This window comes from Halomonas sp. 11-S5 (assembly GCF_029889825.1).
Lineage (GTDB): Bacteria > Pseudomonadota > Gammaproteobacteria > Pseudomonadales > Halomonadaceae > Halomonas.
In genome coordinates this window covers 1-55,897 of record NZ_JARANW010000009.1, presented here as the reverse complement: position 1 = coordinate 55,897, position 55,897 = coordinate 1, and the positions used below count along the sequence as shown (strand labels likewise).

Annotated in this window: 52 protein-coding genes and 1 pseudogene (1 of these 53 cut by a window edge); 35 read left to right on the top strand and 18 right to left on the bottom strand. The window is 67.4% G+C overall.

The genetic code is table 11. The features are described from left to right. Positions 1-560, bottom strand: the 5' portion of a protein-coding gene (locus OP497_RS08820; RefSeq protein ID WP_280547831.1) for a transglycosylase SLT domain-containing protein. It extends 1,381 nt beyond the left edge of the window; 560 of the gene's 1,941 nt are visible here — the first part of the coding sequence; the start codon lies at positions 558-560; the stop codon falls past the left edge of the window. 159 nt (positions 561-719) lie between these two features. On the opposite strand from OP497_RS08820, the gene OP497_RS08815 reads away from it, so the two are divergent. The 8 genes from OP497_RS08815 to OP497_RS08780 all read left to right on the top strand — a co-directional run bounded on the left by OP497_RS08815 (position 720) and on the right by OP497_RS08780 (position 9,062). Continuing rightward, positions 720-1,088, top strand: coding sequence for a DUF1232 domain-containing protein (locus OP497_RS08815; protein ID WP_280547830.1), 369 nt, complete (start codon positions 720-722; stop codon positions 1,086-1,088). Between the two features lie 49 nt (positions 1,089-1,137). Further along, positions 1,138-1,635, top strand: a complete 498-nt coding sequence (locus OP497_RS08810; RefSeq protein WP_280547829.1) for a PaaI family thioesterase — start codon at positions 1,138-1,140, stop codon at positions 1,633-1,635. Then, complete coding sequence (locus tag OP497_RS08805; protein WP_280547828.1) at positions 1,628-2,101, top strand: PaaI family thioesterase; 474 nt, start codon at positions 1,628-1,630, stop codon at positions 2,099-2,101. Before OP497_RS08810 ends, OP497_RS08805 begins: the two co-directional genes overlap by 8 nt. Before the next feature lie 87 nt (positions 2,102-2,188). Further along, entirely contained in the window at positions 2,189-4,093 is a 1,905-nt protein-coding gene (htpG, locus tag OP497_RS08800; protein WP_280547827.1) for a molecular chaperone HtpG, read from the top strand. A 282-nt stretch (positions 4,094-4,375) separates the two neighbouring features. Then, on the top strand, positions 4,376-5,947 hold the full coding sequence (locus tag OP497_RS08795) for a Re/Si-specific NAD(P)(+) transhydrogenase subunit alpha (protein ID WP_280547826.1): 1,572 nt from the start codon (positions 4,376-4,378) through the stop codon (positions 5,945-5,947). Positions 5,948-5,963: 16 nt separating this feature from the next. Next, positions 5,964-7,406, top strand: a complete 1,443-nt coding sequence (locus tag OP497_RS08790) for an NAD(P)(+) transhydrogenase (Re/Si-specific) subunit beta (RefSeq protein ID WP_280547825.1) — start codon at positions 5,964-5,966, stop codon at positions 7,404-7,406. Positions 7,407-7,519: 113 nt separating this feature from the next. Then, positions 7,520-8,587, top strand: a complete 1,068-nt coding sequence (locus OP497_RS08785; protein WP_280547824.1) for an NAD(P)H-dependent glycerol-3-phosphate dehydrogenase — start codon at positions 7,520-7,522, stop codon at positions 8,585-8,587. After that, the gene (locus OP497_RS08780) at positions 8,580-9,062 is read left to right on the top strand and encodes a histidine phosphatase family protein (protein WP_280547823.1); all 483 of its coding nucleotides are present in this window, start codon (positions 8,580-8,582) and stop codon (positions 9,060-9,062) included. The genes OP497_RS08785 and OP497_RS08780 overlap by 8 nt, the downstream gene beginning before the upstream one ends. On the opposite strand, the gene OP497_RS08775 is transcribed toward OP497_RS08780, so the two are convergent. After that, entirely contained in the window at positions 9,059-10,006 is a 948-nt protein-coding gene (locus tag OP497_RS08775) for an AEC family transporter (RefSeq protein WP_280547822.1), read from the bottom strand. The two genes, OP497_RS08780 and OP497_RS08775, sit on opposite strands and share 4 nt — an antisense overlap. A gap of 245 nt (positions 10,007-10,251) precedes the next feature. Between OP497_RS08775 and OP497_RS08770 the strand changes: the two genes are divergently transcribed. Genes OP497_RS08770 through OP497_RS08760 form a run of 3 tightly spaced genes read left to right on the top strand, consistent with a single transcriptional unit; the run spans position 10,252 to position 13,036 of the window. Further along, the gene (locus OP497_RS08770; protein WP_280547821.1) at positions 10,252-11,067 is read left to right on the top strand and encodes an alpha/beta hydrolase; all 816 of its coding nucleotides are present in this window, start codon (positions 10,252-10,254) and stop codon (positions 11,065-11,067) included. Further along, positions 11,064-11,954 carry an alpha/beta hydrolase gene (locus OP497_RS08765; RefSeq protein WP_280547820.1) on the top strand — a complete coding sequence of 297 codons (891 nt, stop codon included), beginning with the start codon at positions 11,064-11,066 and terminating at the stop codon, positions 11,952-11,954. The genes OP497_RS08770 and OP497_RS08765 overlap by 4 nt, the downstream gene beginning before the upstream one ends. Continuing rightward, positions 11,951-13,036, top strand: a complete 1,086-nt coding sequence (locus tag OP497_RS08760) for a patatin-like phospholipase family protein (RefSeq protein ID WP_280547819.1) — start codon at positions 11,951-11,953, stop codon at positions 13,034-13,036. Before OP497_RS08765 ends, OP497_RS08760 begins: the two co-directional genes overlap by 4 nt. 6 nt (positions 13,037-13,042) lie before the next feature. On the opposite strand, the gene OP497_RS08755 is transcribed toward OP497_RS08760, so the two are convergent. After that, positions 13,043-13,621, bottom strand: coding sequence for a Smr/MutS family protein (locus tag OP497_RS08755; RefSeq protein ID WP_280547818.1), 579 nt, complete (start codon positions 13,619-13,621; stop codon positions 13,043-13,045). 117 nt (positions 13,622-13,738) lie between these two features. Between OP497_RS08755 and prmB the strand changes: the two genes are divergently transcribed. The 5 genes from prmB (at position 13,739) to phaC (ending at position 18,911) form a co-directional block, all read left to right on the top strand. Then, positions 13,739-14,695 (top strand): 50S ribosomal protein L3 N(5)-glutamine methyltransferase, encoded by a 957-nt coding sequence (gene prmB / locus OP497_RS08750; protein ID WP_280547817.1) that lies wholly within the window; start codon positions 13,739-13,741, stop codon positions 14,693-14,695. A 30-nt stretch (positions 14,696-14,725) separates the two neighbouring features. Then, entirely contained in the window at positions 14,726-15,811 is a 1,086-nt protein-coding gene (gene aroC, locus OP497_RS08745; protein ID WP_280547816.1) for a chorismate synthase, read from the top strand. 57 nt (positions 15,812-15,868) lie between these two features. Beyond that, positions 15,869-16,321, top strand: a complete 453-nt coding sequence (locus OP497_RS08740; RefSeq protein ID WP_280547815.1) for a hypothetical protein — start codon at positions 15,869-15,871, stop codon at positions 16,319-16,321. A gap of 130 nt (positions 16,322-16,451) precedes the next feature. Then, positions 16,452-16,895, top strand: a complete 444-nt coding sequence (locus tag OP497_RS08735) for a phasin family protein (protein ID WP_280547814.1) — start codon at positions 16,452-16,454, stop codon at positions 16,893-16,895. A 174-nt stretch (positions 16,896-17,069) separates the two neighbouring features. Beyond that, a complete protein-coding gene (phaC, locus tag OP497_RS08730) occupies positions 17,070-18,911 on the top strand; it encodes a class I poly(R)-hydroxyalkanoic acid synthase (RefSeq protein ID WP_280547813.1) in 1,842 nt (613 codons plus the stop codon). 188 nt (positions 18,912-19,099) lie between these two features. Here phaC and lnt read toward each other — a convergent pair whose 3' ends face one another. From lnt to miaB, 5 genes are all read right to left on the bottom strand, one after another. Next, on the bottom strand, positions 19,100-20,566 hold the full coding sequence (gene lnt, locus OP497_RS08725) for an apolipoprotein N-acyltransferase (RefSeq protein ID WP_280547812.1): 1,467 nt from the start codon (positions 20,564-20,566) through the stop codon (positions 19,100-19,102). A 28-nt stretch (positions 20,567-20,594) separates the two neighbouring features. Continuing rightward, positions 20,595-21,464: a transporter associated domain-containing protein gene (locus OP497_RS08720; RefSeq protein ID WP_280547811.1), complete on the bottom strand. Its 870-nt coding sequence runs from the start codon at positions 21,462-21,464 to the stop codon at positions 20,595-20,597. Beyond that, a complete protein-coding gene (gene ybeY, locus OP497_RS08715; RefSeq protein WP_280547810.1) occupies positions 21,461-21,964 on the bottom strand; it encodes an rRNA maturation RNase YbeY in 504 nt (167 codons plus the stop codon). Before ybeY ends, OP497_RS08720 begins: the two co-directional genes overlap by 4 nt. Then, positions 21,961-23,058 carry a PhoH family protein gene (locus OP497_RS08710; RefSeq protein WP_280547809.1) on the bottom strand — a complete coding sequence of 366 codons (1,098 nt, stop codon included), beginning with the start codon at positions 23,056-23,058 and terminating at the stop codon, positions 21,961-21,963. Before OP497_RS08710 ends, ybeY begins: the two co-directional genes overlap by 4 nt. A 73-nt stretch (positions 23,059-23,131) precedes the next feature. Beyond that, complete coding sequence (gene miaB, locus OP497_RS08705) at positions 23,132-24,475, bottom strand: tRNA (N6-isopentenyl adenosine(37)-C2)-methylthiotransferase MiaB (protein ID WP_280547808.1); 1,344 nt, start codon at positions 24,473-24,475, stop codon at positions 23,132-23,134. Between the two features lie 203 nt (positions 24,476-24,678). Between miaB and OP497_RS08700 the strand changes: the two genes are divergently transcribed. Both OP497_RS08700 and OP497_RS08695 read left to right on the top strand, forming a co-directional pair. Beyond that, on the top strand, positions 24,679-25,308 hold the full coding sequence (locus tag OP497_RS08700; protein WP_280547807.1) for a TIGR04211 family SH3 domain-containing protein: 630 nt from the start codon (positions 24,679-24,681) through the stop codon (positions 25,306-25,308). Between the two features lie 22 nt (positions 25,309-25,330). Then, positions 25,331-25,957, top strand: a complete 627-nt coding sequence (locus OP497_RS08695; protein WP_280547806.1) for a thiopurine S-methyltransferase — start codon at positions 25,331-25,333, stop codon at positions 25,955-25,957. 6 nt (positions 25,958-25,963) lie between these two features. Here OP497_RS08695 and OP497_RS08690 read toward each other — a convergent pair whose 3' ends face one another. Next, positions 25,964-26,554, bottom strand: coding sequence for a YajG family lipoprotein (locus tag OP497_RS08690; protein ID WP_280547805.1), 591 nt, complete (start codon positions 26,552-26,554; stop codon positions 25,964-25,966). A gap of 122 nt (positions 26,555-26,676) precedes the next feature. Here OP497_RS08690 and OP497_RS08685 point away from each other — a divergent pair, with 122 nt between their 5' ends. The 3 genes from OP497_RS08685 to OP497_RS08675 all read left to right on the top strand — a co-directional run bounded on the left by OP497_RS08685 (position 26,677) and on the right by OP497_RS08675 (position 28,187). Further along, positions 26,677-27,102, top strand: a complete 426-nt coding sequence (locus OP497_RS08685) for a GNAT family N-acetyltransferase (RefSeq protein ID WP_280547804.1) — start codon at positions 26,677-26,679, stop codon at positions 27,100-27,102. A gap of 81 nt (positions 27,103-27,183) precedes the next feature. Next, the gene (gene rpe / locus OP497_RS08680; RefSeq protein WP_280547803.1) at positions 27,184-27,882 is read left to right on the top strand and encodes a ribulose-phosphate 3-epimerase; all 699 of its coding nucleotides are present in this window, start codon (positions 27,184-27,186) and stop codon (positions 27,880-27,882) included. 8 nt (positions 27,883-27,890) lie between these two features. Beyond that, a complete protein-coding gene (locus tag OP497_RS08675; protein ID WP_280547802.1) occupies positions 27,891-28,187 on the top strand; it encodes a GIY-YIG nuclease family protein in 297 nt (98 codons plus the stop codon). Between the two features lie 26 nt (positions 28,188-28,213). Here the strand turns inward: OP497_RS08675 and OP497_RS08670 are convergent, their stop codons facing one another. Beyond that, entirely contained in the window at positions 28,214-29,512 is a 1,299-nt protein-coding gene (locus OP497_RS08670; RefSeq protein ID WP_280547801.1) for an NAD(P)/FAD-dependent oxidoreductase, read from the bottom strand. Between the two features lie 106 nt (positions 29,513-29,618). On the opposite strand from OP497_RS08670, the gene gph reads away from it, so the two are divergent. The 5 genes from gph (at position 29,619) to trpC (ending at position 34,758) form a co-directional block, all read left to right on the top strand. After that, positions 29,619-30,494 carry a phosphoglycolate phosphatase gene (gph, locus tag OP497_RS08665; RefSeq protein ID WP_280547800.1) on the top strand — a complete coding sequence of 292 codons (876 nt, stop codon included), beginning with the start codon at positions 29,619-29,621 and terminating at the stop codon, positions 30,492-30,494. Between the two features lie 253 nt (positions 30,495-30,747). Next, entirely contained in the window at positions 30,748-32,235 is a 1,488-nt protein-coding gene (trpE, locus tag OP497_RS08660) for an anthranilate synthase component I (protein ID WP_280547876.1), read from the top strand. A gap of 52 nt (positions 32,236-32,287) precedes the next feature. Beyond that, positions 32,288-32,875 carry an aminodeoxychorismate/anthranilate synthase component II gene (locus OP497_RS08655; RefSeq protein WP_280547799.1) on the top strand — a complete coding sequence of 196 codons (588 nt, stop codon included), beginning with the start codon at positions 32,288-32,290 and terminating at the stop codon, positions 32,873-32,875. Positions 32,876-32,923: 48 nt separating this feature from the next. Next, positions 32,924-33,943 carry an anthranilate phosphoribosyltransferase gene (gene trpD / locus OP497_RS08650; protein WP_280547798.1) on the top strand — a complete coding sequence of 340 codons (1,020 nt, stop codon included), beginning with the start codon at positions 32,924-32,926 and terminating at the stop codon, positions 33,941-33,943. An 8-nt stretch (positions 33,944-33,951) separates the two neighbouring features. Then, positions 33,952-34,758, top strand: coding sequence for an indole-3-glycerol phosphate synthase TrpC (trpC, locus tag OP497_RS08645; protein ID WP_280547797.1), 807 nt, complete (start codon positions 33,952-33,954; stop codon positions 34,756-34,758). A gap of 103 nt (positions 34,759-34,861) precedes the next feature. Here trpC and OP497_RS08640 read toward each other — a convergent pair whose 3' ends face one another. From OP497_RS08640 to OP497_RS08625, 4 genes and pseudogenes are all read right to left on the bottom strand, one after another. Then, positions 34,862-35,341 carry a hypothetical protein gene (locus OP497_RS08640; RefSeq protein WP_280547796.1) on the bottom strand — a complete coding sequence of 160 codons (480 nt, stop codon included), beginning with the start codon at positions 35,339-35,341 and terminating at the stop codon, positions 34,862-34,864. 181 nt (positions 35,342-35,522) lie between these two features. Next, positions 35,523-35,705, bottom strand: a pseudogene (locus OP497_RS08635) (hypothetical protein); the annotation flags it as partial. Between the two features lie 140 nt (positions 35,706-35,845). Continuing rightward, positions 35,846-36,016, bottom strand: a complete 171-nt coding sequence (locus tag OP497_RS08630) for a hypothetical protein (protein WP_280547795.1) — start codon at positions 36,014-36,016, stop codon at positions 35,846-35,848. Between the two features lie 27 nt (positions 36,017-36,043). Continuing rightward, positions 36,044-39,319: an FAD-binding and (Fe-S)-binding domain-containing protein gene (locus tag OP497_RS08625; protein ID WP_280547794.1), complete on the bottom strand. Its 3,276-nt coding sequence runs from the start codon at positions 39,317-39,319 to the stop codon at positions 36,044-36,046. A gap of 222 nt (positions 39,320-39,541) precedes the next feature. Between OP497_RS08625 and serS the strand changes: the two genes are divergently transcribed. Beyond that, complete coding sequence (gene serS / locus OP497_RS08620) at positions 39,542-40,819, top strand: serine--tRNA ligase (protein WP_280547875.1); 1,278 nt, start codon at positions 39,542-39,544, stop codon at positions 40,817-40,819. A 187-nt stretch (positions 40,820-41,006) separates the two neighbouring features. On the opposite strand, the gene OP497_RS08615 is transcribed toward serS, so the two are convergent. Beyond that, on the bottom strand, positions 41,007-41,789 hold the full coding sequence (locus OP497_RS08615; RefSeq protein ID WP_280547793.1) for an SIMPL domain-containing protein: 783 nt from the start codon (positions 41,787-41,789) through the stop codon (positions 41,007-41,009). A 127-nt stretch (positions 41,790-41,916) separates the two neighbouring features. Here OP497_RS08615 and OP497_RS08610 point away from each other — a divergent pair, with 127 nt between their 5' ends. Then, positions 41,917-43,017 (top strand): AI-2E family transporter, encoded by a 1,101-nt coding sequence (locus OP497_RS08610; protein ID WP_280547792.1) that lies wholly within the window; start codon positions 41,917-41,919, stop codon positions 43,015-43,017. Between the two features lie 61 nt (positions 43,018-43,078). Here OP497_RS08610 and trxA read toward each other — a convergent pair whose 3' ends face one another. Further along, a complete protein-coding gene (trxA, locus tag OP497_RS08605; protein WP_280547791.1) occupies positions 43,079-43,402 on the bottom strand; it encodes a thioredoxin in 324 nt (107 codons plus the stop codon). A 233-nt stretch (positions 43,403-43,635) separates the two neighbouring features. Here trxA and cysB point away from each other — a divergent pair, with 233 nt between their 5' ends. Further along, positions 43,636-44,607 (top strand): HTH-type transcriptional regulator CysB, encoded by a 972-nt coding sequence (gene cysB, locus OP497_RS08600; RefSeq protein WP_280547790.1) that lies wholly within the window; start codon positions 43,636-43,638, stop codon positions 44,605-44,607. A gap of 66 nt (positions 44,608-44,673) precedes the next feature. Here cysB and OP497_RS08595 read toward each other — a convergent pair whose 3' ends face one another. Continuing rightward, positions 44,674-45,294 (bottom strand): phosphoadenosine phosphosulfate reductase family protein, encoded by a 621-nt coding sequence (locus tag OP497_RS08595; protein ID WP_280547789.1) that lies wholly within the window; start codon positions 45,292-45,294, stop codon positions 44,674-44,676. A gap of 111 nt (positions 45,295-45,405) precedes the next feature. Further along, positions 45,406-46,779, bottom strand: a complete 1,374-nt coding sequence (gene pabB, locus OP497_RS08590; protein ID WP_280547788.1) for an aminodeoxychorismate synthase component I — start codon at positions 46,777-46,779, stop codon at positions 45,406-45,408. A gap of 216 nt (positions 46,780-46,995) precedes the next feature. Between pabB and OP497_RS08585 the strand changes: the two genes are divergently transcribed. From OP497_RS08585 to prpD, 6 genes are all read left to right on the top strand, one after another. Beyond that, on the top strand, positions 46,996-47,712 hold the full coding sequence (locus tag OP497_RS08585) for a GntR family transcriptional regulator (protein ID WP_280547787.1): 717 nt from the start codon (positions 46,996-46,998) through the stop codon (positions 47,710-47,712). Positions 47,713-47,741: 29 nt separating this feature from the next. Further along, on the top strand, positions 47,742-48,647 hold the full coding sequence (gene prpB / locus OP497_RS08580; protein WP_280547786.1) for a methylisocitrate lyase: 906 nt from the start codon (positions 47,742-47,744) through the stop codon (positions 48,645-48,647). A 50-nt stretch (positions 48,648-48,697) separates the two neighbouring features. Beyond that, the gene (gene prpC, locus OP497_RS08575; protein ID WP_280547785.1) at positions 48,698-49,825 is read left to right on the top strand and encodes a 2-methylcitrate synthase; all 1,128 of its coding nucleotides are present in this window, start codon (positions 48,698-48,700) and stop codon (positions 49,823-49,825) included. Positions 49,826-49,828: 3 nt separating this feature from the next. Further along, complete coding sequence (gene acnD, locus OP497_RS08570; protein WP_280547784.1) at positions 49,829-52,465, top strand: Fe/S-dependent 2-methylisocitrate dehydratase AcnD; 2,637 nt, start codon at positions 49,829-49,831, stop codon at positions 52,463-52,465. Continuing rightward, positions 52,462-53,655, top strand: a complete 1,194-nt coding sequence (gene prpF, locus OP497_RS08565) for a 2-methylaconitate cis-trans isomerase PrpF (RefSeq protein ID WP_280547783.1) — start codon at positions 52,462-52,464, stop codon at positions 53,653-53,655. The genes acnD and prpF overlap by 4 nt, the downstream gene beginning before the upstream one ends. Before the next feature lie 109 nt (positions 53,656-53,764). Continuing rightward, positions 53,765-55,246, top strand: a complete 1,482-nt coding sequence (prpD, locus tag OP497_RS08560; protein WP_280547782.1) for a 2-methylcitrate dehydratase — start codon at positions 53,765-53,767, stop codon at positions 55,244-55,246. Positions 55,247-55,897 lie beyond the last annotated feature (651 nt).

Below are 55,897 nucleotides of genomic sequence, written 5' to 3'. Positions count from 1 at the left end.
GTCTCACCGGCCTGCCAGGCGAGCATCATGCGCTCCCAGATATGCGCCTGGCCGATCTCGCCCCGGGCGCGCAGGGTGTCGAAGAGGGTGTCGCAGGCATCCGGCTGGGAGCGGCCGACGAGCCAGAGCTCGCGGCCGCCCCGGGCGGCGTCCGCCGGCGCGCGATCGAGCAGGGCGGTGTAGTAGTAGCACTGGCGGGCGGTGCCCTCGGGCACGCCGTCAGCGACCGCCAGCAGGCTGGCCGGGCGCCCGGCGTGGCCGTACTTGGCGATCGCCTGGCCGCGCATCCAGTCGCTGAGCGGGGAGTCCTCGTGGCGCTCGATGAAGGCCAGTACCCGGTCGGGATCCACCTCCGGCAGGCGCTGGCGCAGCCGGTGGTAGTCGACGTAGCCGGCGAGGACATGATCCTCGATGGCGTCCCGGTCGATCTTTTCCCACTGGGCGTTGCGGGCGGCCTCCAGGGCCTCCCGCATGGCGCGGTCATCGGCCTGGCCGGCCAGGGGCAGGCTACACAGGATGGCGGCGATCAGGGCCTTGCAGCGGCCGAATGACGGGGACATATCGTGACCTCTTGCGGTTCGCGGTCGTCAATCTGCCATGGTGGCCGATGGCAGGGCACTTGAGTAGTGTCGCCGTTGCCCGACAGGCAGCGGCTGTCCGTGAGGGAGTGGATATCCTATCGTGTAGCGGTATTCCCGCCTGTCGGCAAGGAGATCGAGATGGCCAGATTCCGTGGCGGCTTGCTGGTGGCGCGGCTGCGGCGTCGCGCCCACGTGCTGGGCCATATCGGCCGCGCCCTGCGACTGTTCCTGCCCATGACCCGCGATGTGCTGCTGCGACGCTACCGCCCGGTGCCGTGGGGGGCCTTCCTGTGGATGCTGGCGGCCCTGGCGTACCTGGTCTCGCCGCTTGACCTGATCCCCGATATGTTCGTGCTGCTGGGGTTGGTGGACGATGCGGTGATCGTCGGCTGGCTGTTGACCCGGGTCGACCGGCGTCTGGCGGGCTATCGTGCCTGGCGGGAGCGCGGGGCGGGGAGTGACCCGCCTTCCGGCGACGATCGAGGCGACGTGGAGCCGCCATCTTGATACGATCGTTTGAAATCTTCGTTTCCCTGTTGCCACCTGCGAGGCCCGGATGACCCACGGCCAGACCCCGAGCGACGCCGACTGGCGTCGCGCCCTGACGCGCTTCGTCACGGCGATCACGCACACCCGTGAATTGGGCCTCGAGGTGCTCGAGGTCACCCCCGAGGTGACCACCATGCGCCTGCCCTGGTGCGACGACCTGCTCGGCGATACCGCCCGGGGGCTGGTGCACGGTGGGGTGCTGACCATGCTGCTGGACACCGCCTGCGGTTCGGCAGTGTTGCCGGCCCTACCGGCGCCGGAGATCTGTCCGACCCTGGACCTGCGGGTCGACCACTTCCGGCCGGGGGTGGCGGGGCGGGCCATCCTCGCCGAAGCGCGCGTGATTCGGGTCACCGAGTCGGTGGTCTTCACTGAGGGCATCCTGTGGCAGGAAGCGGGGCGGCCGCTGGCCCGAGGCATTGGCAACTTCGTGCGGCTGGGGCCGCGCAATACGCCCGACGGCTTCGCCGAGGCGCTGTTCGCGGAGGAGGACGACCATGCGTGAGGGCTTCGACAATGTCGAGTGGCTGGCGAGGACCCGCGCCGAGGGTGATGTCGAGGCCTGGTTGGCCCTGGTGCCCTACGCTCGGCGCATCGGGGTCTCGGCGGTCTCCGACGACCCGCAGGGCGAGGGCCTGCTGTTCCGCCTCGACCCCCGCGAGGGCAATGTCGGCAACGTCCTGCTGCCGGCGCTGCATGGTGGGGTGGTGGCCGCCTTCATGGAGACCGCGGCGACCCTGGACCTGATGCTCGCCACCCGTGCGCCGCGCCTGCCGCGCATCGTCGACATCTCCATCGACTATCTGCGCACGGCGCGGGTGGTGCCGACCCTGGCCCGCTGCAGCCTGCTGCGCGAGGGGCGGCGCATGGGCAACGTGCGGGTCTGCGCCTGGCAGGAGAGCGAGGCGGTGCCGGTAGCCACCGCGCGGTTGCACTTCGTGCTCGGCGATCCCGCCGAGGCAGGCGCTTGAAAAACGGCTACCGGGCCCCATATCGACGACAGTTCCGTACCGGTGGCCTCGCCACCATCGTCATGTCGAAAGAGGGGTCCCAGCCACATGACTACCGCGACTCATGAGGAAACCCTCGGCTTCCAGACCGAGGTCAAGCAGCTACTGCACCTGATGATCAACTCCCTGTACTCGAACCGGGAGATCTTCCTGCGCGAGCTGATTTCCAACGGCGCCGATGCCTGCGACAAGCTGCGCTACGCGGCCCTGGACAACGACGCGCTATACGAAGGCGACAGCGAGCTACGCATCGAGATCGACCACGACGCCGAGGCGGGCACCGTGACCGTGCGCGACAACGGCGTCGGCATGAACCGCGACGAGGTGATCGAGAACCTCGGCACCATCGCGCGTTCCGGCACCGCCGAGTTCCTCAAGCAGCTCTCCGGCGAGCAGCAGAAGGATGCCCGGCTGATCGGCCAGTTTGGTGTCGGCTTCTATTCCGGCTTCATCGTCGCCGACGACATCACCGTGCGCACCCGCAAGGCCGGCAGCGCCGAGGCCGAAGGCGTCGAATGGCATTCCCGGGGTGAGGGCGAGTTCACCGTTGCCGATATCGAGCGCGAGGTCCACGGCACCGAGGTCGTGCTGCACCTCAAGGAGGATGCCCGCGAGTTCGCCGACGACTTCCGCTTGAAGAGCCTGGTGCGCAAGTATTCCGACCATATCGAGGTGCCGGTGCGCATGCCCAGGGTCGAGGCCGCCAAGGACGAGGACGGCAACGACATCGAGGGCAGCGAGACCACCACCTGGGAGACCGTCAACGAGGCCACCGCGCTCTGGGTGCGGCCCAAGAGCGAGATCTCCGACGACGAGTACAAGGGCTTCTACAAGCACGTGGCCCATGACTTCAGCGATCCGTTGACCTGGAGCCACAACAAGGTCGAGGGCAAGCTCGAGTATACCAGCCTGCTCTACGTGCCCGGCCGTGCGCCCTTCGATCTCTATGAGCGCGATGGCGCCCGGGGCGTGAAGCTCTATGTGCAGCGCGTCTTCATCATGGACGACGCCGAGCAGTTCCTGCCGCTTTACCTGCGCTTCATCAAGGGCGTGCTGGATACCCGCGACCTGTCGCTCAACGTCTCCCGCGAGCTGCTGCAGCAGGATCCCAAGGTCGAGAAGATCAAGTCCGCCCTGACCAAGCGGGCGCTGGACATGCTGGGGAAGCTGTCCAAGGACAAGGCGGCCTACCAGACCTTCTGGAACACCTTCGGCAGCGTGCTAAAGGAGGGCCCGGCGGAGGATTTCGCCAACCGCGAGAAGATCGCCGGCCTGCTGCGCTTCTCCACCACTCAAACCGACAGCACCACTCAGGACCAGTCGCTGGCCGACTACGTCTCGCGCATGAAGGACGGGCAGGAGAAGATCTACTACATCGTCGCCGACGGCTTCAATGCGGCCAAGTCGAGCCCACACCTGGAGATCTTCCGCAAGAAGGGCATCGAGGTGCTGCTGCTGCATGACCGCATCGACGAGTGGCTGATGAGCCATCTCGACGAGTTCGAGGGCAAGCACCTCGTCGACGTGGCCAAGGGTGAGCTCGATCTGGGCGACGTCGAGGACGAGGAGGAGAAGAAGGCCCAGGAGGAGACCGCCAAGGCCAAGCAGGACCTGGTCAAGCGCGTCAAGGAGGCGCTGGGTGACGAGGTCCAGGAGGTCAAGGTGACCCACCGCCTGACCGACTCGCCGGCCTGCGTGGTGCTGCCCGAGCACGAGATGGGCTTCCAGATGCGCCGCATCATGGAGGCCGCCGGCCAGCCGATGCCCGAGGTCAAGCCGATCCTCGAGCTCAACCCCGAGCATGCGCTGGTAGCGCGCCTCGAGAGTGTCGAGGGTGAGGGCTTCGAGGACCTGGCGCGTATCCTGCTCGACCAGGCGATCATCGCCGAAGGCGGTCATCTCGACGATCCCGCCACCTACGTCAAGCGGCTCAACGCCCTGCTGAGCGTCTGATCCCGCGCGCCCCCTCGGCTCGGCGACGCCACCTTAGGGTGGCGTCGTCGTGTCGGGTGCAGTACTCGCCGATCGTCAACGGGCACGATTCAGCAAGGGGCCGGCGTGCTTCAGGAGCATTCCTTTCGGGGATTCAGGGTCTTGTTTCGTGCTGCGCTGCAGCAAAAAACTAGGGGTTAGGTCTTGTGCCAAGGGCCCGCAAAAGGTAACACTGGAGGGATTGATAATAACCACGCTCTGACAAGCAATCGTATCAAACGTTGGCCACATGGGGGATTCATTGTGAAGATAGGCGCACCGAAGGAGACTGCCCGGGGGGAAGCGCGCGTCGCGCTCACCCCCGAGAGCGCGAAGCAGATCCAGAAATTGGGACATGAGTGTCTCGTCGAGGCCGGGGCCGGGGTGGCCGCCGGCTTCACCGATGACGCCTACCGCGAGGCCGGGGTCAGCGTCGTCGACGGCACCGAGGCGCTGTGGACCGAGGCTGAGGTAGTCATCAAGGTCCGCGAGCCCTCCGAGGAAGAGGCCCGCCGGCTGCGCGAGGGCCAGACCCTGATCGCCTTCTTCTGGCCGGCCCAGAACGAGGACATGCTCGAGCTGTGCAAGGCCCAGGGGGCCACCGTGATCGCCATGGACATGGTGCCGCGTATCTCCCGGGCACAGAAGATGGACGCGCTCTCGTCGATGGCCAACATCGCCGGTTATCGGGCGGTGATCGAGGCGGGCAACAACTTCGGGCGCTTCTTCACCGGCCAGGTGACCGCCGCGGGCAAGGTGCCACCGGCCAAGGTGCTGGTGATCGGCGCTGGCGTGGCGGGCCTCTCTGCCATCGGCACCGCCACCAGCCTGGGGGCCGTGGTGCGCGCCTTCGACGTGCGCCCCGAGGTGGCCGAGCAGATCGAGTCGATGGGCGCCGAGTTCCTGTTTCTCGACTTCGACGAGAGCCAGGACGGCGCGGAGAGCGGCGGCTACGCCTCGCCCTCCAGCCCCGAGTTCCGCGAGAAGCAGCTCGAGTGCTTCCGCGAGCAGGCCCCGGACGTCGACATCGTCATCACCACCGCGCTGATCCCCGGCAAGCCGGCGCCCAAGCTGTGGCTGGAGGACATGGTCGAGGCCATGAAGCCCGGCTCGGTGATCATCGACCTGGCGGCCGAGAAGGGCGGCAACTGCGACCTGACCAAGCCCGACGAGAAGGTGGTGAGCGACAATGGCGTGACGGTCGTCGGCTATACCGACTTCCCCTCGCGCATGGCCACCCAGGCCTCGTTGCTCTATTCCACCAACATCCGCCATATGCTCACCGATCTTACCCCCGAGAAAGACGGGGAGATCGTGCATGACATGGAGGATGACGTGATCCGCGGCTCTACGGTGACCCACCAGGGCGAGGTCACCTTCCCGCCGCCGCCGCCGAAGGTCAAGGCCATCGGCGCATCCAAGCCCAAGCCCAAGGAGAAGGAGCCGACCCCGGAGGAGAGGAAAGCCGCGGAACATGCTGCCTTCAAGGCGCAGACCAAGCGCCAGGTGACCCTGCTCGCCGTGGGCGGCGCGCTGATGCTGCTGCTCGGCCAGGTGGCCCCGACGTCCTTCATGCAGCACTTCATTGTCTTTGTGCTGGCCTGCTTCGTGGGCTTCCAGGTGATCTGGGGCGTCAGCCATTCGCTGCATACGCCGCTGATGGCGGTGACCAACGCGATCTCCGGCATCATCATCCTCGGGGCGGTCCTGCAGATCGGCTCCGGCAGCGTCGTCGTCGGCGTGCTCGCGGCGATCTCGGTGCTGATCGCGTCCATCAATATCGTGGGTGGCTTCCTGGTGACACGCCGGATGCTGGCCATGTTCCAGAAATCCTGAGCGGCGGAGAGACGACATGTTGGGTCAAGGATTCGTATCTGCCGCGGCGATCGCGGCAAGTGTATTGTTCATCCTCTCGCTGGGGGGGCTGAGCAACCAGGAGAAGGCCAAGCGGGCCGTCTGGTACGGCATCGTCGGCATGGCCGTGGCGGTGTTCTTCACCGCCTTCGGGCCGGGCATCGGCGGCTACTGGTGGATGATCCCGATGATGGCCATCGGCGCGGGCGTCGGCGTCTACGTGGCCGGCAAGGTCGAGATGACCGAGATGCCGCAGCTGGTGGCGGCGCTGCACAGCTTCGTGGGCCTGGCCGCGGTCTTCGTGGCCTGGAGCGCGGACCTGGAGAGGCGCCGGGTGATGGCGGCGCGGGCCTTGGATGCCTCGATGGAGGAGTTCTCGGCCTTCGCCGCCCTGGTGGCCGAGAAGACCCCCGCCGAGCTCACGTTCCTGCAGGTCGAGGTGGTGCTGGGGATCTTCATCGGCGCGGTGACCTTCACCGGCTCGGTGATCGCCTTCGGCAAGCTGGCCGGCAAGATCGACGGCAAGCCCAAGCAGCTGCCCGGCGGGCACCTGCTCAACGCCGGGGCGGCGGCCCTGTCGCTGCTGCTGGCCATCCTCTATCTCAACGGGGCCGGCTTCTGGACCCTGCTGGTGCTGGCGGCGCTGGCCTTCTTCATCGGCTACCACCTGATCATGGGCATCGGCGGCGCCGACATGCCGGTGGTAGTGTCGATGCTCAACAGCTACTCCGGCTGGGCCGCGGCCGCCATCGGCTTCACGCTCTCCAATGACCTGTTGATCGTCACCGGTGCCCTGGTGGGCTCAAGCGGCGCAATCCTGTCGTACATCATGTGCAAGGCGATGAACCGCAACTTCATCAACGTCATCCTCGGCGGCTTCGGCGGCAGCCAGGGGCCGGCGGCGGAGATCGAGGGCGAGCAGGTGGCCATCGACGCAGGCAGCGTGGCCAGTGCCCTCAACGATGCCGACAGCGTGATCATCGTACCGGGCTACGGCATGGCGGTGGCCCAGGCCCAGAACGCGGTCAGCGAGCTGACGCGCAAGCTGCGCGCCGCCGGCAAGAACGTGCGCTTCGGCATCCATCCGGTGGCGGGTCGCCTGCCGGGGCACATGAACGTGCTGCTCGCCGAGGCCAAGGTGCCCTATGACATCGTGCTGGAGATGGACGAGATCAACGACGACTTCCCCACCACCGACGTGGTGATCGTCATCGGCTCCAATGACATCGTCAACCCGGCCGCCCAGGAGGACCCTAACAGCCCCATCGCCGGTATGCCGGTGCTCAAGGTCTGGGAGTCCAAGCAGGTGTTCGTCTGCAAGCGGGGCCAGGGGACCGGCTACTCTGGCATCGAGAACCCGCTGTTCTTCAAGGAGAACACGCGGATGTTCTACGGCGATGCCAGGTCGAGCATTGACTCGCTGCTGCATCTGATCGACTGAGCCGGGTGCGTCCGGGCCGGATTGCCGGCCCGGGTTCCGACATCTCGACACGCCCCTTCGCGGGGCGTTTTTTCGTTACACTCCTCTCATCCACTCAGCTTCCCGGGGCGACCATGTCAGACCAATCCATGCGCGTGGCGGTGCTCGGCGGCGGCAGCTTCGGCACCGCCCTGGCCAGCATCGCCGCCGACAACGGGGCCGAGGTGCACCAGTGGTTGCGCGACCCCGACCTGGCGGCACAGATCACTCGCGAGCACCGTAACGGCCGTTACCTGCCCGACTTCACCATCAATGCCGCGGTGGTGGCCTCCACCGAGATGGCCGAGGTCCTCGAAAGCGCCGAGCTGGTGCTGGTGGCCATTCCCTCCAAGGCCTTCCGCGAGGTGGTGCGCCAGGCGCGGCCCTTCCTGCACGAGGCGCAGATCCTGGTCAGCACCACCAAGGGCATCCAGGAGGAGGGCTTCAAGCTGATGAGCCAGATCCTCGAGGAGGAGACCGGCTTTGCGCATATCGGCGTGATCTCGGGGCCCAACCTGGCCTCGGAGATCGCCGCCAAACAGCTCACTGCCACGGTGATCGCCAGCGACGACCCGCAGACCCGTACCCGCGTGCAGACCGCCCTGGGCTGCGACTATTTCCGGGTCTATGCCAGCAACGACCGCTTCGGGGTGGAACTGGGCGGGGCGCTCAAGAACATCTATGCGATCGCCGCCGGCATGGCGGCGGCGCTGGGCATGGGCGAGAACACTCGCAGCATGCTGATGACCCGGGCGCTGGCCGAGATGAGCCGCTTCGCGGTGGACCAGGGGGCCAACCCCATGACCTTCCTGGGACTCGCCGGGGTGGGCGATCTGATCGTCACCTGTTCCTCGGCGCTGTCGCGCAACTATCGGGTGGGCCAGGCCCTGGGCGAGGGCAGGACCCTGGACGAGGCGGTCGAGGCCCTGGGCCAGGTCGCCGAGGGGGTCAATACCGTGCGCCTGGTGCGCGACAAGGCCCACGAGGACGGCGTCTACATGCCGCTGGCCGAGGGTCTCTACCAGGTACTGTTCAAGGGCGTGCCGGCCCGGGACATGGCGCGACTGCTGATGCTCGGTGAGCAGAGCAGCGACGTGGAGTTCGTGCTGCCGCGCAAGGACGTACAGCAGGATCGTCGCGACGGGGGCGAGCGCCATGGCTGAGCGGCTGTTGATCATGCGCCACGGACAGGCCGGCCAGGGCCGGCCGGATGCGGCGCGCGAGCTCACTGGGCAGGGCGACCGGGAGGCGGCCTGCATGGCGCGCTGGCTCGCCGCCCGCGAGGACCTGGATCTCACGCGCCTGCGCCTGCTGGCCAGCCCCTATGTGCGGGCCCGACAGACGGCGGCGCGGATCGCCGAGCCCCAGGGGCTCGCGGTCGAGTCCCTGCCGATCATCACCCCCGACGATCCCCCCGAGGCGGTGGTCGAGTGGCTGCTCGGCGAGCCCGATGACCGGCCACTGATGCTGGTCAGCCACATGCCGCTGGTCGCCGCCCTCACCGGCCTGCTGGTGGAAGGGCGAGGCGATCGCGGCCCCGGCTTCCCCACGGCCGCCGTGGCCGAGCTCGATGCCGAGGTATGGGCAGCAGGCTGCGCCCGACTTCTCGGTTTCACGGGGCCAGCCGACCTTGGTTAGATCAGGCCGGCGGCCCTGAGCCCGAAGGCCCCCAGGGTGATGGTCAGGCTGGCCATCAGCGTGGTCAGGGCGATGATGTTGGCGGTGAGGATCTCGTCGCCGCCCATGGCCTTGGCCATGACGAAGGCCGCGGCGGCGGTGGGGCTGGCGAAGAACAGGAACATCACCCCGAGCTCGCGTCCCTCGAAGCCGACGCCCCAGGCGGCGCCGGTGGCCAGGGCCGGCAGGGTGACCATCTTCATCAGGCTGGCGCTGATCGCCAGCCGTCCCGAGTCGCGGATCTCGCCAAGCGACAGGGTGGCGCCGATGCAGATCAGCGCCAGGGGCAGGGTCAGCGAGGCGAAGTAGTCGCCGGAGGTCATCAGCCAGCCGGGCAGGGGGAGGCCCAAGGCAGCCACGGGGACGGCGGCGACCACCGCGAGGATCAGCGGGTTGGTGGCGATATGCCCGAGGATGCTGCGCCAGTCGGTGTGCCGGCCCTCCTGGTAGCTGGCCAGGGCGATCACCGAGAAGGCGTTGTAGGTGAGGATCACCACCCCCAGAAGCAGGCCACCGGCGGACAGCCCGTAGTCCCCGTACATGCCGGCGGCGAGCGCCAGGCCGACGATGCCGCAGTTGCCGCGAAAGGCGCCCTGGACATAGACGCCGCGCTCCTCACGGGGCACGCGCAGGACCGCCCAGCCCCAACTGAACAGGAAGCTGCCCAGGGTCGCCAGGGCGAAGGTGCCCAGCAGCGCCGGGTTCAGGGTGGCCGCCAGGTTGGCGCGGATGATGCTGAGAAAGATCAGCGTCGGCAGGGTGGCCTTGAAGACCAGCATCGAGGCGGTGGCGACGAAGGCCTGGTCAATCCAGCCGGCGCGCTTCAGGCCGAGGCCGATGAACACCATGGCGAAGACCGGCAGGGTGATCTCCAGGGTCCGCAGGAAGAGGGTCGAGAGCTCCATGGGGGCCTGGCCTAGCGCGCCAGCCAGAGGCCGACGATCACGGCGGTGATCACGGTGATGAAAAATACCCGATTGCGGGCGCGGGTATCTCGGGCGGGCTTGCGGGGATCTTCCACGGGGGCTCCTGTCGATTGGCCTGTCGCCGCCGGGCGACTTGGCGGATCATGGTAATCCCGTTAGCCTGCTATCGCCAGAAGGGTGCCGGCCGGGCACCCGCGAGCAGGACCCGCGAGCAGGAAGAGTTCATGAGCAGATCCGACCACGCCTCACGCATTCCCCTCGTCTTCGCCCACGCCAACGGCTTCCCGGGCCAGAGCTACCGCAGCTTCCTGGCGCCGCTGGTTGAGCGGTTCGACGTGCATCCGCTGGATCGCCTGGGCCATCATCCCGATTTCCCCGTCGGCCACAACTGGCTGGCCCTGCGCGACGAGTTGCTCGAGCACCTGGCCCGCTTCCCGGGCCCGGTGGTCGGTGTGGGCCACTCCATGGGTGGCGTGCTGATGGCCATGGCCGCCGAGCGCGCGCCAGAGAGGTTCCGCTGCGTGGTGATGCTCGACCCGCCGCTGATGCTCGGCCTGGACGCCCTGGTCATGAAGGCCGCCAAGCGGCTGGGTCTGGCCGATCGCGTCACGCCGGCCGGCCGCACCCTGGGGCGTCGCGACAGCTGGCCCAGCCGGGAGGCGATGGTCCAGTACCTGCGCCGCCGCGGGCTGTTTCGCGGCTTCACCGATCGAGCCCTTCACGACTACGTGGACGGCGGCACCCGGGAACTCGACGATGGCCGCGTGGTGCTGATCTACGATCCCGACATCGAGGTGCAGATCTTCCGCCACCTGCCCGATCACCTGGATGACCTGCCCGCACGGGTTCAGGTCCCTCTCGGCGTGCTCGCGGGCCGCGAGTCCCGGGTGCTCACCGCCCACCGCCGGCGCCGGCTGCGCCGCCGAGGGGTGCGCGTCGCCGAGGTCTCGGGGGGGCACATGTTTCCCATGGAGGTCCCCGAGGAGACTCGCACGGCCCTGGTGGACATGCTCGACGACCTGCTGGAGCCGCCGGCATGAGCGAACTGCGTTCCCTGAGGCTGGCCGGGGGCCGCCTGGCGGCGCTGGCCTGGGGCGATGACCAGGCCCCCACCTGGTTGGCGCTGCACGGCTGGCTGGACAATGCCGCCAGCTTTTCACGCCTGGCGCCGCGGTTGGTCGCCGCCCTCGGCATTCGACTGGTGGCCATCGACTTCGCAGGTCATGGCCTGTCCCGCCACCGTCGTGGCGACTATGCGCTCTGGGACTACTGCCACGACCTCCTCGATGCCTGCGACCACCTGGGCCTCGCGCGGGTGCCTCTGCTGGCCCACTCCATGGGGGCCGGCGTGGCCTGCTTGACGGCCGCCGCCCTGCCGGAGCGCGTCGAGTCACTGGTACTGCTCGACGGCTTGGGGGTCTTGACCACCGAGGCCGACGAGGCGTCTGCCCAGCTGCGCAAAGGCCTGCTCGCCGATCGACGCCCTCTCTCGCCGGCGCCGCGCTATCCTGATAGTGAGACCGCCGTGGCGGCGCGGGTGGCCGGCGGGGCGACGCCCATCGATGCCGAGACGGCGCGCCCGCTGGTGTCACGTAACCTCGAGGCGTTGCCCGATGGCCATGTACAGCTGCGCACCGATGCCCGGCTGTTGCGCCCGTCCTTGGTGCGGCTCTCGCCCGCGCAGGTGGACGCCATGCTGACGGCGATCCGTTGCCCGGTGCTGTTGGTGGAAGGGGGAACCGGCATTCTCGGAGAGCGGACTCGGGCGCGCCAGGCCCGGTCGGCGGTGACGAGGCTGACACGCGTCGTGTTGCCGGGGGGCCACCACCTGCACCTGGAACCATCGGCGGTCGCCGGGGTGGCGGAGGCCATCGTCGAGTGGCACGACAAGCGGGACGTGGCAGACGAGAAGGAGGATGTGCGATGAGCCAGCAGCGAGAAGCCGAGGAGTCAGGGCAAAAGAGCGTGGCGCTGGTGCTTGGCAGCGGTGGCGCGCGCGGCTATGCCCATATCGGGGTCATCGAGGAACTCGAGGCGCGGGGCTACCGGGTAGTGGCGATCTCCGGTTGTTCCATGGGCGCCGTGGTGGGCGGCGTCTATGCGGCGGGGGAGCTGGCCGCCTACCGCGACTGGGTCTGCCGGCTGGACTACTTCGACGTACTCAAGTTGGTCGATGTCACCTGGAGTCCCATGGGGGCCATGAGGGCTAACAAGGTGATGGACAAGCTCGAGAGCCTGATCGGCGATACCCGCATCGAGGACCTGGCGATCCCCGTGACCACCGTGGCCACTGACCTGACCCGCCAGCGCGAGGTGTGGTTCCAGAGCGGCTCGCTGATCGAGGCGCTGCGCGCTTCCATCGCCGTGCCCGGGGTGATCACGCCGGTACATCGCGGCGACCAGGTGCTGGTGGACGGCGGGCTGCTCAACCCGCTGCCGATCATCCCCACGGTGTCGGCCCAGGCGGATTTCGTGCTGGCGGTGAATGTCACCGCCCATAGCCCGCGCCCGGTGACCCTGGAGGAGCTGCTGCCCCCCGAGGAGGTCGCCGAGGAGCAGGCGCGCGAGAAATCCCGGGATGCCGGTGGCGTCGACTTCGCCAGCTGGATCAACGGGGTTCGCGGGGCAGCCCGACGACTGTTTTATGGCTTCGGCAACAACCATGACAGCGACAGTGGCGACAAGAGCGAGGTGGAAGCGGCCCTGGAGGGCGGTCGCCGCGAGTGGGGACGGCTGGACATGGTGCTGGCCTCCTTCGATATCACTCAGGCGGCCCTGGCCAAGTACAAGGTGGCGGGCTACCCGCCGGATGTGCTCATCGAGGTGCCCAAGACGGTCTGTGGTGCCTACGAGTTTCATCGCGCCGAGGCATTGATCAGCCTCGGCAGGCACCTGGCCGTGGAGGCGCTGGACCGCTTCGAGGGGCGTGCCCATCCCGGCTGGGGGAGCCCGTCCATCGTCGTTGAAAGGCCCGCCAAGGAAAGTCAGGAAGGAGATGAGGTGTCCTGAGCGGTGTCAGGCCTGGTGGCCGCGCCGCCTGAGCAACACGTAGACCGCCCCGGTGCCGCCGTCGATCGCGGTCGCCGAGCAGAAGGCCAGTACGCTGGGCCACTCCCGCAGCCAGGCATTCACGTGACTCTTGATCACCGGGTAGTCGCTGGTGGTGCCCCAGGCCTTGCCGTGCACGACCAGCACGCAGCGTCGGCGGCGCGTCGCGGCGTCGCGCAGGAAGGCCTCCAGTTCCTGCCGGGCCTCCTCAAGGGTATGGCCATGCAGGTCGAGCCCCGCCTCCCAGCCGATGCGTCCGCGCTTGAGCTGCTGGCGGGTGCGCCAGGGCAGGTCGGGCAGCGCGAAGTCGAGGAACTCGGAGGGCCGCACCGGCTCCACCCGGCCGTCAGAGGTGCGACCGGCCGCGGCGAGGTCATCGCTGGCCGAGGTCGCGGCGGCCCGTCGCTCGGCCGCGGCGGGGTCCCCCTGGCGCCGCCGACCGGGGTCGGCCCGGTTGTTGACGATCGGGCGTACGCCGGCGTCGCGCAGGGCTTGGCGAAAGGCGCTGATCTCGTCCTCGTCCGGGGGATGGCGGTCTCGGCTCATGGGGCATTCGGCTTGTGAAGCAAAGCGCCAGTATACCGCCCCTGCCGTGGCTGTGAACCGCGGGCCCGGTTACAATCGTGTCTCGTCTCACCGAACCCTCCGACTCCAGGATGCCCCGTGGCCGAATCTCTCCCTGATGCGTCTTCCTCCACCCTCGTGCTCAGCGACCAGGCCCTCGCCGAGGGCCTGATCACCCTGCGTGACTGCCTGCGCTGGGCCGCCAGCGAGTTCCACCTGGCGGGCCTCTTCTACGGCCACGGCACCGATTCCGCCTGGGACGAGGCCGTGGCGCTGACGCTGGGCGCCCTGCACCTGCCCTGGAACGTCGACCCGGCGGTGCTCGAGGCGCGGCTGCTGCCCATGGAGCGGGCTCGCATCGTGGCGCTGGTGCGGGCCCGCATCGAGACCCGCCGCCCGCTGCCCTACCTGCTGGGCGAGGCCTTCTTCGCCGGGATCCCCTTCAGCGTCGATGAGCGGGTGCTGATCCCCCGCTCGCCCATTGCCGAGCTGATCGAGCATGGCTTCGCCGCCTGGTTCCCCGTCGAGCCGCCGGCGCGGGTGCTCGACCTCTGCACCGGCTCGGGCTGCATCGGCATCGCCACGGCGCTGCACCTGCCCGGCTGCGAGGTCGACCTGGCCGACATCAGCCCCGACGCCCTGGCCGTGGCCCGGCTCAACATCACCCGCCACGACGTGGGCGAGCGGGTGCGGGCCGTGGAGTCCGACCTCTTCGCGGGGCTCGCCGGGCAGCGCTATGACCTGATCGTCTGCAACCCGCCCTACGTGGATATCCGCGACCTGACCACCATGCCCGCCGAGTTCCGCCATGAGCCGGCCCTGGCACTGGGCGCCGGGGCCGACGGACTGGATATCGTGCGGCGCATCCTGCGCGAGGCCCGCGACTACCTCGGCGAAGCGGGCGTATTGATCGTCGAGGTCGGCAACTCCGATCACCACCTGGAGGCCGCCTTCCCCGAGGTGCCCTTCCTGTGGCTCGAATTCGAGCGCGGCGGCCAGGGGGTGTTTGCCCTGACCGCCGCGGAACTCGACGCCCATGCGGCGTCCTTCGCCTGATTCCCATCTCCCGACCCAGGAGAAGCGCCCATGTCCGGCAACACCTTCGGCAAGCTGTTCACTGTCACCACCTTCGGCGAGAGCCATGGTCCTGCCCTGGGGGCCATCGTCGATGGCTGCCCGCCGGGACTGCCGCTCACCGAGGAAGACCTACAGCGCGACCTGGATCGCCGTCGCCCCGGCAGTTCTCGCCACACCACCCAGCGGCGTGAGCCCGACCGGGTGCGGATCCTCTCCGGCGTCTTCGAGGGAGTGACCACCGGCACGACCATCGGCCTGATGATCGAGAATATCGACCAGCGCTCCAAGGACTACTCGAAGATCAAGGACCAGTTCCGCCCGGCCCACGCCGACTACAGCTACCACCACAAGTACGGCATTCGCGACTATCGCGGCGGCGGGCGCTCCAGTGCACGGGAGACCGCCATGCGGGTGGCGGCCGGGGCCATCGCCAAGAAGTATCTTGCCGCCCAGGGAATCGCCATCCGCGGTTACATGAGCCAGCTCGGCCCGATCGCCATCGACTTCAAGCAGTGGGAGGCGGTAGACGACAATCCCTTCTTCTGTCCCGACCCGGACCGCGTGCCCGAGCTCGAGGCCTACATGGACCAGCTGCGCCGCGACCAGGACTCGGTGGGGGCGAAGATCAGCGTGGTGGCCGAGGGGGTGCCGCCGGGGCTCGGCGAGCCGGTGTTCGACCGGCTGGATGCCGAGCTGGCCCACGGCCTGATGAGCATCAACGCGGTGAAGGGGGTGGAGATCGGCGACGGCTTCGCCGCCGTGGCGAGCCGCGGCAGCGAGCATCGCGACGAGATGACCCCCGAGGGCTTCCTCTCCAACCATGCCGGCGGGGTGCTCGGCGGTATCTCCAGCGGCCAGGTGATCATCGCCCATCTGGCGCTCAAGCCTACCTCCAGCATCACCACGCCCGGGCGCAGCATCGACGTCCACGGCCATCCGGTCGAGGTGGTCACCAAGGGGCGTCATGACCCCTGCGTGGGCATCCGGGCCACGCCCATCGCCGAGGCGATGATGGCGCTGACCCTGATGGACCACCTGCTGCGCCACCGTGGCCAGAATGCCGAGGTCCAGGTTTCTACCCCGCGACTGCGCTGAGCCGTGCCACCCGGCATGGCTGCTACACTTGAGGGGACCATCCACAAGAGTGACGCCATGAAGATCAACGTCGAGTTTGACCTGACCCCCGAGGAGTTTCGCCAGGCGCTGGGCCTGCCTGACGTGGAGGCCTTCCAGAAGGACCTGCTGAACCGTATCTACAAGCAGATGGAGTCGGGAACGGAAGGGTATGACCCGATGAGCCTGATGCAGCCCTTCCTGCAGCAGCCAGGCTTGTCCCAGAATCTCTCACAGGGCCTCTCCCAGGGCCTGTCCAGCTTCGGCAACTACCAGCAGATGATGCTCGACATGCTGACCAAGGCCGCCAGTTCCGCGGGAAGCGGCAGCGGGGCCGCGAGCGGAGACCAGGAGGGAGGCCAGGATGCGGATGCCGGACAGGCCGAGAGCTCGGGAAAGAGCGGCGGCGGCTCAGCGAGTAAGTCCAGCGCCGGCAGCACCTCCCGCAACTCCACGGCCAGTGCGCGCTCCCGCAGCAAGCGCGAGAGCTGACGGCGCAAGCTGACGGGCGCATTCGACCTTCGCGGGCGGCGTCAATCCGGTTGCAACAGAAGAGGTGGCAGACTAGGCTTTGTGCAGTGCAATAAATCGTTCGTTACCGATCCTCGAGGAGGAGTTCGACATGCAAGACCAAGACAAGATGATCGACGCATTCAACGAGCAGACCCGCCAGTTCTTCGAGCCGATGCGCAAGCTCAACTCGCTGATGCTGAACAACATGGAGAAGATGACCCAGTATCAGATGGAGTCCATGAAGCGCTACAGCCAGATGGGTACCGAGCGCATGCGCGACGCCAGCGAGGTCAGCGATGCCGAGAGCATGCGCGACTTCGGCACTCGCCAGACCGAGATGATGAACGAGCTCTCCAAGCAGATGCTCGAGGATGCCAAGGCGATGAGCGAGATGAGCCTGGAGTTCAAGGCCGAGCTCGAGAAGCTCTACGCCGAATCGGGCAAGCAGCTCGCCGAACAGGCCGAGAAGGCCGGCCAGGCCGCCAAGAGCGGCGCACCGGCGTCGGATGAGCCCGCCAAGGCGACCAGCCAGTCCACGTCGCGCAAACGCTGATATCACGGTAACCTAGCGCCTGTCCGGTGCCCGGGTCACGGGGGCCGGACAGTGCCGTTGTTGGCCATGCCTTGCCCGCGCAAGATGGTGCGGTAATAGACGTATATGGCCTAAGGCCGGTGCCAGTGTCCGGCCGTCAGCAACACCGGCCTTCATGAATAACAGGAGGGGTCAATGCAGTCAGGGGTGCAAGCACCGACACAGGTCGAGCTCGAGGCGTGGAACGCCCAGCTCGCCGCGATCGGCGAGGAATACAAGGCCTTGATGCAGGATCTGCTGGCGCGCATGGTGCCCAGCGATGCCGCGGAATCGGTCCATGACGACATGCGCCAGTGCTTCCAGGCCGGTGCCCAGTCGCTGATGCAGAACCCGCCCCTGCTGTGGCAGACCCAGTCGCGGCTGCTCCAGGACCAGTTCCAGCTGTGGCAGCAGTCGCTGCGCAGCCTCGCCGGCGAGGAGGTCGAGCCGTTGATCACCCCGGGCAAGGGCGATCGCCGCTTCCGGGATGATGCCTGGCGCGACGATCCCTATTACCTGGCGATCATGCAGCAGTACCTGCTGTTCTCGCGCATGGTGGAAGAGCTGATCGAGCGCCTGGATGGCCTCTCGGAGGACCAGAAGCGCAACCTCGGCTTCTACGCCCGCCAGCTGGTCAATGCCATGGCGCCGACCAACTTCGTCACCACCAACCCCGAGGTGATGCGCAAGACCATGGAGACCCGCGGCCAGAATCTGGTCGAAGGCCTGGCCCGGTTGCGCGAGGACCTGGCCAACTCCGCCGAGGGTCTCAACGTCACCATGACCGATCGCAGCGCCTTCGCGATCGGCGAGAACATCGCCGTCACCCCCGGGGCGGTGGTCTTTGAAAACGAGCTGATCCAGCTGATCCAGTACACGCCCACCACCGAGCAGGCCTACAAGACGCCGCTGCTGGTGGTGCCGCCCTGGATCAACAAGTACTACATCCTCGACCTCCGCCAGGATAACTCTCTGGTGCGCTGGCTGGTGGAGCAGGGCCATACCGTCTTCCTGATCTCTTGGCGCAACCCTGGGCCGGAACAGCGGGATCTGAACTGGGCCGACTATATGCAGCTGGGCCCTATCGACGCCATGGGTGCCATCGAGCAGGCCACTGGCGAGAAGTCGGTCAACCTGATGAGCTACTGCATCGGCGGGACCCTGGCCGCCTCGACCATGGCTTACCTGACCAGCACCCGGCGGGGCCGCAAGGTCAAGTCGGTGACCTATATGGCCACCCTGCAGGACTTTCGTGATCCGGGCGAGATTGGTGTCTTCCTCTCCGAAACGGTGCTCGACGGCATCGAGGCCAAGCTCGAACGTGACGGCTACCTCGACGGCCGCGTCATGGCCTACTCCTTCAACCTGTTGCGCGAGAACGACCTCTTCTGGTCCTTCTACATCAACAACTACCTGAAGGGCGATGCCCCGGCCCCCTTCGACCTGCTCTACTGGAACACCGACGGCACCAACCTGCCGGCCGGGACCCACGCCTGGTACCTGCGGCACATGTACCTGGAGAACCGCCTGGTCCAGCCGGGTGGCATCGAGCTCGACGGGGTCAAGATCGACCTGCGCAAGATCTCCACACCGAGCTACTTCATCTCCACCCGCGAGGACCACATCGCCAAGTGGAACAGCACCTACTACGGCGCCCTGTTGCCCAAGGGGCCGGTCAAGTTCGTGCTGGGCGGCTCCGGCCATATCGCCGGCATCGTCAACCCGCCGAGCAGGAACAAGTACGGCTACTGGACCAACGACGCGCTGCCGTACACCGCCGAGGAGTGGCTGGAGGGTGCCGAGCAGCATGAAGGCTCCTGGTGGCCCCACTGGCAGGCGTGGATGACCGAGAACGGCTATGTGGACACCGAGAAGTTGGTGCCGGCTCGACAACCCGGCGATGGCGAGCTCGATATCCTCGAGCCGGCCCCGGGACGCTATGTGCGCATGACCATTCCCGAGGTGCTGGGCGAAAACCCGACTTCGTCGGAAGCCTGAAGCTATAAGCTGGAAGAGCGGCGCTTCGCGCCTGGAAGCTGGAAGAACACACAACCCCGCCGTAATGGCGGGGTTGTGTGGTTATGGGCTAGGCGTATGCTGCCTTCGAGCTTCGAGCTTCGAGCTTCGAGCTTCGAGCTTCGAGCTTCGAGCTTCGAGCTTCGAGCTTCGAGCTTCGAGCTTCGAGCTTACGGCTTCCGGCGCAGCCGCAGCCCCGCCAGTACCAGCAGGGCGGCCAGCAGCCAGGCGGGCCAGCTGCCCGTGCGGGTGAAGGGGGTGAGGCCTTGCATGGGCGTGACCTCGCCCTCGAGCACGGTGGCCTCGAACTGCGGTGCCCGGGCCGTGACCCTGCCCCGGGGGTCGATGAGGGCGGTGACGCCGTTGCTGGTGGCACGCACCACCGGGCGGCCGTTCTCCAGGGCCCGCAGGCGGGCCATCTGCAGGTGCTGCAGTGGCCCGATGGAGGCACCGAACCAGGTGTCGTTGGAGACCGTGAGCAGCACCCCGGCATCGCGGGCTCGCGAGGCCACCAGGTCGGCATAGATGATCTCGTAGCAGATGGCGTTGCCGAGGGTCAGCTCACCGGCGCGGATCGGCGCCTGGTCGGCCGGACCCGGGGTCATGGTCGGTGCCGGCAGATCGAAGAAGGCGATGGCCCCGCGCAGCAGGCTCTCCAGGGGCAGGTACTCGCCGAACGGCACCAGGTGGGCCTTGCGATACTCGCCCTCCACGTCGCCCCGGCCGACGACGCTGTTGTAATAGAGGCCGCCATCGTCGCGCTGCAGGACGCCGGTCAGCAGGTCGGTGCCCGTCGGCAGGCTGGCCAGGGCGCGCTCGAGGATGGGCGCGGCCTGGTCCTCGAACATGGGCAGGGCGGCCTCGGGCCAGATCACCAGGTCGACGTCTTCGCCCAGTCCGCGGGTCATCGAGAGATAGGTGTCAACTGCACGGCGCTGCCCCTCGGGGGTCCACTTGATCAGTTGGGGGAGGTTGCCCTGCAGCAGGGCGACGCGTACCGGTTCGCCGGCGGGGGAAGACCACTGGGCGGGCAGGGCCAGCGGCACCAGCCATAGCACGGCGAGCGGCGCGGCGGCCCACCAGCGGCGCCGCAGGACCTCCACGCCCAGGCTGCCCGTCAGGGCGGTGATCAGCGTCAGCAGGTAGATGCCGCCCACCGGCGCCCAAGGGGCGAGGGGCGAGTCCACCTGGCCACTGCCCAGCAGCAACCAGGGGAAACCGGTGAACAGCCAGGTGCGCAGCCATTCGCCGAGCACCCAGGCGCCCGCAAAGCTCAGCGCCGCCAGGCGCGGCCCGCACAGCCGCCGGTAGAGCCACAGGGTGACGGCGAAGAACAGCGCCAGGCCGGCGACGAACAGCGCGGTGAGGAAGAGCGCCAGGAGCACGCCGGTGTAGCCGTAGTCATGGATCGAGACGTAGACCCAGGAGGCCCCGGAGCCGAATAGCCCCAGGCCATAGCACCAGCCGCGAAGCGCCGCCTGGGCGGGCGTCAGCGCATGCAGGCCCAGGTAGACGAGGCCGGCGGCTACCGGCCCCAGCCACCAGAGCGTGAAGGGGGCGGCACTCAGGGTAGTGAGGCCGCCGGCGAGCAGGGCTGCCAGGCAGCCCAGTGACGGGGTCAGGCGGGCGTCAGCCATGGGGTCCATCCGTGGTCATGGGGGCGCGTCACTCCTCGGCGCTCTCCTCGCAGGGCTCGGCCTCGAGCAGGCGGATGCGACGGTTGTCGGCGTTGAGCACCGTGAAGCGCCAGCCACCGATCTCGGTGTGCTCGCCGCGTCCCGGCAGGTGGCCGAAACGCTGCATCACCAGGCCGCCGAGGGTATCGAACTCGTCGTCCGAGAAGCGAGTGTCGAAGCGGTCGTTGAAGTCCTCGATGGTGGTCAGGGCGCGAATGGCATAGCGCTCGTCCCCCAGTGCGCGGATATCGATCTCTTCGTCGATGTCGTGCTCGTCCTCGATCTCGCCGACGATCTCCTCGAGGATGTCCTCGATGGTGACGATGCCCGCCGTGCCGCCATACTCGTCGACCACCACCGCCATGTGGTTGCGGGTGTCCTGGAACTCCTTGAGCAGGCTGTTGAGGCGCTTGGATTCGGGCACGAACATCGCCGGTCGCAGCACCTCGTCGAGCTGGAAGGGCAGGCCGTTCCCCTGGCCGCCGCGCAGCAGCGGCAGCAGGTCCTTGGCCAGCAGGATGCCCTTGACCTCGTCGAGGTTCTCGCCGATCACCGGATAGCGGGAATGGCCGGTCTCGAGTATCACCGGCAGATATTCCTCGAGGGGCTGGTCGAGAGCGATGGCGGTGATCTGGGAGCGCGGGATGAGGACCTCGCGCACCTGCTGGTCGCTGATGTTCAGGGCGCCCTCGATGATCATCATGGCGTCCTGGTCGAGCTTGAGGCGCGAGCCTGCCTGACGCAGAAACTCCAGCAGTTCGTCGCGGGAGCTGGGTTCATCGCTGTCGCTGGACAGGGCGCTGAACAGCTTGTCGAGCCAGGACTTGCTGCCCTGGCTGCTCGATCGATCTTCGCTCATGCGTCGGCTCTCTCGTCCTCGGTATCGGAATCGCGATTCGACGGCGCATAGGGGTCGGCGATCCCCAGCGACGCGAGTATCTCACGCTCGAGGGCTTCCATGGCCTCGGCCTCGGTGTCCTCCAGGTGGTCATGGCCTAGCAGGTGCAGGGTGCCGTGGACCACCATGTGAGCGTAGTGAGCGCGCAACGACTTGTCCTGCTCGGCGGCCTCGCGGGCCACCACCGAGTGGCAGACCACCAGGTCACCGAGCAGCGGCAGTTCGACCCCGGGCGGGCTCTCGAAGGGAAAGGACAGCACGTTGGTGGGCCTGTCCCTGCCGCGGTAGTCGCGATTGAGGGTCTGGCCCTCGGCTTCGTCGACGAAGCGGATGGTGAGCTCATGGCGTGGCTCATCGGCATGGCGCGCCAGCACCGCGGCCACCCAGGCCTCGAGCTCGCCCTGGGCCGGCAGGCCGTCGGCCTCGAGGGCGACCTGGCGGTCGATGAGGAGGGGGCTCATGAGTCGGCAGGCCCCTGGTCGTCGTGGCGTTGCTTGTCCTGCCGGGCGCGCTCCAGGCGATCCTGTCGCAGGAGCTCGCGCTCCTCGCGCTGGGCGCGCTCGGAGGCTTCCTGTTCGGCCTCGAAGTGGTCATAGGCCTCGATGATGCGCTGCACCAGGGGGTGGCGCACCACGTCCTTGGCGGCGAAGTGGGTCACGCCGATGCCGGGGGTCCCCTTGAGCACCTCGAGCACCTGGATCAGCCCCGAACTCTGGCCGCGGGGCAGGTCGACCTGGGTGACGTCGCCGGTGATCACCGCCGTGGAGCCGAAGCCGATGCGGGTCAAGAACATCTTCATCTGCTCGCGGGTGGTGTTCTGGCTCTCGTCGAGGATGATGAAGGCGTTGTTGAGAGTGCGCCCGCGCATGTAGGCCAACGGGGCGATCTCGATCACCTGGCGTTCGATCAGCTTGGCCACCTGCTCGAAGCCGATCATCTCGTAGAGGGCGTCATAGAGCGGGCGCAGGTAGGGATCGATCTTCTGGGCCAGGTCTCCGGGCAAGAAGCCGAGCTTCTCGCCGGCCTCCACGGCCGGGCGCACCAGCAGGATGCGGCGCACTTCCTGTTGGTTGAGCGCCTCTACCGCCGCCGCCACGGCCAGGTAGGTCTTGCCGGTGCCCGCCGGGCCGATGCCGAAGTTGATGTCGTGGGCGCGTATGCTCTGCACGTAGCCCTGCTGATTGAAGCCGCGGGGCTTGATCAGCGTGCGCGGGGTCCGCAGCAGCACCTCGTCCTCCGGCTCGCCGCCTTCCTCCTCGTCCAGCGCCTCCAGGCCCGACTCCTGCAGGAAGAGGTGCACGGTGTCCGGCTCCAGGTCGGTGGCCTCGGTCTCGCGGTAGAGGTGTTCCAGCACGTTGGCGGCGGCCTTGACGCGATGGGTCGGTCCGGCGAGCTGGAAGATGTTGCCGCGGTTGCGAAGCGTGATGCCGAGCCGCGACTCGACCAGCTTGAGGTGCTCGTCACGCTGGCCGCAGAGGTTGGCTAGGCGACGCGGGTCGTTGGGCTCGAGGTTCAGGGTGACGATGCGGTTGGCCGGAGAAGATGGCTGGCTCAAGACAGGGGAATCCGTGCAGGGAGAATGTAGGGTCAGCTTACTGCCCCGGCGCTGGCCGGGGCAATCGTGACACTCAGAAGCGAGCGGGGGAGGCCAGTTCGCCGCGCAGCGAGTTGGGCAGCGCCTCGCTGATCTCCACGTCGACGAAGACGCCGATCAGCTCGAAGGGGTTGGCGGCACGGAAGTTGACCACGCGGTTGTTCTCGGTGCGCCCGGAGAGCTGGCCCGGGTCCTTCGGCGAGAAGCCGGTGACCAGGATGCGCTGGGTGGTACCCACCATGCGCCGGCTGATCTGCATCGCCTGCTGGTTGATGCGCTCCTGGAGGATCGCCAGGCGCTGCTTCTTGATGCCTTCCGGGGTGTCGTCCGGAAGGTCGGCCGCCGGCGTACCGGGGCGTGCCGAGTAGACGAAGCTGAAGGAGTGGTCGAAGCCGATGCGGTGGATCAGGTCCATGGTGGCCTCGAAGTCCGCCTCGGTCTCGCCGGGGAAGCCGATGATGAAGTCCGAGGAGAAACTGATGTCCGGGCGCAGTGCGCGGATGCGCTCCATCTTGTCGACGTACTCCTCGACGGTGTGGCCGCGCTTCATGGCCGCGAGCACGCGATCCGAGCCGGCCTGCACCGGCAGGTGCAGGTGGCTGACCAGCTCGGGGATCTCCGCGTAGGCCTCGATCAGGCTGTCGGTAAACTCCACCGGGTGGGAGGTGGTGAAGCGGATGCGGTCGATGCCCTCTACCGCCGCCACGCAACTGATCAGCTCGGCCAGGTCGATCTCGTCGCCCAGCTGGTTCTCGCCGCGGTAGGCATTGACGTTCTGGCCCAGCAGGTTGATCTCGCGCACGCCCTGGTCGGCCAGGTGGATCACCTCGTCCATCACCGCCTCGAAAGGCCGCGAGACCTCCTCACCGCGGGTATAGGGCACCACGCAGAAGGTGCAGTATTTGGAGCAGCCCTCCATCACCGAGACGAAGGCGGTGGCGCCGTCGGAGCTCGGCTTGGGCAGGTGGTCGAACTTCTCGATCTCAGGGAAGGTGACGTCGACCACCGAGATCTGGTCGTTGCGGCGCGAGTCGAGCATGGACGGCACCCGATGCAGGGTCTGGGGCCCGAACACCATGTCGACATGGGGCGCGCGCTTGCGCAGCGCCTCGCCCTCCTGGCTGGCCACGCAGCCCCCGACGCCGATCACCAGGTCGGGGTTGGCCTCCTTGAGCTTCTTCCAGCGCCCCAGCTGGTGGAACACCTTCTCCTGGGCCTTCTCGCGGATGGAGCAGGTGTTGAGCAGGATGACGTCGGCATCGCGCTCGTCGTCGGTGAGCTCGAGCTGGTGGGATTCGCCGAGCAGATCCGCCATGCGCGCGGAGTCGTACTCGTTCATCTGGCAGCCGTGCGTCTTGATGAAGAGTTTCTTCGCCATAAGAATAGGTCGCGGCTTCTGGCGCGACGGTGCACCGTTGGATGGACGTTGGCGGGCGGCCGAATGGCCACCCGGGACAAGACCCGCCATTATACGCCGCGGCCGCCATCGGGGCCAGCTGCCGGCCGGCGCGACTGTGGTACCCTGTGTGCCTTACGCGACAGAGCCGCTCCACGCGAGCCTTGGACAGCCAGGACAACGGCATGACGATACACAGACTCAAGATTCTGACACTGGGCGTGGCGCTCGCGACGCTCCCCCAAGCCCTGCATGCTCAGGAGGCGGCCAACGCCACCGCCTGGGTGTCGGACGAACTTTCTACCTATGTGCGCAGCGGCCCGACCGACGGCTACCGAATCATCGGCACCCTGACCGCCGGTGAGCCGGTGACGGTCCTGGAGACCAGCGGCGACTACAGCCGGGTGGAAGACGGAGACGGCGACACCGTCTGGGTGCTCAGCCGCGAGCTGCAGGAGGCCCCCAGCGCCCAGCAGCAACTGCCGGCGCTGGAAGCCCGGGTGGAGGAGCTGACCAATGAGCTTTCCGGCATCAACGACACCTGGGAGAGCCGTACCGCGTCGATGACCGAGACCCTCGAGGTCCGCGAGCAGCGCATTGCCGAGCTCGAGGCGCGTAACGCGGCGCTCGAAGGGGAGACCGAGCAGTCGCGCGCCACCATCCGCGAGCTCCAGGCCCGCCTGGATACCCAGGAGGAAGACTTGCTGATGCGCTACTTCATGTACGGTGGCGGGGTTGCCGGGGCCGGCCTGCTGGTGGGGTTGATCGTGCCCCACCTGCCGCGCCGTCGCCGCAAGCGCGATCGCTGGTTCTGATGCCGGCTTGGCTGGGGGAATGATGGCCAACGAATGGCGGGAGCGCTGGCGCGAGGGGCGCATCGGTTTTCACCGTGATCGGCCTCACCCGGCGCTGGTCCGTCACTGGCCTGGCCTGGGAGTGCGGGCCGGCACCAAGGTGCTGGTGCCGCTGTGCGGCAAGAGCCTGGACATGCGCTGGCTGGCGCGCCATGACCACCCGGTGTTGGGCATCGAGCTGGCCGGGCAGGCCATCGAGGCGTTCGTCGCCGAGGGCGTAGGGGAGGTGACCCGCTATCGCCAGGCCGGCTTCGACATCTGTCGCCAGGGCAGCGTGGAGCTGTGGTGCGGCGACTTCTTCCACTTTCATATCGAACAGGCGGCGGAGATCGGGGCCTTCTACGACCGCGCCGCCCTGATCGCCCTGCCGGCGGCCACCCGCCAGCGCTACGCCTTCCATCTTGCCCAGCTGATCTCCCCCGGTGCCCGAGGGCTGCTGATCAGCCTGACGCGCGGCCCCGGCGGGCCACCGTTCAGCGTCTCCGCCGAGGAGGTGCGCGAGCTGTTTGCGCCCAACTTTCGCGTCACCCACCTGGAGGACGGCGAGCCGGAGCCCAGCGGCTTTCGCGAGAGTGCCTGGGCGCTGGAGCGCCGCGGCCCGCTGGTCTGAGCGGATTCAGCGCGCCAGCAGTCGTCCCAGCTCGGGGTCGCGGAAGGCGCGGTCGAGGCCATCGGAGAGCAGCTCGTTGACCATGCGGGTGTTGGCCTTCTTGTCGGGGCGCATGGCATAGCTCTGGGTGCGGCGCGAGGTATAGGTGCCGGCATAGGTGTTGCCGGCGTTGATCGCCTCGGCGATCAGTACCGCCTCGAGCCGTGCCTCGTCGATAAGGGGACGGCTCTCGCCACGCTCGTAGCCCAGGTGATCCAGGGTCAGCGTCAGGCTGGGGCGTCCCTCGGCGCGCGCCGTGGTCGGGGTGAAGCCCATTTCCCGCACGGCGCGTTCCGCCTCCGCCTGCAGCCGCGGCACCAGTTCGTGAACGTTGACGGTGATCACGGCGGTGGACATGGCGCTGCCGGTGCGGGTGCCGATCACCTCGCTGTCGCGGCCATCCACGGCGGTGACCGTGACCGCCTGGCCGCTGCCACTCTGCGGCACCCGGGCGGTGCGCTTGGGGTCGAGCTGCAGGTAGTGGGGGCTGGCACAGCCGGCCAGCCAGCCGGTGGCGAGGAGCAGGGCACAGGCCCCCAGGACGTGACGACGCTGCATGGAAGGTCTCCCGATGATGGCAGGACATCGAGTATATCCCCCGGCCCTAGGCGCGGGAACCGCTGTCGCGACCCGTTCCGTGCGAGCGGTTACACTGCAGGGATAGCCACAGGAGCCGCGACATGATCCGACCCGCCACCCGGGAGGAGTTCCCACAGCTTGTCGACATCTGGCTGCGTGCCTCTCAGAAGGCCCACCCGTTCATCTCCGAGGCCTGCTGGAGGGCACGTGCCGATGACATGGCGCTTCGCCGCCTGCCCGCCTGCGAGGTGCAGGTGCTGGAGGCTGGCCGACGCGTGATCGGCTTCTGCGCCATGCATGGTGACCGCCTCGAGGCGCTGTTCGTCGACCCCGAGGTGCAGAGCTTCGGGCATGGCACCGGCCTGATGGCCCACGCCATGGAGGGCCACCGCACCATCACCCTCTGGGTCTATTCCCGCAACGTGCGCGCCGTCTCCTTCTACCGGCGGCTGGGCTTTTGCATCGTCGATGAGCGTGAGGACCCGGAGACCGGGGAGCAGGAGTCGCTTATGGCCTGGTCACGCTGAGGCGTCTGGCGAGGTCCTGACCCTCGTGGGGCTCTGGTAGAATGCCCGGGATCGCCTGCCCACCCCATGACGGACGACCCCATGACCGACACGACCCGCGACTTCCTGATCGCTCCTTCCATCCTCTCCGCCGATTTCGCCCGGCTGGGCGCGGAAGTGGATGATGTGCTGGCCTCCGGCGCCGACATCATCCACTTCGACGTGATGGACAACCACTACGTCCCGAACCTCACGATCGGGCCGATGCTCTGCGAGGCCCTGCGCAAGCATGGGGTGAGCGCGCCCATCGACGCCCACCTGATGGTCAGGCCGGTGGATCGGCTGATCGGGGACTTCATCGACGCGGGGGCCAGCTACATCACCTTCCACCCCGAGGCCTCGGACCATATCGACCGCTCCCTGCAGCTGATCCGCGACGCCGGCTGCCGGGCGGGCCTGGTGTTCAACCCGGCCACGCCGCTCACCTATCTCGACTACGTGATGGACAAGGTCGACATGATCCTGCTGATGAGCGTCAACCCGGGGTTCGGGGGCCAGTCGTTCATCCCCGGGACCCTGGACAAGCTGCGCGAGGCGCGGCGGCGCATCGATGCCTCGGGTCGCCCGATCCGCCTGGAGATCGATGGCGGGGTGAAGGTCGACAACATCGCCGAGATCGCCCGGGCCGGGGCCGATACCTTCGTGGCCGGCTCGGCGGTGTTCAAGGCGCGCAACGAGGCCGACCCGCACCGCTACGACAGCGTGATCCGAGAGTTCCGCGACCAGCTGGCCAGGGCATAGGGCGCCCCGTGGAGGAGTCGCTCCCCGCTCCCCTATGGCACCTCTATCTGGTGGAGACCGCCGGCGGTGCGCTGTACACCGGGATCACCACCGACGTGGCCCGACGCCTGGCCGAGCACCGTGCCGGCCGGGGGGCCAAGGCGCTGCGCGGCAAGGGGCCGCTGGTGCTTCGCCACCAGGAGCCCGTCGGCAGCCGCGGTGAGGCCTTGCGCCTGGAGGCACGCCTGAAGCGCCTGACCGCGTCGGCCAAGCGCACCTGGCTGACAGAGCGCAAGGCGGCGACGGCAGAGGTCCTGCTGACCTGATGACCTGTCCGGATGAGGCGCCTGGGTCAGTGAAGCTTCATGCGCGGCTTGAGGAAGCGGTTGATGCCATCCACCACCACGATGAGGCCCGTCTTGAGGGTGCCGTGGATGGCGCGCTGGTGCATGCGGTAAAGCGAGGCATAGAAGAACTTCGCCAGGTGTCCCTCGATGAACAGGCTGCGTGCCGAGGCCCCGCGCATCAGGCTGCCGACGGCTTCGAAGTGCGCCAGCGAGATCAGCGACCCTCGGTCCCGATAGACGAAGGGCTCGAGCGGCTTGCCGTCCAGTTGGGCGAGCAGGTTGCGATAGAGCGTCGAGACCTGCTGGTGGGCGGTCTGGGCGCGCGGGGGCACCGTGCTGCCATCTCCCTGGGGGCAGCTGGCACAGTCTCCCATGGCGAAGACATGGGGATCCTCCGTGCTCTGCAGGGTCGCGTGGACCTTGAGTCGGTGGTTGGATTCCGTCGGCAGTCCCAGCTCGGAGAGGAAGGGCGGGGCCTTGATGCCGGCCGCCCAGACGCCGAGATTGATGTCGATGCGCTGGCCATCGGCGGTATGAATCGCGCTGGCCTCTACGCGAGTCACGCGGGTGGCAGCATGAAGTTTCACGCCGAGGCCCTCGAGTTCCTGATGGACCGCCTGACTGATGCGTTCGGGCAGGGCCGGCAGGATCCGGGGGGCGGCTTCGATCAGGTGAACCTCGAGGTGGTCACTGTCCAGGTCCGTGACGCCGTAGCTGTGCAGCATGCGCGAGGCTTCATGGAGCTCTGCCGCGAGTTCCACCCCGGTGGCGCCGGCGCCGACGATGCCGACGACCATGCGGGCATGCCGTTCACTGCCCGGGTCGCTGTGACGCAGGAAGGTGTTGAGCATGTCCCGGCGGAAGGCTTCGGCCTGTTGCGGGCTGTCGAGGAAGTGGCAGTGCTCGTCGACGCCCGGCGTGCCGAAGTCATTGCTGACGCTGCCCAGTGCCAGCACCAGAAGGTCATATTCCAGCGTGCGAGAAGGCAGCACTTCGCTGCCCTCCTCGTCGAGGATGGGGGCCAGGGTCAGAGTCCTGGCCGTGCGGTCGACGTTACTGAGGGTGCCGCGCTGGAAACGGTAGCCGTGGTGGCTGGCATGGCCCACGTAGGCGATCTCGTCGAGTCCCGAGTCCAGCGCCCCGGTGGCGACCTCATGCAGCAGCGGCTTCCAGATGTGCGTGGCATTGCGGTCGACCAGCACGATCTCGGCGCGCCCGCGCCTGCCGAGCTTGCGGCCGAGCCGCGAGACCAGTTCGAGGCCGCCGGCGCCACCTCCGACCACGACGATTCTTGGCACACTCATGCAGCGACTCCAGTAAGGGAAGGGTCTCCAGCATAAGCCCTTGCCCGATTTCCTGCCCATGGCCTGTCCGGCATAATGGCCGCCCGACTGCATCGCGAGAGGCATCATGCACCCCATACTGAACGACATCCGCCTGGTGACCTTCGACCTGGACGGCACCCTGATCGACTCGGTGCCTGATCTGGCCTTGGCCGTGGACGCGGCGCTGGCCGATCTGGGCCTGCCCGCTGCCGGCGAGACCAGGGTCCGCGACTGGGTGGGCAACGGCTCGCTGGTGCTGATGGAGCGGGCGTTGCGGTTCGCAACACAGGTTAGCGAGGTGCCGGGGACTGATCGCAGAGGGGGTCCTATGCCAGGGGTGAGGAGCACTGCTCCGAACGGGCTGGCCATGGATGGCCAGCACCGGCCCTGCGAGCGAAGCGGGACGCGAGAGCGAAGCAGGGCATCGGTAGCGCCCAGGGAGGGGTTCACAGCGCCCCCTCGTAGATCAGTCGCCGGAAAAGCCTCGCGTGAAGGCGGTGAAGAAATCGATAAAGTGTTGCTGGAGCAGGCCCACACCGACTTTCTTGACCACTACGGTCGCGACCCAGGCGCTCATACCCGGCTCTATCCCGGGGTTCGTGAAGCGCTGGACGGCCTGCGCGATCGGGGTCTTCCGCTGGCACTGGTGACCAACAAGCCGAGCGCCTTCATCGCGCCGATCCTCGAGGCCTTCGGCCTGCAGGCGCACTTCGGCCTGTGCCTGGGAGGCGACAGCCTGGCGCAGAAGAAGCCCGACCCGGCCCCGCTGTTGCATGTGGCAGCCCACTTCGACATCTCACCCTCGGCCTGCCTGATGGTCGGTGACTCTCGCCACGACATCGAGGCCGGACGCGCCGCGGGGTTTCGCACCCTGGCCGTGCCCTACGGCTACAATCACGGCGAGCCAGTGCGCGACAGCGGGCCAGATGGCGTGGTTGAATCGCTGGCGGAACTCGTTTAACGTGATTTTGGCTAATGCTATAAGCGCGGCCCAATCAATATGTTATTGCTATAAGACGCGGAAACCCCTTGATGATCAGCCGCACGAAGCCGGACACCCTCTCGACCGCTGGTGGCGCCATGGCCGCCGTACGACGCCTGCCCCGTTCGCCTGCCCGCGGCGGCTGGCGATGGTGACGCTCGCCTCGCGAGCCTGATCCGCGGCGCTTCTGCGCCCACCATTGCCAACCCGTCATATCGAGGACCCGGGCATGATGACTCCCGAACGCTTCCGCGAGCTGGCCGACGCCGGCTACAACCGCATCCCGGTCACCCGCGAGGTGCTGGCCGATCTCGACACGCCGCTCTCCACCTATCTCAAGCTGGCCGACGAGCCCTGGACCTTCCTGCTGGAGTCCGTGCAGGGCGGCGAGAAGTGGGGTCGCTACTCGATCATCGGGCTGCCCTGCCGCGAACGGCTCGAGGTCCGGGGCTTCACCGTCAGCCATATCATCGATGGCGAGCTCCAGGGCGCCGCCGAGGTGGAGGATCCGCTCGAGTGGATCGAGCAGTTCCAGGCCCGCTTCAAGGTGCCACGCCTCGATGAGCAGCCGCGCTTCGACGGGGGCCTGGTGGGGTACTTCGGCTACGACACCATCCGTTACATCGAGCCGCGCCTGCGGGGTGTCGAGAAGCCCGACCCGATCGGTGTGCCGGACATCCTGCTGATGGTCTGCAACGACCTGGTGGTGTTCGACAACCTCTCCGGGCGACTGGCGCTATGGACGCATGCCGACCCCGCCGAGCCTGAGGCCTACGCCCGCGCCCTGGACCGGCTGGAACGCCTGGAGATCCGCCTGCGCAGTGCCACCTTCAACACCATCAGCCCCGGTACCGGGCGCGCCGCGGTGGAGGAGGGGCACTTCACCTCGGGCCTCACCGAGGAGGGCTTCAAGGCGGCCGTGGAGAAAATCAAGGAGTACGTGCTGGCCGGCGACGTCATGCAGTGCGTGCCGTCCCAGCGCATGTCGATCCCCTACCAGGCGCCGCCGCTCGACCTCTACCGGGCGCTGCGCAGCCTCAACCCCTCGCCCTACATGTTCTACCTGAACCTGGGCGATCATCAGGTGGCGGGCTCCTCGCCGGAGATCCTCACGCGGTTGGAGGACGGCGAGGTCACGGTGCGGCCCATTGCCGGCACCCGCAAGCGCGGCCACAGCGAGGAGGAGGATCGTGCCCTGGAGGCCGACCTGCTGGCCGACCCCAAGGAGCTCGCCGAGCACCTGATGCTGATCGACCTGGGGCGCAACGACGTGGGACGCATCAGCGAGACCGGCTCGGTGAGGGTGACCGACAAGATGGTGGTGGAGCGCTACTCCCACGTCATGCACATCGTCTCCAACGTCGTCGGACGCCTGAAGCCGGGCCTTTCCGCCATGGACGTGCTGCGCGCCACCTTCCCGGCGGGCACCGTCTCCGGCGCCCCCAAGATCCGCGCGCTGGAGATCATCGACGAGGTGGAGCCGGTCAAGCGCGGTGTCTACTCCGGTGCCGTGGGCTACCTCTCCTGGCACGGCAACATGGACACCGCCATCGCCATCCGCACGGCGGTGATCAAGGATGGCCAGCTGCACGTGCAGGCCGGCGCGGGCATCGTCGCCGACTCGGTGCCCGAGATGGAGTGGCAGGAGACGCTCAACAAGGGCCGCGCCCTGTTCCGCGCCGTGGCCATGGCCGAACGCGGCCTGGACAACCTCGAGTGACCCCTGATTCCTGTCGCCCGGCGCTGGCCGGGCGAGTGCCGGAGAGCGCACCATGTCCGTGCTGATGATCGACAACTACGACAGCTTTACCTTCAACGTGGTCCAGTACCTCGGGGAGTTGGGCGCCGAGGTGGTGACCCACCGCAACGACGCCATTACCCTGGAGGAGATCGAGGCCCTGGCCCCGAGCCACCTGGTGATCTCGCCGGGGCCCTGCACCCCCGACCAGGCCGGCATCTCCATGGCGGCCATCCACCGCTTCGCCGGGCGTATCCCCGTGCTGGGCATCTGCCTGGGGCACCAGGCCATCGGCCAGGTCTATGGCGGCAAGGTGGTCCGCGCGCCCCAGGTGATGCATGGCAAGACCTCGCGGATCCGCCACCTCGGCCAGGGCGTGTTCGGGGGCCTCGAAGACCCGCTGGAGGTGACGCGCTACCATTCGCTGGTGGTGGCACGCGAGGGCCTGCCCGACTGCCTCGAGGTTACCGCCTGGTGCGACGACGACGATGTCACCCCGGGGCTGATCATGGGGCTGCGCCACCGTGAGCTGGATGTCGAGGGCGTACAGTTCCATCCCGAGTCGATCCTGACTCGCCAGGGCCACGAGCTGCTGGCCAACTTTCTCAAACGTCATGTCTAGGCGCCGCTGAGCCGAGCCTGAGTCGAGGCTGATTAGAGGATAGTGATTATGCAGATGCGAGAGGCCATCGGTGCGGTGATGCGCCGTGAGAACCTGAACTTCGCCGAGACCCACGAGGTGATGCGCCAGATCATGACCGGCGCGGCCAGCGATCCCCAGATCGCCGCCTTCCTGGTGGGCATGGCCATGAAGGGCGAGACCGCCGAGGAGATCAGTGCCGCGGCCCAGGTGATGCGCGAACTGATGAACCCGGTCCGGCTGCAGGCCGACAACGTGGTCGACATCGTCGGCACCGGCGGCGATGGCGCCAATCTGTTCAACGTCTCCACCGCGGCGAGCTTCGTGGTCGCCGCGGGCGGGGCGCACGTGGCGAAGCACGGCAACCGCGGGGTCTCCTCCTCGTCGGGCAGTGCCGACCTCTTCGCCGTGGCGGGCATCAACCTGAACCTGGATGCCGAGCAGGTGGGCCGCTGCATCGAGCAGGTGGGCGTGGGCTTCATGTTCGCTCCCAACCATCACCCGGCGATGCGCTATGCCGTGGGCCCGCGTCGCGAGATGGGGGTGCGCACCCTGTTCAATATCCTGGGGCCGCTGACCAATCCCGCTGGCGCCCCCAACCAGGTGCTGGGGGTCTATGCCCCCGAGCTGGTGCCGCTGATGGCCGAGGTGCTCCGGCGCCTGGGCAGCGAGCACGTGCTGGTGGTGCATGCCGAGGATGGCCTCGACGAGATCTCGCTGGCGCAGCCGACCCTGGTCGCCGAACTGAAGGACGGCGAGATCCGCGAGTACACCATCACCCCCGAGGACTTTGGCATCGAACGCCACTCTCTGGATCCGCTACGGGTCAAGACCGCCGAGGACAGCCTGCGACTGGTCGAGCAGGCCCTGGTGGGCGAGGGGCCGGCGGCGGACATCGTGGCGCTAAACGCCGGCGCGGCCCTCTACGTCTCGGGCGTGTCCGACAGCCTCGCGGAGGGCGTGGCCATGGCCCAGGACGCCCAGGCCTCCAAGTTGCCGCTCGAGAAACTCAGGGAGCTCGCCAACTTCACCCGCGTGTTCACCCAGTGAGGCCCGACATGACCGATCCCCGTTCCCTGCCCACCATCCTCGGGCGCATCCTGGCCCGCAAGGAGGAGGAGGTCGCCGAACGCCGCCGTGTCGTCTCCGAGCAGGAACTGCTGCGCCTGGGCGCCGAGCAAGCCGCGCCGCGGGGCTTCGTCGCCGCCCTCGACCGCGCCATCCAGGCCGGCGATCCGGCGGTGATCGCCGAGATCAAGAAGGCCTCGCCCTCCAGGGGGGTGATCCGCGAGGACTTTCGCCCCAGCGAGATCGCCGCGAGCTATGCCGAGGGCGGTGCGGCCTGCCTCTCGGTGCTCACCGATGCCGACTTCTTCCAGGGCCACGAGGATTACCTGATCGAGGCGCGCGAGGCCTGCGACCTGCCGGTGATCCGCAAGGACTTCATCACCCACGGTTACCAGGTTAGCGAGGCGCGCGCCCTCGGCGCCGACTGCATCCTGCTGATCGTCGCCGCCCTCGACGATGCCCGGATGGCGGACCTGCATCGCCAGGCCGTGGAACTGGGCATGGACGTGCTGGTGGAGGTGCACGACGCCCGGGAGCTCGACCGGGCGCTCAAGCTCGACCTCGACCTGGTGGGGATCAACAACCGCGACCTGCACACCTTCAATACCCGGCTCGGGACCACCCTGGAGCTGCTGCCGCGCATTCCCGCCAGCGTCAGCGTGGTCACCGAGTCCGGCATCCATACCCGCGACGACGTGCTGCGCATGCGCGAGCATGACGTCAACGCCTTCCTGGTCGGCGAGGCCTTCATGCGCGAGGCGGAGCCGGGCGAGGCGTTGCGGCGGCTGTTTTTCTGATCCTCCTGCGCAAGCGGCAGCGGGCAGCCTTCGGGTTGCCCGTTGTGGTTTCCGGCATCGGGCGTGGCTCAGAAGGCGGGAGAGTCCGGGTAGACCAGGCTGATCAGGCGCTCCCCCGGCTGGGGTTCGAGGGGGACTGGTCGCTGGCGACGCGGATCTGCTCCTGGACATCGATGCAGAACAGCGGCAGCAGGCGACGCGCATGGGTCGCGACATCGGCGTCGACGTCGAAGGCCTCGTTCAATCGCGTGGTTCTCACCTCCGCCCCCTGGGCCACCAGGCTCGCCAGCTTGTGCCAGGTCACCTGCTCGCCGAACAGGCGGGGCAGCTCGGCCAGTTGCCGGGGCCGCTCCCTCTCGGCGTCGCGCTCCCCGTCGATCTCCAGCTGGAAGACCTTGCCATGACCCAGTCTCCCCTCGAAGTGCAGGGCGGTCAGGTCGTTCTGTTCGCGATAGGGGGAGAGGGGCAGGAAGTGCCCCAGGCCGGTTATCTCCAGGTGCTCCTGGGCATGTGCCGAGGTCGGGTTGCCGAAATAGGTCGGCAGGCCGGCCATGCGCGCCTCCTCCAGGGCATCTACGATCATGGTCGCAGAGGCGCACGGCGAAGCCCGCCTCCTGAAGGGCCTGGCCCACGGTGCGTGCGACCGGGTTGGCGCCGAGGATCAGGAACCCCCTGGGCGGCGGGGTGGTGACGCCGAGCGCGTCGGCGATGGGGCGGGAGAGCAGGCTCTGGATCACTACCGTGGCGATGATCACCATGAAGGTCACCGGCACCAGCATCTCGGCCCCCTCGAGCCCTTGGGCCTCGAGCTTGAAGGCGAACAGCGAGGCCACCGCCGCCGCCACGATGCCCCGCGGCGAGATCCAGGCCAGCAGTGCCTTCTCCCGCCAGTCGAGCCCGCTGCCCGCGGTGCAGAGCCACACGGTCAGCGGTCGCGCCACCAGCATCAGTACCCCCAGGTAGGCCCAGGCCGGCCAGCCCAGCAGGGCCAGCTATCGAGGTCGAGCCGCGTGTCAACCCCGAATAGAAATGTCCGCGTTCTACCGATCTAAGATGTCCGGTCGTTACCGATGGATGGCCAGTCCGATCAGTTCTCGGCCTCGGCTGCTTCCTCCTGGTCAGCGGTGGGTTGTGGCTCCATCTGTGGGCGCTGGTTGAGCAGGCCCGCCTTGCGCTTATCCTTGAGCCGCCAGGCGAGCCACTGGCAGGCGAGGGAGAGGAGACCGATGCCGGTGAGCAGGACGGCGGGGCTTTCCATGGCGAGCTTCCTGGCGAGGGGGCGGCGCTAGCGGCTCTGCTTGAGCACCGCCAGCAGGGCCTGCAGCGGATGGGACAGGCCCTGGTCCGAGAACCGCGCCACCTGGCTGCGGCAGGAGTAGCCGGTGGCCAGCAGGCGGCCGGCGTTGCTGTTCTCCTCCACCACCGGCTGCCACGACTGGGCGTAGATGGTCCGGGAGGTCTCACGGTTGCGCGCCTCGTGGCCGTAGGTGCCCGACATGCCGCAGCAGCCGGTGGCGACGAGCTCCAGCTCCAGGCCGAAGGCGGCGAACAGCTGCTGCCACGCCTTGGGGCTGCCCGGGGCGTTGGTCGTCTCGGTGCAGTGGGAGAGCAGCCGGTAGCCGGGATCCTCGACGTCGAGCCCCGCGGGAGCCAACCGGGCCGCCCGCGTCACCAGCCACTCCTGCAGCATCAGCACCTCGGGCACGGCGTCCGGCCCCAGCGCCTTCACGTACTCCTGGCGATAGGTCAGGGTCATGGCCGGGTCGATGCCCACCAGCGGCACGCCGAACTCCGCCAGGGTCCTGAGGCGTCTGGCCTGCTTCTCGGCGGTGCGCGCGAAGGCCCCCAGGAAGCCCTGGACATCGAGCGGCTTGCCGTTGGGCGAGTAGGGCGCGACGAAGACCCGCATGTCCAGGCGCGAGAGCAGCTCGACGATGTCCATCACCAGCCTGGCCTCGAAGTGGCTGGTGAAGGCGTCCTGGACGAGCACCACGCTGCGCGCTTTCTGCGCCTCGGTGAGCAGGCCGAGCGACATCGGCGTGGCCTGTGCCACGCCCCAGGCGGCCAGCTGCTTCTTCAGGCTGGCGCGGGAGAGCCGCGGGCTGTCCACCAGGCCGAGCGGGCCGGCCAGCAGCCGGTCGACCAGGCGGTTGCCCAGGGCGGCGTTGTAGAGCGGCGCCACCCGGGCAAGCGTCGGCACCAGGAACTCCATGCCGCCCACCAGGTAGTCGCGCGGCGGGCGCAGGTAGCGGCCGTGGTAGACCTCCAGGAAGCGCGAGCGGGAGTCCGGGACATTGACCTTCACCGGGCACTGGCCGGCGCAGGACTTGCACGCCAGACACCCCGCCATGGCGTCGTACACTTCGTGGGAGAAGTCCTTCTCGCCGCGCCGCCTGGCCAGGGTATTCCTGAGCCGCAGCGGGAAGTCCTTGACGAAGCCCCAGGCCCCCTCGGCCTTCTTCTTCCTCGACTCTTCGACCAGGTCGATGCCGGCCTCACCCTGCAGCCGCAGCCACTCGCGGATCAGGCTGGCGCGCCCCTTGGGAGAGTGGATGCGGTCGCGGGTGGCCTTCCAGGAGGGGCACATGGCGTCATTGGGGTCGTAGTTGTAGCAGGCGCCGTTGCCGTTGCAGTAGACGGTGGCCGCGTGGGCCTGCCAGACCCGCTCGTCGATCTGGCGGTCGAACTGGCCGCGAGTGGGCACGCCGTCGATGGTCAGCAGGTTGGGGTCCACCCACTTGACGGCTTCCTCCTGAACAGAGGGGCCTGTTGTAGTGGCAGACCCCGCGGCCTCGGACGGGAGAGTCTTTCCCTCGGCTTCGGGTGCGCTCCCCACGGGTTCGGGTGGGGTGGACAAGGAAAGTGGCGAGGCGATCTTGCCGGGATTGAGCTGGTTGTGGGGATCGAAGGCCGCCTTGACCCGCTGCAGGCTGGGATAGAGCTCGCCGAAGAAGGCGGGGGAGTACTCCGAGCGCACGCCCTTGCCGTGCTCGCCCCACAGCAGGCCGTGGTGCTTCTGCGTCAGTGCGGCCACCTCGTCTGAGACCTCGCGGATCAGCCGCTCCTGGGCCGGGTCCTTCATGTCGATGGCCGGGCGCACGTGTAATACGCCGGCATCCACGTGGCCGAACATCCCGTAGGCGAGGCCCCGGGCGTCGAGGGCGGCACGGAACTCGGCGATGTAGTCCGCCAGGTGCTCCGGCGGGACGGCGGTGTCCTCGACGAAGGGGATGGGGCGCTTCTCGCCCTTGGCGTTGCCCAGCAGGCCCACGGCACGCTTGCGCATCCCGTATACCCGCTTGATGGCATCGCGCCCCTCGGCCAGCGTATAGCCCAGGCGGGGCACGCTCGCATCGGCCTCCAGGTGGCGGCAGAAGGCCTCGACGCGCTCGGCCAAGCGCGCAGGGTCGTCGTCGTTGAACTCGATCAGGTTGATGCCGTGTACCGGCGTCTCGCCCGAGGGAAAGAATTCCGCCACGCTGTCCCAGACGAAGTCCTCCATGGCCAGCATCAGCACGGTGTCGTCCACCGTCTCGATGGAGGTGGGCTGCGCCCGTGGCTGGGCTGATGGAGCGTCAAGCGCCTGCGGCTGGTCTTGTGGCGCCCGTGGCTGACCTTGTGGAGAGGAGCCCATCAGCGCCTTGGCATCGCGCAGGGCGTCCATGAAGCCGGCGTAGCGCACGTTGACCAGGGTCGAGTGCTTGGGGATCGGCAGCACGTTGAGCACCGCCTCGTCGAGCAGGCCCAGCGAGCCCTCCGAGCCGCACAGCAGGCTGTTGATGTCGAGGCGGCCTTCCGCGTTTCTCAGATGCGCCAGGTCGTAGCCGGTCAGGCAGCGGTTGAGCGGCGGGAAGGTGGCCTCGATCAGCTCGCCCTGGGTGTCGATGATCTCCCGTGCGGTGCGCAAGACCGCCCCGGTGATGTCCTGGCGCTCGCACTGGCGCCCGAGCTCGGCGTCTTCCAGCGGGCGGCTCACCAGCCGCTCGCCGCCCAGCAGCACGGTCTCGAGCTCGAGCACATGGTCGCGGGTCTTGCCGTACTCGCAGCTGCCCTGGCCGCTGGCGTCGGTTGCGATCATGCCGCCGATGGTGGCGCGGTTGGAGGTGGAAAGATCCGGCGCGAAGAAGAGCCCGTGGGGCTTGAGCGCCGCATTGAGCTGGTCCTTGACCACGCCGGCCTGCACTCGTACCCGGCGCTGCTCCACGTCGATGTCGAGGATCGCGTTCATGTGCCGCGAGACGTCCACTACCAGGCCGTCGGTGAGCGACTGGCCGTTGGTGCCGGTGCCGCCGCCGCGGGGGGTGAGGGCCACCTGGCGGTGTTCGTCACGGCCAGCCAGCCGGGCGATGCGCTCGAGGTCGGCGCCGTGCCTGGGGTAGAGCACGGCCTGGGGCAGGCGCTGGTAGATGGAGTTGTCGGTGGCCAGCACCGTGCGGGCGGCATAGTCCGGGGCGATCTCGCCCGTGAAGCCCGCGTCGCGGAGGGCGTCCAGGAAGCGCAGGTAGGGGGCGGCGAGGCCCTCGATGCGGCGCGAGTCGGCGGTATCCAGTCGTGCGATCATGGCGCTCTTGTCTGGGGAGGAGAGAGTGGCGCCACTTTACCGCGAGAGGGCGGTGTCGCGCATCCTGCCCCGGGGTGATCACCACTGGGCTGGCGTCGACACGGTGGCGCGTGGCGCCGCTGAGGCCTTTTGCCTACAATGGTTGCCCTATTTGCCGATGCCATCGCCGGCGATCCCGGCTTTGGCGATTCCCGACTTCACGACTGCAACGGACTGGATGCCATGCTCGACCCCAAACTGCTGCGCAGCGACCTCGACGTTGTCGCCCAACGACTGGCCAAGCGGGGCTTCGTCCTCGATACCGACCGTCTCGAGGCACTGGAGTCCCGGCGGCGCGAGCTGCAGGCCCAGACCGAGTCCCTGCAGAACGAGCGCAATACCCGCTCCAAGGCGATCGGCAAGGCCAAGGCCCAGGGCGAGGACATCCAGCCGCTGCTCGACGAGATGTCCGACCTGGGCGAGCGCCTGGACGTCGCCAAGGCGCGCCTGGCCGAGGTGCAGGCCGAATGGGACGAGGTGGTCAGCGGCCTGCCCAACCTGCCCCACCAGAGCGTGCCGGTGGGCGAGAGCGAGGAGGAGAACGTCGAGCTCCACCGCTGGGGGACGCCCCGCGAGTTCGACTTCGCGGTGCGCGACCATGTCGACCTGGGGGCGCTCAAGGGCCATCTGGACTTCGACCTGGCGGCCAAGCTGACCGGGGCCCGCTTCGCGGTGATGCGCGGCCCCATCGCTCGGCTGCATCGGGCGCTGACCCAGTTCATGCTCGACAAGCAGACCCTCGAGCATGGCTATGAGGAGTGCTATGTCCCTTATATGGTCAATGAGGCGTCGCTGTACGGCACCGGCCAGCTGCCCAAGTTCGGCGAGGACCTGTTTCGCCTCGACGACGAGCGCGGTTATCACCTGATCCCCACCGCCGAGGTGCCGCTGACCAACTTCGCGCGTGATGAGATCCTCGACCACCGGGCGCTGCCGATGAAGCTCACCGCCCATACGCCCTGCTTTCGCAGCGAGGCGGGCTCCCACGGCCGCGACACCCGCGGGATGATCCGCCAGCACCAGTTCGACAAGGTTGAGATGGTGCAGCTGGTCGACCCGGCCACCAGCTACGAGGCGCTGGAGGAGATGCGCGGCCACGCCGAGGCGATCCTCCAGGCGTTGGAACTGCCCTATCGGGTGGTGACCCTGTGCACCGGCGACATGGGCTTCGGGGCGGCCAAGACCTATGACCTGGAGGTGTGGTTGCCCAGCCAGGACACCTACCGCGAGATCTCCTCGGTCTCCAACTGCGAGGCGTTCCAGGCGCGGCGCATGCAGGCGCGCTTTCGCCACCCCGAGCAGAAGAAACCGCAGCTGCTGCATACCCTCAACGGCTCCGGCCTGGCGGTGGGGCGTTGCCTGCTGGCGGTGATGGAGAATCACCAGAGGGCCGATGGCTCGATCAGCGTGCCCGAGGCGCTGCGCCCCTACATGGGCGGGGTCGACACCATCAACGCTTGACCCGGCTTCGCCGGGCCAGGAGCTTGAAGCTGTAAGAGCGCCGCTTCGCGGCTGGAAGCTTGAAGAAAAACCGTGACCCTTTAGGCGCTGGACTTATGCTGCCTTCCAGCTTCCAGCTTCCAGCTTCCAGCTTCCAGCTTCCAGCTTCCAGCTTCCAGCTTCCAGCTTCCAGCTTCCAGCTTACGGCTTACGGCTTTATTTTCCAGCTGACGCTGACGCCTGCCTCGATGGTGATGGTGCCGGGACGGTACTCGGCCTGTGGCAGGCTCTCCCGGGCGTCGGCGCTCATGGCCATCATCCGCGGCTGGAAGATCGGTGAGCGGGTCTCGCTCACGGCGATTACCTCACCCAGGTCGATGCCCAGTGTCTCGGCCATCAGGGTGGCCTTGTGGCGGGCCTTCTCCAGCGCCTTGACCAGTGCCTCGTCGGTGGCGGCGTCGCGGTCGGCCAGGTCATAGCTCACGCCGTCCAGGGCATCCACGCCGGCCTTGGTCAGGGCATCGAGTAGCCTGGGCAGTCGCTCGAGGTCATCGAGCTGGAGGTGAATCGGGCGCTCGAGGCGGGTGCGCACCAGCATCTCGCGCTCGTCCTGCGCGCGCCGCTCGCCAGGCAGGTGCTCGGGTTGCACGTTCAGGGAGCCGGCACGGATCGCCTCGCGCTCCACTCCCGCCTCTTCCAGAGCGAGAATCAGGCCGGCGGCACGGGCTTCCAGCCTGTCGCGGGCCTCGCGCAGGGCATCCGGGGCGTTCACGGGCGCCTCGCGCTGGGCGATGGCCGGCGTATATTCCCACAGGCGGGCACTGAACGTGGCGCGATCCGGCACTACCTGCAGTTCGGCCTCGGCCTGGACCTCCAGGCGGCTGGGCGTCTCCGCGGCGAGGGCGCGGGGCAGCATCGGCGGCGAAGCCGCGACCATCAGCGCGGCCAGGGCCGGCACGAGCAGCGGGCGGAAGGGGCGGGCAATCGGCATGGCTCTCTCCTTGTCGCTTAGCGAACACCACGGCTTCGAGCCCGCGGGTCGGGGATGGTTCCCGACCTTTGCAATTGCCTCTCGTCCCGGCATCATGAATGAATCTTCAACGGTCGTGAGTCTGGGTATGCCCCCTCCCCAAGACAGTGAGCAGAGTACCATCCCCCTCAACCTGACCCTGGCACTGGCCGCCCTGGTGGTGATCATCGCGGGCATGCGGGTGGGCTCCAGCCTGCTGGTGCCGCTGCTGCTGGCGCTCTTCATCGCGGTCGTCTGCACCGCGCCCGTGCACTGGCTGCAACGCCTCGGGCTGAGCGCGCGGCTGGCCGTATGGCTGACGCTAGTGGTGATCGGTGGCTTCCTCTCGCTGCTCGGCCTGCTGCTGGTCAACAGTTTCGGCACCTTCATCGATGCCCTGCCGGGCATCGAGCAGAAGCTCTACCAGTACTATCTGGGACTCCTCGACGGGCTGTCCGGGCTGGGGCTCGCCATCGACACCAATCGGCTGGCCGAGCTGCTGGATTCCGAGCAGTTCGGCAGCTGGATACCCACGCTGCTCGGCGAGGTCGGCAACCTGATGATGCAGAGCGTCGTGGTGGCCCTGCTGGTGATGTTCCTGCTATTCGAGACGCTCAATTTTCGCGAGAAGGTCTCTCGTGCCCTGGCCAACCCGGCGCCGAGCCTGCGCCGCTTCAGCGAATTCAGCCTCACCCTGAAGCGCTACCTGGCCGTCAAGACACTGGTCAGCCTGGTGACAGGGGCGCTGATCTGGCTGGCCTGCAAGCTGCTGGGGGTGGACTTTCCGCTGCTGTGGGCGGTACTGGCCTTTGCGCTGAACTATATTCCCAACATCGGTTCGGCCATCGCGGCGGTGCCGCCGGTATTGCTGCTGCTGGTCTCGCCGGACGGCGGCGTGTTTGACGCCCTGATGCTCGCTGCGGCCTACCTGGGGGTCAACTTCGTGATGGGCAACATCCTCGAGCCGCGAGTGATGGGCCGGGCCCTGGGGCTATCGACCTTCGTGGCCTTCCTGTCGCTGGTGGTGTGGGGCTGGATTTTCGGGGCGGTGGGGATGTTGCTTTCGGTGGTGCTGACCATGACCCTGAAGATCGCCCTGGACAGCCATCCCGAGACTCGCTGGATCGCCCATCTGCTGGGGCCGGGGGACGGGGCGCCGGTCAAGCGGGCCGACCGTCCGATCTCGGAGCGTGACGAGGACGCGGAGTAGGGGGCATGAAACGACATTGCCCCGGCCATGGCCGGGGCAAATGGGGCTGCGGGTCTCGGGATCAGGCGTTCTGGTCGATGAACTGGCTCAGCTGTGACTTCGATTGGGCGCCGACCAGGGAGGCGACCTTGGTGCCGGACTTGAACAGCATCACGGTCGGCACGCCGCGCACACCCTGCTCGGCGGCGATCTCAGGGGCATCGTCCACGTTGATGCTGACGACCTTGAGGTTGCCGTTGCGCTCCTCGGCGACCTCGTCGACCACCGGTGCCATCACCTTGCAGGGACCACACCAGGGGGCCCAGAACTTCAGCAGGACCGGCGTGCCGGCCTTGAGGACTTCCTGCTCGAAGTTGGCATTGGTGACATCGACGTTGTTAGCCATGTGATTCTCCAGTTTCGTTGCGCTGCATCGAGCGGATGGGGTGACATGCAGGGCATGCCCGGCCGGACGATGTTAGCGGCCGACCGAAGTGCTGGCAAATCCCCGCTGTGTGACAGAACGCAGGAAAGCGGTTGCACCCGCCCGGCCAGGCTATGCTATAAAATGATCATGAGTAATTTTCTTATGTCTTGCGGGTATTTTAAAACCCCCATGATACGCGAGGGAGGGCGGCCATGAAGCTCCAGCAGCTGCGCTACATCTGGGAGGTGTCGCGCCACAACCTCAACGTCTCGGCCACTGCCCAGAGTCTCTTTACTTCCCAGCCGGGCATCTCCAAGCAGGTCCGCCTGCTCGAGGACGAGCTCGGTGTCGAGATCTTCGCCCGCAGCGGCAAGCACCTGACCCGCGTGACTCCTGCGGGGCAGGCGATCATCGAGCTGGCTGGGCAGGTGCTGAGGCTCGCCGAGAACATCAAGGAGGTCGCCCAGGAGCACAGCGACGAGCGTCGCGGCAGCCTGGCGATCGCCACCACCCACACCCAGGCGCGCTATGCGCTGCCGCCGGTGATCCGCGACTTCACCCAGAAGTATCCCGACGTGGCGCTGCACATGCAGCAGGGCACGCCCAAGCAGATCGCCCAGATGGTCAGCGATGGCCAGGCCGACTTCGCCATCGCCACCGAGTCCCTCGAACTCTTCAACGACCTGGTGCTGCTGCCCTGCTATCGCTGGAACCGCTGCGTGCTGGTGCCCCAGGGGCATCCGCTGGCCGAGATGGAGACCCTGACGCTGGATGCGCTGGCGGCCTACCCGCTGGTCACCTACGTGTTCGGTTTCACCGGGCGCTCCCAGCTCGACGATGCCTTCCGTGCCCGGGGGCTGACGCCCAACGTGGTGCTCACCGCGGCCGATGCCGATGTCATCAAGACCTACGTGCGTCTGGGAATGGGGGTCGGCATCGTCGCCCACATGGCCGTGGATGCCGAGCACGACACCGACCTGGTGGCGGTGGAGGCCGCTCACCTCTTTGCGAGTTCCACCACCAAGATCGGGATCCGCCGCGGCACCTTCATGCGCGGCTACATGTACGACTTCCTGGAAGGCTTTGCCGGCCATCTGACACGGGACCTGGTTGATGCGGCCCTTGCCGCCGGTCCGCGTCACGAGGAGCCCCTCTTTACGGATATCGCGCTGCCCTCGCGCTGAGCGGTGGCTCTCTTCTCCGTCCTTGCCTGTCGCGGGCTGTCCGCCCGCGACGTCATCCCCTGGGCGTCAATGCTGCAGGTGCAGGCCGCACTCGCGCTTCTCCTCGACCTTGGTGGGGTCGAAGTAGTCGAAGTTGTTGGGCAGGTCATGGGCCTGCAGGTACTGATAGAGGTCGCGGGCCGTCCAGTGCAGCAGGGGCGAGACCTTCAGCAGGCCGTCCTCGTTGCGGCTCACCGGTGTCATGCGGGCCCGCTCGGGGGTGTCCTCGGCACGCAGGGCGGTGAACCAGACGTCCGGTGCCATCTCGCGCAGGGCGCGCTCGAAGGGTTCGAGCTTCACCTCCCGGGTGAAGACCGCGTGGCGAGGATCCTCGATCCCCGGCGCGGGGCCTTCCAGTGCCTCGCGATGGGCGCGCGAGCGCCGTGGCAGGTAGCTCACCAGGTTGAGGTCCAGGCGCTGGATCAGCTCATCGGCGAAGCGATAGGTGGCCTCGGTATTGTAGCCACTGTCCATCCACACGATCGGGATATCCGGCTGCTGGTGCGTGACCATGTGCAGGATCACGGCCTCGAAGGGGCGGAAGTTGGTCGTGCAGATCGGCCGTTGCCCCTGATCCAGCGCCCAGCGGATCAGGGCCTCGGGGTCGTTGCCGAGCTCCCGGTTGATGACGTCGAGTTGCGGCTCCATGAGGGGCTCCCGGGCAGGTGGTCTTTGAGTATGGGGCTACCCTAGCAGAGCCGACGAGACCTTCCCCAATATCGATTCATTGGATATCTATTCTTTCATGAAGTAAGACGCTTATTTTTTATTCCATAAAGCATCATGGCTGGTCGCCATCAGGGCCCACATCAGGTGGCGGATCTTGTCCAGGGTCTCGGTGTACTCGTCCTCGCCCCGCGAGTCGGCGACCAGGCCGCCTCCGCCCCAGAGGTGCAGCTCTCCGCCCTCAGCCACCACGCTGCGAATGGCGATGGAGGTGTCCATCTGTCCGCGCACGTCCACATAGCCGAGGCTGCCGCAGTAGGCGCTGCGACGGCTGGGTTCCAGCTCGTCGATGATCTGCATGGCCCGCACCTTGGGTGCGCCGGTGATGGAGCCGCCGGGGAAGGCGGCGGCCAGCAGATCCATGGGCCGCCGGCCGGCCTCCAGTTCGCCGACGATCACGCTGACCAGGTGGTGCACGTTGGCGTAGCTCTCCAGGCCGCAAAGCTGTGGTACCCGCACGCTACCGGGCCGGCAGACCCGGCCCAGGTCATTGCGGAGCAGGTCGGTGATCATCACGTTCTCGGCCCGATCCTTGAGACTCGCGCCCAGCTCCCCGGCCAGCCGACGGTCCTCCTCGGGGGTCGCGCCGCGTGGTCGCGTGCCCTTGATCGGGCGGGTCTCGACCCGGCCCTCCCGGCAGCGCAGGAAGCGTTCCGGCGAGAGCGAGAGGATCGCCTTGTCGTCCCACGCCAGGTAGCCGGCGAAGGGGGTGGGCGTGGCGTCGCGCAGGCTGCGGTAGGCCGCCCAGAGGTCACCCTCGAAAGGGGCACTGAAGCGCTGGGCCAGATTGATCTGGTAGCAGTCGCCGGCACGGATGTAGTCCTGAACGGCGGCAAAGCGTGCCAGGTAGTCGTCGCGGCTGAGCTCGGCGGTGAAGGGCGCGGTGAGGCGGAAGCCCGCCGTCGGACGCGCCGGTGTGTCCAGCCACTCGAGCACCTGATGGCGGCGTGAGGCGCTACCCACCAGCCAGCTCTGCCGGCGGTCGTGGTCCTGGATCAGTGCCCAGTCATAGAGGCCGACCCGGCTGGCCGGCAGCGTGACCGCCTGCCGGGCCTGTCCGGTCACCGGCTCGAGACGCTTTCCCAGATCGTAGCTCCAGTAGCCGATCAGCCCGCCGAGAAACGGCAGCCGGCTGTCCGGCACATCGTCGGGCAGCCGGTCGAGCAGCGCCTGTTGGGCGGCGAAGGGGGAGAGTCCCGCCAGCGCCGGGTCACCCCGCACGCGCCCGGCGGCGTCGACCTCGAGCAGTTCGAGGGGATCGCAGCTGAGGATGTCATAGCGGCCACCCGGCGCCGTCGGGCGACCGCTGTCGAGCAGCACGGCACCGGGCCTGTCGCGCAGGGCCGCGAAGTAGCCCAGCGGATCCTCGCGGTAGGGCAGGGGGGTGATCTCGATCGGTGGTGTCATCACGTCGCCTTCCCGGAACAGGCGCCCCATTCTAGGCGTCGAGGTCCCGCTTGTCCGCTACCGGCGGATCTCCACGCACGATCATTGTCGACATTGATGGGCGCGTGCGTCGGGTTGTCTACAACCAAAGGTTAACCCCTTCCGTCCTGCCGGCCTGTTGACCCCGGGGGAGGCAATGTCTACAGTTCCTTCATCATTTTATTGTCGACAATTGCCATGAACTCAGTCGCACCGGAACAGGCCACGCCCCCCGAAGTCCGCACCCTGGCGGAACGGGTCTTTCAGCAGCTGCAGGATGCCATTGTCAGGGGCGAGCTGGCACCGGGCAGCAAGATCACCGAGCCGGGGTTGTCCCGGGCCTACGGGATCTCCCGCGGGCCACTCAGAGAGGCCATGCGCCGACTGGAAGCGCACCGCTTGATCGAACGGGTCCCCCATGTCGGGGCGCGGGTGGTCAAGCTCTCCATGAAGGAGCTGCTCGAGCTCTTCGATGTGCGCGAAGCCTTGGAGAGCATGGCGGCACGCCTTGCCGCCGAGCACATGACCGCCGGGGAGATCGTCGGGCTGCGTGAGGTGCTGGCCATGCACGAGCGCCAGGCCGACCTGCGCCGCGGCGAGGCCTACTACCAACGCGAGGGTGACCTGGACTTCCACTACCGCATCGTCCAGGGCAGCCACAACAAGATGCTGATGGGCATGCTCTGCGATGACCTCTACTACCTGGTGCGGCTCTACCGTACCCAGTTCAGTGCCAGCGGGTCGCGCCCCCAGCGCGCCTTCGTCGAACACCACCGCATCGTCGATGCCATCGAGGCCGGCGACACTGAGCTGGCGGAGCTGCTGATGCGCCGCCACGTCAGTGCGTCCCGGTCCAACGTCGTCGAGCGCTATGCGGCATCCCTTGAGCTGCAGGACAGCGAGACGCCCGCCTGAGGCGCTCAAACAACATACGGAGACCTTCCATGATGCAACCGACCCCCGGCGCTCGCTTCCGCGCCGCTCTCGAGGCCCACCGCCCGCTGCCCATCGTCGGCACCATCAATGCCTACACCGCCATGATGGCCGAACGGGTGGGCCACCAGGCCATCTACCTCTCCGGCGGCGGCGTGGCCAACGCCTCTTTCGGCCTGCCGGACCTCGGCATGACCACCATGAACGACGTGGTCGAGGATGCCCACCGCATCTGCGGTGCCACCGACCTGCCGCTGTTGGTGGACATCGACACCGGCTGGGGCGGCGCCTTCAACATCGCCCGCACCGTCAAGGAGATGCAGCGCGCCGGCGTGGCCGCCGTCCACCTGGAAGATCAGGTGGCCCAGAAGCGTTGTGGCCATCGTCCCAACAAGGCGATCGTCTCCCAGGAGGAGATGGCCGACCGCGTCAAGGCCGCCGCGGATGCGCGCCTCGACCCGGAATTCTATTTGATCGCGCGTACCGACGCCTTCCAGAAGGATGGCCTGGATGCCGCCATCGAGCGGGCCAACGCCTGCATCGAGGCCGGGGCCGATGCCATCTTCGCCGAGGCCGTGCACACCCTCGATGACTATCGCGCCTTCTGCGCGCGGGTCGACGCCCCGATCCTGGCCAACATCACCGAGTTCGGCGCCACGCCGTTGTTCACCCAGCAGGAGCTGGGTGAGGTCGGATGCCGCATGGTTCTCTACCCGCTGTCCGCCTTCCGCGCCATGAATGCCGCTGCCCTCAAGGTCTACCAGAGCATCCACGACCAGGGGCACCAGAAAGACGTGGTCGACCTCATGCAGACCCGCGACGAGCTCTACGACTTCCTCAACTATCACGACTTCGAGCGCAAGCTCGACACCTTGTTTGCAGAGAGTAAGTTCGCGGAGAAGGGCGGCGAGGCCTAACGCGGCCCGGCCGTCAACCCGACAAGAATCGATTCACAAGGAGATACCACATGGCAGACAAACCCGTCAGCAGCAGCGGCCTGCGCGGTCAGAGTGCCGGTACTACCGCTCTGTGCACCGTCGGCAAGACCGGCTCGGGCCTGACCTATCGCGGCTTCGACGTCAAGGAGTTGGCCGAGAAGGCGCGCTTCGAGGAGGTGGCCTACCTGCTGCTCAAGGGCAAGTTGCCCAACCAGGCCGAGCTCGATGCCTACGTCGCCAGGCTCAAGGGCCTGCGTGGCCTGCCCGACGCGCTCAAGACCGTGCTCGAGCAGATTCCCAAGGACGCGCACCCCATGGACGTGATGCGCACCGGCGCCTCCATGCTGGGTAACCTCGAGACCGAGCAGAGCTTCGATGAGCAGCAGGACGTCTCCGACCGCCTGCTGGCCGTGCTGCCGTCGATCATCTGCTACTGGTATCGCTTCAGCCACGATGGCGTGCGCATCGAGACCGAGACCGATGACGAGTCGGTCGGTGGGCACTTCCTGCATCTGCTGCGCGACGAGCCGGCCTCCGAGCTGCATGCCCGGGTGATGAACGTCTCGCTGATCCTCTACGCCGAGCACGAGTTCAACGCCTCGACCTTCACGGCTCGCGTCTGTGCCTCGACCCTGTCCGACATGCACTCCTGCGTGACCGGCGCCATCGGCTCGCTGCGCGGTCCCCTGCATGGCGGCGCCAACGAGGCGGCCATGGCGATGATCGAGGACTGGCAGTCGCCGGAGGAGGCCGAGCGCGAGATCATGGGCATGCTCGAGCGCAAGGACAAGATCATGGGCTTCGGCCATGCGATCTACCGCGAGTCCGACCCGCGCAACGCCATCATCAAGCACTGGTCGAAGCAGCTCGCCGAGGACGTGGGCGACAGCGTGCTCTACCCGGTCTCCGAGCGCGTCGAAGAAGTGATGTGGCGCGAGAAGAAGCTGTTCTGTAACGCCGACTTCTTCCACGCCAGCGCCTATTACTTCATGGATATTCCCACCAAGCTGTTCACCCCGATCTTCGTCTGTTCGCGGGTTACCGGCTGGTGTGCGCATGTCTTCGAGCAGCGTGCCAACAACCGCATCATCCGCCCGAGCGCCGACTACATCGGTCCGGAGAAGAGCGAGTGGGTGCCTATCGAGCAGCGTGACTGAGCCATGAATACCGACTACCGTAAACCGCTCCCAGGCACCGAGCTGGACTACTTCGACGTGCGTGCCGCCGTCGAGGAGATTCGGCCTGGTGCCTACGACACCCTTCCCTATACCTCGCGGGTGCTGGCCGAGCAGCTGGTGCGCCGCTGTGAGCCCGAGCTGCTCACCGACGCGCTCAAGCAGCTGATCGAGCGCCGCCGTGATCTGGACTTTCCCTGGTATCCGGCGCGGGTCGTGTGCCATGACATCCTCGGCCAGACGGCACTCGTCGACTTGGCTGGCCTGCGCGACGCCATCGCCGAGCAGGGCGGCGACCCCGCCAAGGTTAACCCGGTGGTGCCGACACAGCTGATCGTCGACCACTCCCTGGCCGTGGAGCATGCCGGCTTCGAGGCGGACGCCTTCGACAAGAACCGCGCCATCGAGGATCGCCGCAACGAGGATCGCTTCCACTTCATCGAGTGGACCAAGACCGCCTTCGAGAACGTCGATGTCATCCCCGCCGGCAACGGCATCATGCACCAGATCAACCTGGAGAAGATGTCGCCGGTGGTGCAGGCGCGCGACGGCGTGGCCTTCCCCGACACCTGCGTAGGTACCGACAGCCATACCCCGCATATCGACTGCCTGGGCGTGATCGCCATCGGAGTCGGCGGCCTCGAGGCCGAGACCGTGATGCTGGGGCGCCCCTCCATGATGCGCCTGCCCGATATCGTCGGCGTGGAGCTGACCGGCAAGCCCAAGCCCGGCATCACCGCCACCGATATCGTATTGGCGATCACCGAGTTCCTGCGCCGCGAGCGCGTGGTGGGGGCGTATCTGGAGTTCTTCGGCGAGGGGGCCAAGAGCCTGACCATTGGCGACCGCGCCACCATCTCCAACATGACCCCGGAGTATGGCGCCTCGGCGGCGATGTTCTATATCGACGAGCAGACCATCGACTACCTGACGCTGACCGGCCGCGAGCCGGAGCAGGTGGAGCTGGTCGAGACCTACGCCAGGCAGACCGGCCTGTGGGCCGACAGCCTGACACAGGCCCAGTACGAGCGGGTGCTGACCTTCGACCTTTCCAGCGTGGAGCGTAACCTGGCGGGCCCCTCCAGCCCGCACCGTCGCCTGCCTACCAGCGCCCTTGCCGAGCGCGGCATCGCCGTACCCTCATATAAGGACAACGCCAAGGTCCAGGCGGAGGAGCAGGAAGGCAAGATGCCCGATGGCGCGGTGATCATCGCCGCCATCACCAGCTGCACCAACACCTCCAACCCGCGCAACGTGGTAGGCGCCGCCCTGCTGGCCAAGAAGGCCAACGAACTGGGCCTGACGCGCAAGCCCTGGGTGAAGTCCTCCTTCGCGCCGGGATCGAAAGTCGCGCGTCTCTATCTGGAAGAGGCTGGCCTGCTCGCCGAGCTGGAAAAGCTTGGCTTCGGCATCGTTGCCTACGCCTGCACCACCTGTAATGGCATGTCCGGCGCCCTGGATCCCGAGATTCAGCAGGAGATCATCGACCGCGACCTCTATTCCACCGCGGTGCTCTCCGGCAACCGCAACTTCGACGGCCGCATCCACCCCCACGCCAAACAGGCTTTCCTGGCCTCGCCGCCGCTGGTGGTCGCCTATGCCATCGCCGGTACCGTGCGCTTCGACATCGAGAAGGACGTGCTGGGCACCGATCACAACGGCAACCCGGTGACGCTCAAGGACCTGTGGCCCTCCGACGAGGCGATCGATGCCATCGTTGCCGAGCACGTCAGGCCCGAGCAGTTCAAGCAGGTCTACATTCCCATGTTCGACCTGGACGCCTTCGAGAAGGCCGAGAGCCCGCTCTATGACTGGCGTCCGCAGAGCACCTACATTCGCCGCCCGCCGTACTGGGAAGGCAACATGGCGGCCGTGCGTGCGCTGAAGGGCATGCGGCCGCTAGCGATCTTGCCGGACAACATCACCACCGACCATCTGTCCCCGTCCAACGCCATCATGTTGGACAGCGCGGCGGGCGAGTACCTGCACAAGATGGGCCTGCCGGAGGAGGACTTCAACTCCTACGCCACCCATCGCGGCGACCATCTCACTGCTCTGCGGGCTACTCTCGCCAACCCCAAGCTCTTCAACGAGATGGTCCGTGACGAGAGCGGTGAGGTCAGGCAGGGCTCGCTGGCGCGCATCGAGCCGGAAGGCGAGGTGACCCGCATGTGGGAGGCCATCGAGACCTATATGGAGCGCGGCCAGCCCTTGATCGTCATCGCCGGCGCCGACTACGGCCAGGGCTCCTCCCGTGACTGGGCGGCCAAGGGCGTGGCGCTGGCCGGGGTCGAGGCGATCGTCGCCGAGGGCTTCGAGCGTATCCACCGCACCAACCTGATCGGTATGGGTGTGATGCCGCTGCAGTTCAAGGAGGGCACCACCCGCCACACCCTGCAGCTGGACGGCACCGAGACCTACGACGTGGAGGGCGCTGCGTCGCCGGGCGCGACCCTCGAGCTGGTGATCCACCGCAAGACCGGCGAGGTCGACCGCGTGCCGGTCACTTGTCGCCTGGATACCGCCGAGGAGGTCTCCATCTACACGGCCGGCGGCGTGTTGCAGCGCTTCGCCCAGGACTTCCTGGAAGGTGTAGAGAGTGAGGAGGTGGCGGGAGCATGAGCCAGGTTCCTCAGACGCATCGTTCACAAATCAGGATTCCCGCCACCTATATGCGTGGCGGCACCAGCAAGGGCGTCTTCTTCAAGCTTACGGATCTGCCGGCCGCCGCCCAGGTACCCGGCGAGGCTCGTGATCGCCTGCTGATGCGGGTGATCGGCAGCCCCGACCCCTATCAGAAGCAGATAGATGGCATGGGGGGGGCGACATCGAGTACCAGCAAGACGGTGATCCTGAGCCGGAGCGAGAGTCCCGACCACGATGTGGACTACCTGTTCGGCCAGGTCTCCATTGACAAGCCCTTCGTCGACTGGAGCGGCAACTGCGGCAACCTCTCCGCAGCGGTGGGGCCCTTCGCGATCAGTAATGGCCTGGTGGACCCGGCGCGCATTCCGGCGAACGGCGAGGCCGAGGTGCGCATCTGGCAGGCCAATATCGGCAAGACCATCGTCTCGCGGGTGCCCATCACCGATGGCCAGGTGCAGGAGACCGGCGACTTCGAGCTGGACGGGGTGACCTTTCCGGCCGCCGAGGTGCCGGTGGCCTTCAAGGACCCGGCGGACGGCGAGGGTGCCATCTTCCCCACCGGCAACCTGGTGGATGACCTGGAGGTGCCGGGCGTGGGCACCCTCAAGGCGACCATGATCAACGCGGGTATCCCGACCGTCTTCCTGAATGCCGCCGAACTCGGCTATACCGGGAGCGAATTGCAGGAGGCGATCAACGGCGACGCCAAGGCGCTGGAGAGGTTCGAGACCATCCGCGCCCACGGGGCGGTGAAGATGGGGCTGATCGCCGACGTCAGCGAGGCCGCGGCTCGCCAGCATACCCCCAAGGTGGCCTTCGTCGCGCCGCCGGCCGACTACCTCGCCTCCAGCGGCAAGCAGGTCAAAGCTCAGGAGATCGACCTGCTGGTGCGGGCGCTCTCCATGGGCAAGCTACACCACGCCATGATGGGCACCGCGGCGGTGGCCATTGCCTCGGCAGCCGCCATCGAGGGCACCCTGGTCAACCTGGCCGCCGGCGGCGGCAAGCGCAACGCCGTCACCTTCGGCCATCCCTCGGGCAGCCTGCGGGTCGGCGCCGAGGCGAGCCTGGTGGAGGGGCGCTGGGTGATCGACCAGGCGGTGATGAGCCGCAGCGCCCGGGTGCTGATGGAGGGCTGGGTCCGGGTGCCGGGCGATAGCGTCTAACGCCTTCGCTGTGCATCGTTCTGTCGAGGGAAAAGACGCCCCGGGTCGCAGGACCCGGGGCGTCTCCTATAGTGGAGGGTAGCTTGCGATGACACGACAGGAGAAGAACATGAGCACTGTGGAAGCCAATGTGCGGCCGGACTACGACGTCGAGCTGCAGAAGATCGCCGACTATGTCCTTGGCTTCACGATCGAGAGCAGCGAGGCGCTGGATACCGCCCGCCATTGCCTGATGGACACCCTGGGGTGCGGCCTGCTGGCGCTGCGCTTCCCGGAGTGCACCAAGCACCTTGGGCCGCTGGTCGAGGGCACCGTGGTGCCCCATGGCGCCCGCGTGCCAGGGACCTCGTTTCGGCTGGATCCCGTCAAGGCGGCCTGGGATATCGGGGCCATCATCCGCTGGCTCGACTACAATGATACCTGGCTCGCCGCCGAGTGGGGTCACCCCTCCGACAACCTGGGGGGAATCCTGGCCATTGCCGACCACCTCTCCCAGAAGCGTCTGGCCCAGGGCGAGTCGCCGCTGACCATGCGCGAGGTGCTGGAGGCCATGATCATGGCCCACGAGATTCAGGGCGTCCTGGCGCTGGACAACTCCTTCAACCGCGTCGGTCTCGATCACGTGGTGCTGGTCAAGGTGGCGTCCACCGCGGTGGTGGCCAAGCTGATGGGCGCCGATCGTGAGCAGCTGCTCTCGGCGCTCTCCCATGCCTGGGTCGACGGCCAGAGCCTGCGCACCTACCGTCATGCTCCCAATGCCGGCTCGCGCAAGAGCTGGGCCGCCGGGGATGCCACGTCACGCGCGGTGCGTCTCGCCGATATCGCCATGCGCGGCGAGATGGGCATCCCCGGGGTGCTCTCCGCTCCGCAGTGGGGGTTCTACGACATCCTCTTCAGTCATACCAACCGGGATCTGGCCCTCAAGCCGGAAGCACAGCGCAAGTTCACCTTCCAGCGCGAACTCGGCAGCTACGTGATGGAGAACATCCTCTTCAAGATCTCCTTTCCCGCCGAGTTCCACGCCCAGACGGCCTGCGAGGCCGCCGTCACCCTGCACCCCGAGGTCAGGGGCCGGCTGGAGGAGATCGACCGCATCGTGTTGACGACCCACGACTCGGCGATACGCATCATCTCCAAGTCGGGCAGCCTGGCCAATCCCGCCGACCGTGATCATTGCCTGCAGTACATGACCGCCGTGCCGCTGATCTTCGGCAGCCTGACCGCCGAGCACTACGAGGACGAGTTCCACGAGGCGAACCCGCGCATCGATGCGTTGCGCGGCAAGATGGAGGTGGTCGAGGATGAGGCCTACTCGCGGGACTACTACGACCCTGAGAAGCGCTCCATCGCCAATGCCATCCAGGTCTTCTTCAAGGACGGCAGTGCCACGGAAAAGGTCGAGGTCGACTACCCGGTGGGCCATCGCCGCCGTCGGGCCGAGGGGATTCCGCTGCTGGTCGACAAGTTCCGGCGCAACCTGGCGACTCGTTTCCCGGCGGGCCGCTGCGAGCAGATCGTCGCGCTGTGCGGGGAGCAGGTGCGCCTGGAGCGTACCCCGGTCAACCGTTTCGTCGATCTCTTCGTGATCTGAGTTCCTGCGCGTCCCGTCGCCGTCCGCCGCCATCCACGCATCAGGGGGTGCTCTCCCGGGGAGGGCCCCGTCCTCGGGCACGCCCTCTGGGCCCGTGGGAAACACGCCGGCGAGTGACATGGCGTGCGGCGCAATGCTGAGCTATATTTTTCTGACGTACAGGGGTTGCGTGTTCCGGCCGCAGATCGTAAAGTACGCATCCGCTGCCGGCAACGGGCAACGTTTCAGGCGGTGATAAGTGGCAGAAGTGCTTGTTTCCATTTGGGTTTTTCGAAGAAGTTCTGGAAATTCCCGCTTGACGAACTCGCCGCATTCGGTAGAATGCCCGCCACTCGTGACAGAGGCCCGCTAAGGGCTCTATCGGCCGCCATCTTGATGGCACGATGATCGCCCAGGACGCTTCTTCGGAACGCCTCGCAGGGTTGACACCGACAGCCGATCACGTAGAATACGCCTTCCTCGCAGGGCGCCGACGAGACCGCCGCTTCATCGGAAGCAGCCGGGCACGACGGCAACAGCGAGACGCTCCGCGCTTTCTTCATTCGAGCCCGGAGCCGCTCTTTAACAATCGATCAGGTAATTCATGTGGGCGCTTGTCGGGATGTTGGTGACCAGTCACTGAAACATTCAAGGCAAGCGACTCGTCAAGGA

Excerpts from the sequence above, each read along its gene's own strand:
- prpB (WP_280547786.1), top strand. The coding sequence starts at position 47,742 with ATGATGCAACCGACCCCCGGCGCTCGCTTCCGCGCCGCTCTCGAGGCC.
- trpD (WP_280547798.1), top strand. The coding sequence starts at position 32,924 with ATGCAGATGCGAGAGGCCATCGGTGCGGTGATGCGCCGTGAGAACCTG.
- miaB (WP_280547808.1), bottom strand. The coding sequence starts at position 24,475 with ATGGCGAAGAAACTCTTCATCAAGACGCACGGCTGCCAGATGAACGAG.
- OP497_RS08775 (WP_280547822.1), bottom strand. The coding sequence starts at position 10,006 with ATGGAGCTCTCGACCCTCTTCCTGCGGACCCTGGAGATCACCCTGCCG.
- OP497_RS08780 (WP_280547823.1), top strand. The coding sequence starts at position 8,580 with ATGGCTGAGCGGCTGTTGATCATGCGCCACGGACAGGCCGGCCAGGGC.
- OP497_RS08765 (WP_280547820.1), top strand. The coding sequence starts at position 11,064 with ATGAGCGAACTGCGTTCCCTGAGGCTGGCCGGGGGCCGCCTGGCGGCG.
- OP497_RS08640 (WP_280547796.1), bottom strand. The coding sequence starts at position 35,341 with ATGATCGTAGATGCCCTGGAGGAGGCGCGCATGGCCGGCCTGCCGACC.
- acnD (WP_280547784.1), top strand. The coding sequence starts at position 49,829 with ATGAATACCGACTACCGTAAACCGCTCCCAGGCACCGAGCTGGACTAC.
- OP497_RS08595 (WP_280547789.1), bottom strand. The coding sequence starts at position 45,294 with ATGGAGCCGCAACTCGACGTCATCAACCGGGAGCTCGGCAACGACCCC.
- OP497_RS08625 (WP_280547794.1), bottom strand. The coding sequence starts at position 39,319 with ATGATCGCACGACTGGATACCGCCGACTCGCGCCGCATCGAGGGCCTC.
- OP497_RS08770 (WP_280547821.1), top strand. The coding sequence starts at position 10,252 with ATGAGCAGATCCGACCACGCCTCACGCATTCCCCTCGTCTTCGCCCAC.
- lnt (WP_280547812.1), bottom strand. The coding sequence starts at position 20,566 with ATGGCTGACGCCCGCCTGACCCCGTCACTGGGCTGCCTGGCAGCCCTG.
- OP497_RS08815 (WP_280547830.1), top strand. The coding sequence starts at position 720 with ATGGCCAGATTCCGTGGCGGCTTGCTGGTGGCGCGGCTGCGGCGTCGC.
- aroC (WP_280547816.1), top strand. The coding sequence starts at position 14,726 with ATGTCCGGCAACACCTTCGGCAAGCTGTTCACTGTCACCACCTTCGGC.
- pabB (WP_280547788.1), bottom strand. The coding sequence starts at position 46,779 with ATGACACCACCGATCGAGATCACCCCCCTGCCCTACCGCGAGGATCCG.
- OP497_RS08615 (WP_280547793.1), bottom strand. The coding sequence starts at position 41,789 with ATGCCGATTGCCCGCCCCTTCCGCCCGCTGCTCGTGCCGGCCCTGGCC.
- prpC (WP_280547785.1), top strand. The coding sequence starts at position 48,698 with ATGGCAGACAAACCCGTCAGCAGCAGCGGCCTGCGCGGTCAGAGTGCC.
- OP497_RS08690 (WP_280547805.1), bottom strand. The coding sequence starts at position 26,554 with ATGCAGCGTCGTCACGTCCTGGGGGCCTGTGCCCTGCTCCTCGCCACC.
- trpE (WP_280547876.1), top strand. The coding sequence starts at position 30,748 with ATGACTCCCGAACGCTTCCGCGAGCTGGCCGACGCCGGCTACAACCGC.
- rpe (WP_280547803.1), top strand. The coding sequence starts at position 27,184 with ATGACCGACACGACCCGCGACTTCCTGATCGCTCCTTCCATCCTCTCC.
- prpD (WP_280547782.1), top strand. The coding sequence starts at position 53,765 with ATGAGCACTGTGGAAGCCAATGTGCGGCCGGACTACGACGTCGAGCTG.
- OP497_RS08805 (WP_280547828.1), top strand. The coding sequence starts at position 1,628 with ATGCGTGAGGGCTTCGACAATGTCGAGTGGCTGGCGAGGACCCGCGCC.
- OP497_RS08760 (WP_280547819.1), top strand. The coding sequence starts at position 11,951 with ATGAGCCAGCAGCGAGAAGCCGAGGAGTCAGGGCAAAAGAGCGTGGCG.
- prpF (WP_280547783.1), top strand. The coding sequence starts at position 52,462 with ATGAGCCAGGTTCCTCAGACGCATCGTTCACAAATCAGGATTCCCGCC.
- OP497_RS08695 (WP_280547806.1), top strand. The coding sequence starts at position 25,331 with ATGGCCAACGAATGGCGGGAGCGCTGGCGCGAGGGGCGCATCGGTTTT.
- OP497_RS08685 (WP_280547804.1), top strand. The coding sequence starts at position 26,677 with ATGATCCGACCCGCCACCCGGGAGGAGTTCCCACAGCTTGTCGACATC.
- OP497_RS08655 (WP_280547799.1), top strand. The coding sequence starts at position 32,288 with ATGTCCGTGCTGATGATCGACAACTACGACAGCTTTACCTTCAACGTG.
- OP497_RS08790 (WP_280547825.1), top strand. The coding sequence starts at position 5,964 with ATGTTGGGTCAAGGATTCGTATCTGCCGCGGCGATCGCGGCAAGTGTA.
- cysB (WP_280547790.1), top strand. The coding sequence starts at position 43,636 with ATGAAGCTCCAGCAGCTGCGCTACATCTGGGAGGTGTCGCGCCACAAC.
- gph (WP_280547800.1), top strand. The coding sequence starts at position 29,619 with ATGCACCCCATACTGAACGACATCCGCCTGGTGACCTTCGACCTGGAC.
- ybeY (WP_280547810.1), bottom strand. The coding sequence starts at position 21,964 with ATGAGCCCCCTCCTCATCGACCGCCAGGTCGCCCTCGAGGCCGACGGC.
- serS (WP_280547875.1), top strand. The coding sequence starts at position 39,542 with ATGCTCGACCCCAAACTGCTGCGCAGCGACCTCGACGTTGTCGCCCAA.
- OP497_RS08585 (WP_280547787.1), top strand. The coding sequence starts at position 46,996 with ATGAACTCAGTCGCACCGGAACAGGCCACGCCCCCCGAAGTCCGCACC.
- trxA (WP_280547791.1), bottom strand. The coding sequence starts at position 43,402 with ATGGCTAACAACGTCGATGTCACCAATGCCAACTTCGAGCAGGAAGTC.
- OP497_RS08700 (WP_280547807.1), top strand. The coding sequence starts at position 24,679 with ATGACGATACACAGACTCAAGATTCTGACACTGGGCGTGGCGCTCGCG.
- phaC (WP_280547813.1), top strand. The coding sequence starts at position 17,070 with ATGCAGTCAGGGGTGCAAGCACCGACACAGGTCGAGCTCGAGGCGTGG.
- OP497_RS08755 (WP_280547818.1), bottom strand. The coding sequence starts at position 13,621 with ATGAGCCGAGACCGCCATCCCCCGGACGAGGACGAGATCAGCGCCTTT.
- OP497_RS08735 (WP_280547814.1), top strand. The coding sequence starts at position 16,452 with ATGCAAGACCAAGACAAGATGATCGACGCATTCAACGAGCAGACCCGC.
- OP497_RS08610 (WP_280547792.1), top strand. The coding sequence starts at position 41,917 with ATGCCCCCTCCCCAAGACAGTGAGCAGAGTACCATCCCCCTCAACCTG.
- OP497_RS08810 (WP_280547829.1), top strand. The coding sequence starts at position 1,138 with ATGACCCACGGCCAGACCCCGAGCGACGCCGACTGGCGTCGCGCCCTG.
- OP497_RS08740 (WP_280547815.1), top strand. The coding sequence starts at position 15,869 with ATGAAGATCAACGTCGAGTTTGACCTGACCCCCGAGGAGTTTCGCCAG.
- OP497_RS08720 (WP_280547811.1), bottom strand. The coding sequence starts at position 21,464 with ATGAGCGAAGATCGATCGAGCAGCCAGGGCAGCAAGTCCTGGCTCGAC.
- OP497_RS08630 (WP_280547795.1), bottom strand. The coding sequence starts at position 36,016 with ATGGAAAGCCCCGCCGTCCTGCTCACCGGCATCGGTCTCCTCTCCCTC.
- OP497_RS08785 (WP_280547824.1), top strand. The coding sequence starts at position 7,520 with ATGTCAGACCAATCCATGCGCGTGGCGGTGCTCGGCGGCGGCAGCTTC.
- OP497_RS08670 (WP_280547801.1), bottom strand. The coding sequence starts at position 29,512 with ATGAGTGTGCCAAGAATCGTCGTGGTCGGAGGTGGCGCCGGCGGCCTC.
- htpG (WP_280547827.1), top strand. The coding sequence starts at position 2,189 with ATGACTACCGCGACTCATGAGGAAACCCTCGGCTTCCAGACCGAGGTC.
- trpC (WP_280547797.1), top strand. The coding sequence starts at position 33,952 with ATGACCGATCCCCGTTCCCTGCCCACCATCCTCGGGCGCATCCTGGCC.